Origin of the sequence: Blastomonas sp. (assembly GCF_046294995.1) — a bacterium.
Classification (GTDB): domain Bacteria; phylum Pseudomonadota; class Alphaproteobacteria; order Sphingomonadales; family Sphingomonadaceae; genus Blastomonas.
In genome coordinates this window covers 806,379-861,230 of record NZ_JBKBOG010000001.1, presented here as the reverse complement: position 1 = coordinate 861,230, position 54,852 = coordinate 806,379, and the positions used below count along the sequence as shown (strand labels likewise).

Sequence of the window (54,852 nt, the reverse complement as noted above, 5' to 3'; positions counted from 1 at the left end):
CGATGCAGCGCTGGCTATCGCCCGCATCAACGCCGCCGAACTGGGCTTCGGCGAGCGCGTCCGCATGCTGCATGGCGATTGGCGGCGGCCGGGTTGGAGGGAAACGCTGCCCGGCGCGTTCGATCTGATCCTGTGCAACCCGCCCTATGTCGAAACCGATGCCGCGCTCGCTCCGCAGGTGAAGGAGCACGAACCGCACAGCGCGCTGTTTGCAGGCACCGATGGCCTCGACGATTATCGCATCCTCACCCCGCAGCTGGCACCTTTGCTCGCGCCCGGCGGCATCGCCATCTTCGAGATCGGCGCGAGCCAGCGTGCGGCAGTCTCTGCCCTCGCCGCTGCCAGCGATTTCGAGGTGCGGTGCCGGCAGGATCTCGCCGGGCATGACCGCGCAGTGATATTGCGTCCTGGCGCTGCCGCTTGATATTTCGCTTGGCAAGGCATGGTCGAGCGGCTACCACCGATACAGCAAGGCAGGTGACGTTGGCAGTTGGCCCGTCACGCTTGCTGACCCCATCATCTATTAGGGCAGCTTATCAAGGCCACTCAAAGCAGATGAAAGGCTTGGGACGCGCCGCGCACCTCCAAGGTGTCGGACTGCACGGGCGCGCAGAGGACACGCAGGCAATTTGCGACTGATAAGGAAGCGTCTAAATTGAACAACAATCGTGGAACGAGCCGTCGTCGCGGCCGTGGCAATAATCGTCCGCAGCCCACTGGCCGCAGCGGCGGCATGGATCAGGGCAACCGGATCGACAGCAGGGCGCGTGGCAATGCCACCCAGATGCTCGAGAAATACAAGAAAATGGCGCACGACGCGCAGATGAACGGCGACCGCGTGGCCACCGAATATTATCTGCAGTTTGCCGATCACTATTTCCGTGTGCTCGCCGACAACCGCGCCCGGCAGGACGAGCATCGCCGTCCGCGCGAGGACCAGAACCGCGACAACGGCAGCGATTACGCCGATGACGATGATGACAACAACGGCTATTCCGGCAACCAGGGCAATTCCCAGCGCGGCTATACCTCGTCGCTCGATCAGGCCGACGAACAGAGCCGCAATGGCAACGGCAACGGCCAGGATGACGACCGCGACGAAGGCGACGACGACAACCGCGGCAACGGACGTCCGAGCAATCGCCAGAACGAAGGTCGCCAGAACGATAGCCGCCAGGGCGAAGGTCGCACCAACGACAATCGCCGCGAACGGCGCCCGCGCGACGACCGGTCGGACAACCGCGACGGCAACCGCGAGTCGAACCGTGGCGATCGTGGCCCTCGCCCGCAGCCGCGCGAAGAGGCAACCTCGGCACCTGCACCTGCTACCTCGGCCGAAGCTGAGCAGCCGGCGGCTCCCCGCCGAGGCCGTGGTCGTCCGCCGCGCGCCGCAGATGCAGGCGAAGGCAATGGCCTCGATCCGATGATCCTGCCTCCTGCCATCGGCATCGCGCCGGAGGCGGCGCCCGCCGATCCCGAAGCCGAAGCACCCAAGCCCAAAGCCAAGCGCAAGGCAGCGCCGCGCCGCAAGGCCGCAGAATCGGGCGATGTCGAAGCTGCCGCGGCCGACAGCTGAAGGCGCGGATAGCCCGCTTTCTTGCGAGATAAAATCTGACGAAAAAGGGGTGCGATCCGATATGGATCGCACCCCTTTTTCATTGCGCCATCTTGGCTGGCGTCAGTAGCGTTGCTGCCGCTCGTAAAGGTCGCGGTAATGCTGGATGCGCGTAACGCGAAGCCCGGGCATGCCCGACCGATCGACCGCGCGCTGCCACGAGGCGAACTCTTCCAGCGTCAGGTCATAACGCTCGCACACCTCGTCGATGGTCAGCAGCCCGCCGTTCACGGCAGCCACGACCTCGGCCTTGCGACGAACCACCCAGCGCTTGGTGCCGGGGGCTGGCAGATTGTCCAGCGTCAAAGGTTCGCCCAGCGGTCCGATGACCTGTGCTGGCTTTATTTTCTGATTCTCGATCATCATGTCCTCAAAAGGCCTGATTTGTTTCAATGTGTGCGTGTGAACGGAGTAACCGAGCCGCTTTGCGATTGACTGAAGCAGAAAGGTAAACGCGATTTTCATCTTGCTGTTCCGCTACGCCCAACCGGTCGAGTGCAGCGGCAAAACGCGGATTGAAGCTCCCCCGCGCGACGTGGTCGGCACGACCTGAGCCGGCAAACAGCGCCAGCATCGCATGGTCGCCCCCGTGCAGTGTTGCGCTGGCCAGCCGAGCTCGCCGCAGCGCCATCACCGGCGAAAAAGCCAGGACGCGCAGAATATCCATGTCCAGCTGGCGCAGGTTGATCGCCGTGCTTGAGGCCGGGAAAGGAATGTCGTGGGGGAAGCTCATCTCCATGCTGCTCGGTCTACCGACCAATCCGTAAGAGCAGGTAAAAGCTGCCTTCATTGCTGATTAGCCTTGGTTAATTCGGTATGACCAAGCGGGTTGGGGTGGCGGTTTTCCGCCATTTCTGCGCTTTGCAAGGGCGGCAAAATATTGCCGGTCCGGGGTGGCAGAAAGCTGCCGCCAGCGCTACATGAGGGCGATGCAACCCCACCCCGCCCCCGATTTCCAGCTGAATGGCGACATGAAGGCGCGGCGAATCGTCGTGGCGATGTCCGGCGGTGTCGATTCGTCGGTGGTGGCAGGGCTGGCAGCGGCGACCGGTGCTGAAACCATCGGCATTACCCTGCAGCTTTATGACCACGGATCGGCGGTCAAGCGCGCCGGATCGTGCTGTGCGGGGCAGGATATCCGCGATGCGCGCGCTGTCGCCGACCGGCTGGGCATTTCGCATTACGTGTTCGATCATGAAAGCCGTTTTCGTGAGTCCGTGGTCGAGCGGTTCGCCGATGAATATATGGCCGGGCGCACCCCGATTCCGTGCATCCAGTGCAACATGGGCGTGAAGTTCACCGATCTTTTGCAGATGGCACGCGACCTGGGTGCAGATTGCCTGGCGACCGGCCATTATGTTCGCCGCGTGTTGGGCGATGACGGGCAGTCGGAACTCCACCGCGCGCACGATCCCGCGCGCGACCAGAGCTATTTCCTGTTCGCCACCACCGATAAGCAGATGGATTTCCTGCGTTTCCCGCTGGGCGATCTGCCCAAGCCGCAGGTCCGCGCGCTGGCGCAGCAAATGGGGCTGATCAATGCCGCCAAGCCCGACAGCCAGGATATCTGCTTCGTCCCCGATGGCGATTATGCCTCGGTCGTGCGCAAGATCCGCCCCGATGCCGATACCGGCGGCGCGATCGTGCATATCGATGGCCGGGTGCTGGGCGAGCACAAGGGGCTGATCCATTACACCATCGGCCAGCGCAAGGGGCTCGAGATCGGCGGACAGCCCGAGCCGCTCTATGTCGTGAAGATCGACGCCGCCACGCGCCGGGTCATCGTCGGGCCGCGCGAGGCGCTGGCGACACGCGCCGCGCTGGTGACCGACCTCAACTGGATCGGCGGCGCATATGAAGGCCCGGTCGAGGTCAAGGTCCGGTCGCTCGCCAAGCCCGCGCCGGCGCGGATCGAGGGCAGCGGCGCGGACCGTCGGCTGGTGTTCCTGCAGCCCGAATATGGCGTCGCGCCTGGCCAGGCCGCGGTGCTGTATGCAGGCAGCCGCGTGCTCGGCGGCGGCTGGATCGCGAGCACCGAGCCGGTCGAGCCTGCGCTGGCCGCCTGAACGGTTCGCCCTCAACAATGCGCGCCAATTGGTTTATTCCCTCTGCGGGGGAAACATCTGTGCGCGCGTTTGCAATCCTGATGGCGACTACGACGGCAGCGGCGGCGGCACTGGCAAGCGCGACGCCCGCATGCGCGCAGCAAGCGCAAGAGGATGGCCTCTCGCTTTCGGGAACCCTCCGCCTGCGCTATGAGCTGCTCGAGGGGCAATATCGCCCCGCCCTGCCGCCGCGCGACGATGCCGTCACCGTGCAGACGGCGGTTGCCGTCGATTATCGCAGCGGGCCATGGCACCTTGCCGCCGAACTGATCGATGCGCGCGGCTATCTTATCGATGCGCCAGGCGCGGCGGGTACCAGCGAGGTCAACGCGCTCGAGCTCAGCCGCGCCTCGATCGGCTTTTCCGACGGCCCGGTCGAACTAACCGCAGGTCGGCTGCATCTCAACCTGGGCTCGCGCCGGCTCTCTGCGCGCAATGCTTTTCGCAACACCATCAACAGCTTCACCGGGCTCAGGCTGGTTTGGCAAGGCGACGACGGCGGCACGCTCACCGCTTTTTATACCCTTCCGCATACCAGATTGCCAAACGATCGCGAGGGGATCAGCGCCAATCGCGTGCGCTGGGATCGCGAGAGCTTCGACCTCGCTTTTTGGGGTGCGCACTATTCCAGGCCCGATCTGTTCGGCGGCGTCACGTTGCAGGCCAACCTCTTCGGACTGAACGAACGCGATGGCGCAAACGGCCCCAACCGCAACCGACAGCTGTTGACCGCAGGCGCAAGGCTCCATCGCGCGCCTGCGGCCGGCGCGTGGGATATCGACATGGAGGGCGCGGTGCAGACCGGCACGATCCGCCAGACGGCGGCGCCCGGCGCGCCTCGGCAGGACGTAAGAGCATTTTTCGCGCACGCCGAACTCGGCTACACTGCGGAACTTCCGGGCAAACCGCGGGTCTCGCTGCTGTTCGACATCGCCAGCGGAGACGATCCGCGCAGCGAGAAATTCACGCGTTTCGACACGCTTTTCGGCGCCCGTCGATGGGAGTTCGGGCCGAGCGGTATCTTTGGCGCACTGGCGCGGACCAACGTGCTTGCGCCCGGACTGCGGTTCGAAGCGGAGCCCGCCGTGCGCTGGGATGTGATGGCGTTGTGGCGTCCCGCCTGGGTGCACAGCCGCCGCGACCGGTTCAGCAACAATGGGCCGGCAGACCCGTCGGGACTCTCGGGCCGGTTTGCCGGGCACATGGCCGAGGTGCGGCTGGGCCACTGGCTGATCGACAAGAAGCTCCGGCTGGAGGCCGGCACCGCGCTGATGACCAGTGGCATGCTGCTCGAGAGTGCCCCCAACGCGTCTGGTTTTGGCGATACGCGCTATGCATATGGCCAGATGACGGTGAATTTCTGACCTTTGCCGGTCAGCGCGCCGCCTCGCGCTCCTGTTCGGTCATCAGCACGCAACCCCAGCCCGTGCGGTATTCGGCGCTTTCACTCGCCAGCAACGGGACGGTCGCGTCGATGCGCTTGGTATCGGCGGCTTCGCTGAGGCTGACGATCTCCATCCCTGGCTCCAGGTCCTTCTCGCAATCGCCAAGCTCGCGCCCGCCGATATAGCGGCACGAGCAAACCACCCGCGCCGAATAGGCTGCCCCGGTCTGGCTATAGGCGCGCATCGCAGGCAGCGCGTATGCAATCCCGGCGATCAGCAGGACCACCAGCACCAGCAGCACCCATTTCACCTTGCCGCCGCTGCCCCGGCCGTACATCGCGCTCATATTTCGAGTTGCCATTGGTTCCCGCCTGCTTGATGGATGCTGGCATGAAGCACCGCATCCTCATGGCCCTTGCCGCAACCGGCATCATCACCGCAACCGCCTTTAGCCTCAATGGCGTCGAGAGCAAGGCGGCAGACACCGGCGAAGCGATGATCGCAGAGGTCCCCGGCGTGTCGACCGCATCGCTTAATGCCGAGATCGACCGGCTGTTTGCCGAAGACGAGATGGCAGAAACGCGCGCCCTGCTGATCCTGCGCGGCGGCGAGATCGTCGCGGAGCGCTATGCGCCTGGCTATGACCGGAACACGCGGTTCATCAGCTGGTCGATGGCCAAGAGCGTTACCGCGGTGCTGGTCGGCCTGATGGTCGCCGATGGCCGGCTGGCGCTCGATGCCCCTGCCCCGGTCCCCGACTGGAAGCGCCCCGGTGACCCGCGTGGCGCGATCACGCTGCGCCATCTGCTGCACATGGCATCGGGCCTGCAGCATACCGAGTCGGGCGATCCGCCGTATGAATCGGATGAGGTGCGAATGCTGTTCCTCGACGGGCGCGACGATATGGTGCGCTATGCCGCGAGCCAGCCGCTCGAGGCCGAGCCGGGATCGAAGTTCGAATATTCGACCAACACCACCGTGATCCTGGCCGATATCATCACCCGCCAGCTGACCGACAGCAAGGACCCCGAGGTTCGCCGCCGTGCGATGCTCGATTACATGCGCGGGCGGCTGTTCGAGCCACTGGGGATCACCTCAATGGTGCCTGAATTCGATGCATCGGGCACGATGATCGGCGGGTCGATCATCCAGGCCAATGCGCGCGACTGGGCAAAATTCGGCGAGTTCCTGCGCAACAAGGGATCGATCGCCGGCAACCAGTTCCTGACGCGCGGCTGGGTCGATTTCATGATGACGAGTTCGCCCAATGATCCGGCCTATGGCGGACACATCTGGCTCAACAAGCCGCGGCCTTCGGGGCGTAAGATTCTCTATCCCGATCTGCTGCCCGGCGATGTCTTCGCAGCGCAGGGGCATCTGGGCCAGTTCATCATCGTCAGCCCCAGCCAGAAACTCACCATCGTGCGGCTGGGCAAGACGCAGGATAACGAGCTCGACCCGGTGCGCGAGCAGCTGGGCAGGATCGCAGTCCTTTTTCCGCGGAGTTAGCTTTGGGGGGCAGAAGGAATGAGGACGACGATTGCAAGTTCGATTGTGTTGGCAACGATGGCGGTGACCGGCGCCAATCCGGCATTGGCCCAGGCCTCGCGCGAAGCTGAAGCCAGACCGTCCTTCGTACCTGCCGACTTTGATGTTCCGACGCTGGTGGAAACGCCGGGTTTCAAGCTCGTCCCGCTGGGACCCGAGCTCGTCGACATCGATTTCGCCGCCTATATGTCGTCGATCGAGCACCTGCAGCAGACATTCACCCGCTCGACCGACTGGCCGCACAAGGATGTCTCTGCCGCCGATGCGATGAAGGACATGCAGACCGAACAGGCACGGTTCGAGCGCCGAACGTCGTTCGCCTATGCGGTGCTGACCCCAGACGGCAAGCGCGAGCGCGGCTGTGTCTATGTCTATCCCAGCGAGGTTCCCGGCTATGATGCGGTGGTGACGATGTGGGTCACGAAAGCGGAGCATGACGCTGGCTTCGACGCCGAGCTCTATGCCTGGGCGAAGGACTGGGTCGCCAAGGAATGGCCGTTTGCCAAGGTCGCGTACCCGGGGCGGAGCATCGCGTGGGCGGACTGGGATGCGATGGTGGCGGCGAAATAGGCTTGGGCTGAAAACAAGCTCTCTCCCCTCCCGCCTGCGGGATCACTTCAGAAGCCCTCCCCCTTGATGGGGGAGGGTTTGGGTGGGGGTGATCTCTCCGGATTGTAGGGCCGTTCGACACCGCACCGTCATCTCCCAGCCGCACCATCACCCTCACCGCTGCGACTAAGGCAGCAAGCTGCCAAGTCTCGCTGCCTCCCCCATCAAGGGAGAGGCAGGAGGGGCCCCTCCCGCCTGCAGGAGGGGAGAGGCATGTCGCTCACCGCAGCCGGAACGTCCCCGTCACCACGGTCACGCAAGCCCCGCCCAGCACCGCGCGGTCGGCATCGAGCGTGCAGTGCAGCATCCCGCCGCGCTTGCTCGCCTGGAACGCGGTGAAGCTGTCGCGACCAAGGCGTGCCGCCCAGAACGGCGTCAGCACCGCGTGCGCCGATCCGGTGACGCTGTCCTCGTCCACCCCTGCCCCCGGCACGAACACCCGGCTGACGACATCGGTGTGCTTGCCCGGCGCGGTGCAGATGAATTGGTGATCGCCCAGCGCCGCAAGCGCCTTCATGTCGGGCGTCAGCGCAAGCACGTCATCGGCCGAATCGAACAACAGCACGTGATAGTCGCCGGGATAGCCATGGTATTCCGCCGGAAGCGCGCCGAGCGCCGCCGTCCAATCGGGCAACGGCGCAGGTGATGGCGCATAAGCGGGCAGCGACAGTGCCAGCCGGTCACCATCGCGCGACACCACCAATATGCCGGCCTTGCGGGTCGCAAAGCGCACCCTATCCCCCGCGAATCCGTTCTCGAGCACATAATGCCCCGCCGCCAGCGTCGCATGACCGCACAGCGCGATTTCGACCGCAGGGGTGAACCAGCGCAGTTCGTAATCGGCCTCGGCGCTGTCCGACGCTGCTATGAATGCGGTCTCGGCAAAGTTGTTTTCCTCGCCGATCGCCTGCAACACGTCGTCGTCCAACCAGGTATCGAGCGACATGACCGCGGCCTGGTTGCCGGTGAACGGCCGGTCGGCAAACGCGTCGATATGACAATAAGGCAAGGTTTCAGGCAGTTCGCTCATGGGTACAGCAGTCCTTCGTCCCAGCCGGTGTCGGTGCGGGTGAAAACGCGGCGGTGGTGCAGGCGGTGGTCGCGATCTTCCCAGAACTCGATCCGCTGCGGGGTAACGCGGAAACCTGACCAGTGCGGCGGGCGTGGCACGTCGCTTTCGGCGAACCGGGCTTCGACTTCGGCGAAACGCTGCTCGAAGATCGCACGCTCGGGCAACGGCCGCGACTGGTCCGATGCCCAGGCGCCAAGCTGCGAATCGCGCGAGCGGGTCGCGAAATAGGCATCCGCCGTCGCATCGTCGACCGGGGTCACCGGCCCTTCGATGCGGATCTGGCGGCGCAGCGACTTCCAATGAAACAGCAATGCGGCATTGGGGTTGGCGAGCAGTTCGCCGCCCTTGCGGCCTTCGTAGTTGGTGTAGAAGATGAATCCGTCCGGGCCATGCCCCTTCAACAGCACCATTCGCACCGAGGGATGCCCCTGGGCATCGGCGGTTGCCAGCGCCATCGCGTTGCTGTCGTTGATCTCGGTTTCGCGCGCGCGGCGGAACCAGTCGTCGAACAGCTTGAAGGGATCGTCTGCCATAAGTGTCTGGTCCTCAAGCAGCCGGTTTCATTGACTGCCTTAATCGGATAAGACAGCACGCCCGGCGTCGCTGCGTCTTAGCGCGCAACAGCCCGGCGATGAACAGGATTTTGCAAAAGGGGCATTTGCCAGGATGTGGGAGCAGATTTTCGGGGCCGCCAATCTGCTGGCGATGCTTGCATGGACCGTGCTCATCCTGGCTCCCCGGCGCGAGATCGTCATGCGCGGGCTGTTCTTCGGCCCCGTGCTGATCTTCGCACTGGGCTATGCCACCGGTCTGGCCCTGGTGCTGACAGGAGTGGTGCCGACCGATAGCGGGGCGGATTTCTCGACCATCGAAGGCGTGCGCAGCATCTTTTCGAGCGACGCCGGGGTGACCATCGGCTGGGTGCATTACCTGACCTTCGACCTGTTCGTAGGGCTATGGATCGCGCGCAATGCCGATGCGCACGGGCTGGATGGCCTGAAAGGACGGCTGATCCAGGCGCCGATCCTGTTTTTCACCTTCGCCGCCGGACCGTTCGGGCTGGCCTTGTATCTGGGCATGCGCGGATTTTTCCTGCGCGGACGCTCCAATCATCTGATACCGGCTTGAAATATGCCCTGCCCCAACCCCAGATATTGTTGTAAATCGGCAACAATGGACTTTCTCACCAACGATGGCGACCACATTCATGGCTGATCCCTATGCAATCCTCGGCGTGTCCAAAGGCGCGAGCGAAAAGGACATCAAGAGCGCATACCGCAAGCTCGCCAAGGAACTGCACCCCGATTACAACAAGGATAATGCAGAGGCCGCAGCGCGCTTTTCCGAAGTGACGCGCGCCTATGACCTGCTCTCGGACAAGGACAAGCGTGCGCGGTTCGACCGCGGCGAGATCGATATCGACGGCAACCCGGCCGCACCCTTCGGCTTTGGCGGCGGCGGCGGTTATCGTCAGCAGGGCCGCGCAAACGAGAACGCAGGCTTTTCGGGCTTCGGCAACGACGGCGTCGATTTTGCCGACATCTTCGACGGGCTTTTCGGTGGCCTCGGCGGCGGCGCCACCTATCGCGGCGCGGGCCGCAGCACCGCGCCCAAGGGCGCCAACGTCGCCTACAAGCTGGCGGTCGATTTCACCGATGCCGCCGCGCTCAAGCCGCAGCGGATCACGCTGGCCGATGGCAAGACCATCGATCTCAAACTGCCCAATGGCGTCGAGAGCGGCACCAATATGCGGCTGACCGGCAAAGGCCAGCCCGGCCCCGGCGGCGCGGGCGATGGCATCGTGACGATCGAGGTGCGCCCCCACCGCTTTTTCCGCCGCGATGGCGACAATGTGCGGCTCGACCTGCCGATCTCGCTCAAGGAAGCGGTGGCAGGCGGCGAGGTGCGGGTTCCTACGGTCGATGGCGCGGTGATGATGAAAATCAAGCCGGGCAGCCAATCGGGCCAGCAGATGCGGCTCAAGGGCAAGGGCTTCCACGGCAAGACCGGGGTGCGCGGCGACCAGATCATAGAACTGCAGATCCGCCTGCCCGAGGGCGGCGATTCAGCGCTCAGCCAGTTCGTCGAGAGCTGGCAGGCGGATTATGATCCGCGCAGCCGACTGACGGCTTGAGCCGACTGCAGGGAATGTCGCGCATCGATCTGCTGAAGCCGAAGAATTTCTGGCAAACCTACGCAAAGTCGAAGGCGATCGTCATAGAGGTTGCGGGCAACGTGTTCGTGCATGGCGGAGTGGTTGCCGGCAATTTCGCCTATCTGGCGCTGCTGACGATCTTCCCGTTCTTCATCGTCGCAGCCGCGCTGGGCGGGGTGTTCGGCCGCAGCGAATATGGGCAAGAGGCGGTCAACGCGTTTCTGGCTGCGGTTCCGCCCAGCACCGCGGCGGTCATCGCGGCGCCGATGGAATCGGCGATGACCGCGCGCACCGGGCCGCTGTTGTGGCTGGCGGTCATCGTCGGGCTTTGGACCACCGGTAGCCTGATCGAAACAATTCGCGCGCTCATCCGCCGTGCTTATGGCGCGACGTCGGACAAGCCGTTCTGGCGCTACCGGCTGGGATCGGTGGCGCTGATCATCGTCGCGGTGATCGCGACGATGCTGGCGCTCAGCATGCAAGTGGTGCTGGTCGGCGCGGCCGAGGTGATTGCCGCCAGCTTCCTGTTTCCCGACGATGCGCTGTCACTCGTCGCCTTCAGCCAGCTTTTCACCTTCCTCGTGCTGCTCGGGATGCTGTATCTCATCTTCGGGATGCTGACCCCCACGGTGTATCGCCGTGCGCGGCATCCGATCTGGCCGGGCCCGCTGTTCATCAGCATCTGGTGGATGGTCAGCCTGTCGGCCCTGCCGTTCTTTCTGAGCAATTTCGCCAATTACGATCTGACCTATGGCAGCCTGGCAGGGGTGATGGTTAGCCTCATTTTCTTCTTTCTCATCGGGCTTGCTATGGTAATCGGGGCCGAACTGAACGCGGCCATCGCCCGTGCGCGCGGCGGCGTGCCGCAGAACACAGCAATTGAATAAGGATACATCCATGAACGGTTTGATGCAGGGCAAACGCGGACTGATCATGGGGCTGGCCAACAACAAGTCGCTCGCCTGGGGCATCGCGCAGCAGCTTGCCGCCCAGGGCGCAGAGCTAGCCTTCTCCTATCAGGGCGAGGCGCTGGGCAAGCGCGTCAAGCCGCTCGCCGCCGAGCTCGGCAGCGATTTCACCTTCGAATGCGATGTCTCGGACATGGACGCGCTCGACGGCGCATTCGCCACGCTGGCGACACGCTGGCCGACGATCGATTTCGTCGTCCACGCGATCGGTTTTTCGGACAAGAACGAGCTGCGCGGTCACTATGTCGACACCAGCCTCGAGAACTTCCTGATGACGATGAACATCTCGGCCTATTCACTCGTCGCAGTTGCCAAGCGCGCCCGTGCGATGATGCCAAACGGCGGATCGATCGTGACCTTGAGCTATTATGGCGCTGAAAAGGTCATCCCGCACTACAACGTGATGGGCGTCGCCAAGGCCGCGCTCGAGGCGAGCGTGAAGTATCTCGCAAACGATCTGGGACCGGAAAACATCCGGGTCAATGCGATCTCCGCCGGCCCGATCAAGACGCTGGCCGCCAGCGGCATCGGCGACTTCCGCTACATCCTCAAATGGAACGAATACAACGCACCGATGCGCCGCAACGTCACCATCGACGATGTCGGCGGTGCAGGGCTCTATCTGTGCTCGCACCTGTCGTCGGGCGTCACCGGCGAGACGCACCATGTCGATGCAGGCTATCACGTCGTCGGGATGAAGCAGGAAGACGCCCCGGACATCGCGCTGGATCAGTGAAGCAATGCCAACCGTCCTAAGAGATCGCGGGTTTCGCTATTTCTTCTATTCGGACGAGGGCAGTCCGCTCGAACCTTGCCACATCCACGTCAGCTATGGCGATGGCGAGGCTAAGTTCTGGGTTGGCGAAGATGTGACGGTGGCATACAATCGGGGGCTTAATCGGCGGGATCTGGCTTTTGCGATGATGGTCGTGAGAGCAAAGCGCAGTCAGTTTGAAAGGGCTTGGTATGGATATTTCAATTAGCCCGACATCGGCGAACTGCGATGATGATACTTTGTGGGTGAACCTGTCAGACGGGCGTACGATCGGCGTTCCACTCGCTTGGTTTCCTCGTCTGCTCGATGCGACCCCCGATCAGCGGGCAGCAGTGACTTTGTCCCCAGCCGGTTTGCATTGGGAAGAAATCGACGAGGATATCTCTGTCGCAGGTCTGATCGCCGGTCGCGGTGACATGACGCGGCCATCGTCACGCGCTGCGTAATCCGGTAGATCCATTTCAGCCTGATTGCCTGTCTGGACAGCGAAGGCACAATCCCGCAAAGCGCGGGCGATCATCCTGTGCCTGACTGGACTTGCCCATGAGCTTCAACACCTTTGGCCGCGTGTTTCGCTTTACCACCTGGGGGGAAAGCCACGGCCCTGCGCTGGGCGCGATAGTCGATGGGTGTCCTCCGGGGTTGAGCCTGAACGAGGCGGACATCCAGCCGTTTCTCGATGCGCGCCGCCCCGGCACATCGCGCTTCACCACGCAGCGGCAGGAGCCCGATGCGGTGCGCATCCTGTCGGGCGTGTTCGAGGGTCGTACCACCGGCACGCCGATTTCGCTGATGATCGAGAATGTCGATCAGCGGTCCAAGGACTATAGCGAGGTCGCCAAGGCCTACCGCCCCGGGCATGCCGATTATGCCTATGACAAGAAGTACGGCTTTCGCGATTATCGCGGCGGGGGCCGGTCGAGCGCGCGCGAAACCGCCGCGCGGGTGGCGGCGGGCGGGGTCGCCCGGCTGGTGATCCCGGAGGTGACCCTGGTCGCCTATGTCGCCGAATTGGGCGGTGACAGCATCGACCCTGCCCGCTTCGATGCTGCCGAAATCGCGCGCAACCCGTTCTTCTGCCCCGATCCCGAGGCTGCAAAGCGCTGGGAGGCCAAGGTCGATGCCGCACGCAAGGCGGGCAGCTCGCTGGGCGCCGTGGTCGAGTGCGTCGCAACCGGTGTTCCCGCAGGCTGGGGCGCACCGCTCTATGCAAAGTTGGACAGCGAACTGGCCGCAGCGTGCATGTCGATCAACGCGGTCAAGGGTGTCGAAATCGGCGACGGCTTTGCCGCCGCGCGGCTCAGTGGAGAACGCAACGCCGACCCGATGCGTCCGGGCGCCGACGGCGATCCGGAATTCCTCGCCAACCATGCCGGCGGTATCGCGGGCGGCATTTCGACCGGGCAGCCGGTGGTGGTGCGCGTCGCGTTCAAGCCGACCAGTTCGATTCTCACCCCGGTCGAGACGATCACGAGAGACGGCGATGCCAGTGAGATCGTGACCAAGGGCCGCCACGATCCGTGCGTAGGGATTCGCGGCACCCCCGTGGTGGAAGCGATGGTCGCGCTGGTGCTCGCCGACCAGAAGCTGCTGCACCGCGCCCAGTGCGGCTGACCTGACCATCCGCCGGCACCAACTACCGTTGACGTAAACGTAACAATTTATCGCAGGGTGATTGCCTCTCGCCCGCTTCTGTGTCTAGCATGTCTCCATAAGCAGTCACCCGTCCCCATGGGCAGAAGGTGGCGCGACTGGAGAGTGAATGACCGCAACCCCCACAGGGGCAGGCGAAGCGTTGCCGCCGCCCACAACATCCGCGTCTCCGCCGCTTTCACCGGCAGCGCCCACCACCGCCGCCGTTCCGCGCGTGATGCTGTGGACGTTGCTCATCATCTATATCTTCAACTTTCTGGACCGGCAGATCGTCTCGATCCTGGCCGAGCCGATCAAGCGCGATTTCGGGCTGAGCGACACGCAGCTCGGGCTGATGACCGGGCTGGCGTTCGCGCTGTTCTACACGCTGCTCGGCATCCCGATCGCGCGCTATGCCGACAAATCGACCACCAACCGGGTATCACTGATCGCGTGGTCGGTGGCGATCTGGTCGGCGATGACGATGGCCTGCGGACTGGCGCGAACCTTCCCCCAGCTGCTCCTGGCGCGGGTCGGAGTCGGCGTGGGCGAAGCGGGGTGCACCCCGGCGGCGCACTCGCTGATCAGCGACTGCGTGCCGCCTGAGAAGCGCTCGTCTGCGATCGCGTTCTATGGACTGGGCATTCCCATCGGGTCGCTGCTCGGCATGGTGATCGGCGGCGGGCTGGCGGATGCCTTTGGCTGGCGCACGGCGTTCATGGCGGTCGGCATACCCGGTATCGTGCTCGCGCTGCTGGTTCCGTTTCTGATGAAGGAACCGCGCCGCGCCGGGATGGTCGCAGGCGCAAAGCAGCCGGCTGCCAAATTGCAGGTCCCGGTTGGCGCGGCGCTGCGCGAACTGGCAACCTCGCGCTGTTTCGTGCTGCTGTGCCTGGCCGGCGGCGTCACCGCGTTCCTGTCCTATGGCAAGGCGGTCTGGGTCGCCGTGCTGTTCATCCGCACGTTCGAGCTCAGCCCCGGTGAGACCGGCCTGTATCTGGGCGTCAGTGCAGGCGTCGCGGGCATGATCGGCACATGGCTGGGTGGCAAGCTTGCCGATCATTTCGGCAAGCGCGACCGCAGGCACCTGCTCACCGGCCCGGCAATCGCGATGGCGGTGGCGGCACCGATCCTGTTCCTCGCTTATTCCGCCACCGACTGGCGCGTGGCATTGGCTTTGCTGTTCCTGCCGACGATCATGAACGCGATGTACTACGGCCCGGCATATGCGTGCGTTCAAGGGCTGGTCCGGCCCGAGCTGCGCGCGGTCGCAGCATCGGTGATGGTGTTTGCGCAGAACCTGATCGGGCTGGGCCTGGGTCCGCTGCTGTTCGGCATGATGTCGGACGGGTTTCAGCCGCTGGCGGGCGCGGACAGCGTCCGCTGGGTACTGTACGGCGCAGCGTGGCTTGGGCTCATCCCGGCATTTCTGTTCTGGCGGGCCAGTTTGCGGCTGACACGGGAACTCAAGAGCGGGTAGAGCGTGGTGCGATAATGTGGTGAAGGGGGACCACACGGCACATGGATGAGATCCGCCAGTTCATCGAAACATGGCAGGCCCAGATCGGGTTGGTCATCCTGGGGCTGATGTTTGTCGGCTTTGTCATGGAACGCTTCCCCGCAGCCGTCGTGGCGATCCTGGGCGCGTGCACGTTCCTGTTTTTAGGGATCATCGACTCCAAACAGCTGTTCTCGGCATTCTCGAACAGCGCGCCGATCACCATCGGGGCGATGTTCATCCTTTCGGGCGCGCTGCTGCGCACCGGGACGATCGACGCGATTGCAGGCGCGATTATCCAGCGCGCTGCCCGACGCCCCAAGCTGGCAGTCGCAGAGATGTTCTTGGGCGTTTATGTCGCCTCGGCCTTCATGAACAATACGCCGGTCGTGGTGGTGATGATCCCGATCATCCTCAAGCTGGCACAGGCGACCGGCTTTTCGGCCAAGAAGCTGCTGATCCCGCTGAGCTTCGTGTGCATTCTGGGCGGCACCACGACGCTGATCGGCACCTCGACCAACCTGATCGTCGATTCGGTCGCGCGCAGCAATGGTCTCGAACCGTTCGGCATCTTCGAAATCACCCCTTATGGCCTTATTGCAGGCGTGGCCGGGATGATCATGCTCGCGGGTTTCAGTTCCTGGTTGCTGCCCAAGGACGACGAAGGGCTTGCAGGAAACGCAAGCGACGAGCTTTTCCTGACCGAACTGACCATTCGCAACGCATCGACATTGCGCGGCAAGGCGCTGGCCGACACCGCAATCGCCAAGCGCTCCAAGATCTCGGTCACCGCGATAAAACGCGATGGTCGCTATATCCGGCACAACCTGTCTGCAGAGGTCCTGCAGGCCAACGATGTGCTGGTGATCCGCACCGAGCTTCCCGAACTGATGTCGCTGCGCAAGAGCGCCGACTTCAAGGTAGGGATCGTCCGCAAAGGCGATGTCGGCGCGATGGGCGAGGTGGTCGTCGAGGCCATGGTCGCCCCCAGCCACCCCAGCATCGGCAACCGGCTGTACGACATCCCGTTCCTGTCGATGCTCAACGTCCGGGTGCTGGGGTTGAGCCGCTATCGCAACCTGCCCCGATCCGACCTGCCCAACGCCAAGATCCACGCCGCCGACAAACTGGTGGTGACCGGATCAAAGGCGGATATCGCGCGGATGTATGAGAACCCCAACCTGTTCGGCGTGATGAACACCAACGCACGCGCCTTCCGCCGCGACAAGGCGCCGCTGGCGATCGGTGCGCTGGCCGCTGTCGTCATCCTCTCGGCGCTCAACGTCGTGGCGATCGAGGTCGCGGCCATCCTCGCGGTCGGCTTCATCCTGATCGCCCGCTGCATCGATGCCGAAGAGGCATGGAGTTCGATCGATGGCAATGTGCTGGTGCTGATCTTCGGCATGCTAGCTGTCGGGCTGGCGCTCGAACAGGCGGGCAGCGTCACGGTCGTGGTGAACACCCTGGCACCTTATCTGGCCGACGTTCCGGTATGGGCAGTGGTGTTCTCGGTCTATGTGTTGTCGGTACTGTTGACCGAGATCATCACCAACAACGCGGTCGCGATTCTCGTCACCCCGATCGTCATCAAGCTGGGGACCGACCTTGGCATCGACCCGCGGCCGCTGGTCATCGCCGTGATGTTCGCAGCCTCGGCCAGCTTCGCCACTCCGATCGGCTACCAGACCAACACCTTGGTCTATGCTGCCGGCGGCTACCGCTTCACCGATTTCTTCAAGGCCGGCATTCCGCTGACCGTTGGCGTCGGGGTGGCAACCTGTTTTGCGATCGTGGCGTTCGGCTGAGATACCACCGCGCTTGCGAAGACGCGGCGCGGTGTCTAGCGTCGGGCGCTGGTGCTGAGCAGGGGATGCAAGTTGGGATTCTGGTTTCGTATTCCGCTGTGGCAGCGGGTTATTGCTGCACTGGTGCTCGGCATCATTACCGGTCTGGTCTGGGGTGAAGGCGCGGTCGCGATCAAGTGGATCGGCGATCTGTTCATCCGCGCGATCAAGATGCTGGTCGTGCCTCTCATTTTCTTCTCGCTGGTCGCAGGCGTCGCTTCGATCGGCGATATCCGCAAGCTCGGCGCAGTCGGCGGCCGCGCGATGCTGCTGTTTCTGGTCACCGGCCAGCTTGCGGTCATCCTGGGGCTGACGCTGGCCACTTTGGTGCAGCCGGGCATAGGCGTGGATGCAAGCCTTGCCGGAGTCAGCACGGTGGCGCCCCCGCCCGAAACGTCCGCCACCGACATGATCCTGAAGATGGTCCCGGAAAACGTCGTCCAGGCCATGGCGACAATGGATGTGCTGGCGCTGATCGTCTTTTCGCTACTGCTCGGCATCGGCATCCTGATGGCGGAAAAGGACGGCGAGCCGGTCGCCAGGATCTTCGATTCGGGCGCAATCATCATGCAGAAGGTGACCATTCTGGTCATGGAACTGACCCCGTTCGGGGTGTTCGCGCTGATGGCGTGGGTGGCTGGGACCTTCGGGTTCGAGGGGCTTATCCCGCTCGCCAAGCTGGTCGCGCTCAATTACATCGGCTGCGCCATCATCATGCTGGTGATGTATTCGGCGATGATCAAGTTCATGGCCAAGCTGCCGGTGATCGATTTCTTCCGCGGCATGATCGATGCGATCGCGGTGAGCTATTCCACCGCCTCCTCCAACGCCACCCTGCCCGTCACGCTGCGCTGCACCCAGCGCAACCTGGGCGTATCGCCCAGCGTCTCCAGCTTCGTGGTATCGCTGGGCGCGACGATCAACATGAACGGCACCGCGATGTATCTGGGTCTGGCGACGCTGTTCGGCGCCCAGATCTTCGGTGTCGATCTGAATTGGGGCGATTATGCGATGATTGCCCTGACGTCCACGTTGGGGGCGGTCGGTGCGGCTGGCATACCTGGCGCAGGGCTGATCATGATGGCATTGGTGTTCGGTTCAGTCGGCGTGCCGCTCGAGACGATCGCGCTGGTCGCCGGCGTCGATCGCATCATGGACATGATCCGCACGACCACCAACATCACGGGCGATGCAGCGATCGCGGTGACGGTGGCGGCGATGACGGGCGAACTGAACCGCGAAGAAATGATCTCGGACGACGATATCTGACGTCGGTATCTCACGACGGTGCGGGATGATGGGATCAGCCGTCCTTGGACTTTTTGACGAGCTTGACCGGAGTGAATTCCCCAAGACCGCAACTTGCCCCGCGATTGAGGGTGCCGCCGAAATTCTGCAGCACGGTGATGATATCGACGTTGCACAGCTGGGTCAGCGACGTCGAATAGGTGAACGCCCGCTCGAACCCCAGACCGCCGCATTGATACGGCAGTTCGTTGCGATAGACCTGGCCGTTGTTCAGGATGAAATCGATCGTGCGGTCGTCGCGCACCTGGCTGCTACGGATTTGCGAGAGGTTGATGCAGCTAACCGGATCGCCGGTCACCTCTGCCGCCGGAACGCGCGATTTCGGCGCGTTCGACTGGGCCGTTGCCAAAGGCTGCAGCGCAAACAGCGCTGATCCGCTGGCGATCAGTCCAGCACCTATCAATCGGCGGCTCATCGGCATGGTGACAGTCCTTCCGGTATCATCATCATCCAAGATACTCGAACCGATCTTGCATGACGATGAACAAACCGCAGTGTTACCCGGCGACCATCTCCGCAAGCACCGCCAGACAATCATGCGCCAACAGCTTGGAGCGTTCAGGGCTCCATCCCTGATCCGGATCGGGCAGGTCGTCATTGTCCTTGAACGGCATTTCCAGCGTCATTGCGACGCAGCCGTGCGAGGGGCCGAAGCGTTCGGCGAGCTGGTTGGTCGACATCGACAGATTGGCCCGGCCCGCCGGTGCGCGGGGATAGCCTTGGCTGGTCTGGAAATCGGGGGTGCGGGCGGCAAGCAGGTTACGGAACCGGTCATAACGGGCCCCCTGATCGTCGGTCCATGAGGGAATGCCCTCGAACCCTGCGATAAAGACATGCGGGATCGCCTCGTCGCCGTGCACGTCCATCGCCCAATGAACCCCGGTCGCGTCCATCGCATTGCGTACGCACAGCACCTCGGGACTGCGCTCGGCGTTCGGCTCGTGCCATTCGCGGTTGAGGTTCACGCCGACTGCATTGGTGCGCAGATGGCCGCGCGCCGATCCGTCGGGGTTCATGTTGGGAACGATGTGCAGCGTGCATTTGCTGCGCAGCAGCCGCGCATGCGGGTCGGCAGGATCGGTCAGCTTCTCGAGCGCGCCTTCCATCCACCATTCGGCCATGCTTTCGCCAGGATGCTGCCGGGCATAGAACCACACCTGCAGCGGCCCCTCGCCCATCTCGATAACGTCGATCGGCTGGCCTTCGATGCTCTGCCCCAGCTCACGGTGGCGCACGCCGGTGCGGCTCGCCATCTCTGCAATCAGATCATGGTGCCGCTCGATCGAATAGGGCGCGAAATAAGCGAACCAGGCGAGGCCGCCGGTCATCTGGTAGCGGATGGTGAGTTCACCGGCTGCAACGTCATAAGACGTGTCGGTGCGGCCCCAGAAATCCCGGTCTTCGCTGACGCATGCGCGATAATTGGGCCAGCCGCCGGGATAGGCCGAATCCTTGAGACCGGTGATCACCAGTTCCAGCTCGTCGCCCGGCTGGGCGGCAACACGGAAATGGAACCACTGGAAAAAGTCCGAATCCTTGTCCTTGCGAATCGCGAGTTCGGCGCGCCAGGCGCCAGATGGTGCCCGGGAAATCGAATGAACGACGATGTTACCGGAATCAAAAGCGCACGAAATACTGGGCGGAGTGTCTTGGGTCATGGGACCCTGATAGTCGCTCCAGATTCACCGGGAAAGCCGGTAAAAAGACCTTGCGCAAGTTTCGCCGAGTTGAGCTGGGTCTCGGCCATCGGCGTCCCCGCCTTCGCCTCGACCATGGCGCGGCCCTCCCAAAGCACGGTGCCGTCACCCGATCGGATGTTGGCGAACAGTTCGGTCGCGATCCGGTCCTTGGGCCGCCCGCCGAGGTTGATACCGACGCCGACTCCAACGCCCGACCCGAAACCGCCGGTTCCGCCGCCAACCCCGACGCTCACCGGATTGCGCTCGCCACCGACGGGCGACAATACGGCACGTTCGACGCGAATGTCTGCCGTTTGCGTATCGCGGCCCGGCGCAGCCCCAACGGGCAACACCTGATAGCCGACCCGCTCAAGCTCGCGTTCAACTGCGGCGGCATAGCTGCGATATTCCAGCGAGTTCGGATCCATCCCCTCGCCGGCGGTCACGCGAATCGCGCCTCGGCCCAATTCCGCTGCACGGTCGGGCGAGACGAACCGCACGGCCTCGACGGGGCCAGCCGGCGAAACGCATGCGCCCGTCAACGAGGCCATAACAATGGCCACACTCACCGCGATGCTGCGGGATGTGCATGAAAAGCCCATGATGTTCGCACCCTTTTCTGTCTCGCGAGCGCAGCCCGCCATATGCGTGCCTAACGCAACCGGTGATGAATGACCAATGAAGCGGATAAAAAAGGGTTCCACGGTCGGCAGCGATGCTTGACTTTGCCTGCCCTGCCACGTATCCGCGCCGCTTTCCGGCATGGAAGTTCCAGCACGGCATTCGCGTCTTGTACGCGCGGTTGTCAGGCGCTTTCGCTGCACCAGAAGTTTCAATCAAGGGCCTGAACGTCATGAAGATTCGCAATTCGTTGAAGTCGCTCAAGGATCGTCACCGCGACAACCGCGTGATCCGTCGTCGCGGCCGCACCTATGTGATCAACAAGACCAATCGTCGCTTCAAGGCCCGCCAGGGCTGATCTGGCTCGCGTGCACCGTGCAGGTGCGCGCAGGTCTTTGAAGGTACGAAATTCATGCAAAGGCTCCGGCAGGCTCCGGGGCCTTTTGCTTGCGCGTCGAACGGAGACATGATGCAGCCTGTAGACACGATCATCTTTGACGTCGGCAACGTGCTGTTCCAGTGGGACATCCGGTGCCTCTATTCCAAGCTGATCGACGATCCGGCGGAACTCGACCATTTCGTCAATCATGTCGTGACGCTGCAATGGCATGACCAACACGATGCCGGACGGCCGCTGGCCGAAATGGTGGCCGAACTGACCGCACAGTATCCCGAGCACGAACGACTGATCGCGCAATACGTGCCGCGTTGGCTGGAAACCATCCCCGGCCCCGTCCCCGGTATGCTCGATCTGGTCGAACGGCTTGCAATGAAGGGCTACCCGATTTTCGGCATCACCAACTTTGGTGTCGAGTTCTGGGACATGTTCCGCCCGACCGCACCGGTGTTCGACCTGTTCAAGGATATCGTCGTCTCGGGCGCGGAAAAGCTGACCAAGCCTGATCCCGCGATCTATCGCCTCGCCATCGACCGTTTCGGCATCGACCCGGCGCACGCGCTGTTCATCGATGACCGCGAAGCGAACATCGCAGGCGCCATTTCCTGCGGATTGCAAGGCCATGTCTTCCGCGATGCGCAGAGGCTGCAGGCTGATCTGACGGCGCGCGGGGTGCTGGAAAATCTGACTGTGTGAATGTCGCGGATTGTGGTATTTTCCGACCATGGAAATGTCGATCCGCGAAGCTCAGGCCCGTTTTTCGGAAGTCATGGCCGCAGTCATGCGCGGCGAGCGCGTGGTGATCATGCAGGATGGCCGAGCGGTTGCTGAGATGAAATCTCTGGTCCAGCGACGCAAGGGCGGAGTGAACTGGGAGGCTGGAGAAGCCCTGCGGAAGCGGCGTGGTCTGGATAAAATCGAGGGCCAGAACCTTTGGCCGCCCGAGTTCGACGATCCGGCATTCAGCCGTAGGGTACTTGGTCTCGAAGATTGAATATTCTCCTCGATACCCATTTCATTATCTGGATGGCGACCGACCCGTCGCGCTTGTTCCCCATGAACACGAAGTGCTGGATTCGGATGATAATCAGATCATCGTGTCAGCCATTTCCATTTGGGAAATCAGGCTGAAGTGGGCGCGCAGCTATTCTTCCGGGAAGCGCAAGGGCGCGCTCGATCCGATTGATGCGCCTGCATTCGTTCAATCAGCCGAGTTGAGCCTGCTCATGCCCGATCCTGAAACCGCCGCGATGCCGCTGCTTGCCCCCCCTGAACCACAAGGACCCCTTCGACGAACTTCTGCTCGTCCAGGCGCAGCAGAGCGGGGCGCGGCTGTTTACCCGCGACCGTTTGTTGCTCGCCCACCCGCTGGCGTATCAGTCCCAGCCTTCCCCTTAATCCTTGTAGCCCTTGAGCTCCTGCCCGGTCAGCGTCACGATGTGCAGCACATTGGTCGAACCCGGTGTGCCAAACGGGACGCCTGCCAGCGCAATGATCCGCCCGCCGGCCTCGCCGAAGCCGTGGCGCAGCGCCATCCGCTTGCCCTTGCCGATCATCTCCTCGAAGCTGCCGATATCGCGGGTCACCACCGGATAGGCACCCCACAGCAGCCCGACGCGGCGCGCGGTTTCGCGTGACGGAGTCAGCACCATGATCGGCACCGAGGGCCGCTCGCGCGACACGCGCCGCGCGGTCGAGCCCGACAAAGTGAAGCACACGATCGCGCTGACCCGGACAGTCTTGGCGATCTCGCTGCACGCCGCCGACAGCGCGTCCGCCGTGGTCGAATCAGGCAGGGTCTCGATGAAATGCACCCGCGCGGCATAGCCGGGGTCGCTCTCCACCTGGGTCGCGATCCGGTCCATCATGCTGACGGCCAGTTCGGGCCAGTCGCCTGCAGCGGTCTCGGCCGAGAGCATGACGGCATCGGCGCCATCATAGACCGCGTTGGCGACGTCTGACACCTCGGCGCGGGTCGGCGACGGGCTGGTGATCATCGATTCGAGCATCTGGGTCGCGACCACCACCGGCTTGCCCGAGCGGCGCGCGGTCTCGACGATACGCTTCTGCATCACCGGTACGTCCTCGGGAGCCATTTCCACGCCCAGATCGCCGCGTGCGACCATCACCGCATCGGACAGCTCGATGATCTCCTCGAGCGAGTTCAACGCTGCGGGCTTTTCGATCTTGGCGATCAGGGCCGCCCTCCCCCCGATCAGGCTGCGCGCCTCGGCGACATCGTCGGGACGCTGCACGAAACTGAGCGCGATCCAGTCCGCCCCCATTTCCAGCGCAAACGCCAGGTCGCGGCGGTCCTTTTCGGTCAGCGCGGCCATCGGCACCAGGCTGTCGGGAACATTCAGCCCCTTGCGATCCGAAATGAACCCACCGACCTCGACCGAGCACAGGATCTCGCTTTCGCCGGGGCGCAGCACGCGCAGCACCATCTTGCCATCGTCGATCAGCAGCCGCTGCCCCTTGTCGAGCGCGGCGAAAATCTCCTTGTGCGGGAGATAGGCACGCTCGTCATTGCCCGGTTCGGGGTTGGAATCGAGCGTGAAATGCTGGCCGTGCTTGAGGAAGGCCTTGCCCCCCTCGAACGTGCCGACGCGCAATTTGGGGCCCTGCAGATCGCACAGGATGGTGATCGGCCGCTGCAACCTGGTCTCGATCTGCCGGATGCTGTTGATCGTCGCGGCGTGGGTGGCATGGTCGCCATGGCTCATGTTGACGCGAAACGCATCCGCACCGGCGCGAAACAGCTTTTCGATCATCTCCGCGCTGCTGCTGGCGGGCCCCAGCGTCGCGAGAATCTTGACCTTGCGGTTGCGCTTGACGATAGTCTTGCTCACTGAAACTCCTCGAACTGGCTGAACCGCGAACGCGTGCGCCGCGGCGGTATGTCGTTGTGATACTTAGGCCAGAGCATGATCAATCGCAAAACCGATCTGGAAATAATATGATGAAACATTCCGACCCTGCCTCGCCTGTGCCACCGGTCGATGTGGATATTCCCGACGATGTCGCCGCCGCCGCCTTTCGCCGCCTCGTGCGCCATTTGCGCCACCGGCATGATGCTCAGAACATCGATTTGATGGGGCTGGCCGGCTTCTGCCGCAACTGCCTGGCCGATTGGGTGCAGGAAGCTGGCGGGGCCGACGATCGCGATGCTGCACGCCGCCTGATCTACGGCATGGACTTTGCGACATGGAAAGAGCGCTATCAGGGCGAGGCCAGCGAGGAACAGCTTGCCCGGATGAAGGAAAGCGTAGCGAAGAACGCCGACCACCCTTAAGGGGGCGATCCACCATTTTCGCGGCCGGAGATTCGCCGGGCGCGCCACCCAAACGAAAGACACATCATGAGCGAAACCATGTCCGCCGACGACCAGCTGCGCCTCTTCATCGAGCGTATCGAGCGGCTTGAAGAAGAAAAGAAGGGCGTCGCCGACGACATCCGCGACACCTATTCCGAGGCCAAGTCGCAAGGCTACGACCCCAAGATCATGCGCCAGGTCGTTCGCCTGCGCAAAATGGAAGCGCACGATCGCCAGGAAATGGAACTGATCCTGGAAACCTACAAGGCTGCGCTGGGCCTGGGATGATCTCATGACCGCGGCGCTGCACATCCGTGATGCCCAACCGGCAGACGGCGCAGCGATCGCGGCCATCTATGCGCCGTTCGTCGCCGATGGCTGGGTGAGCTTCGAGACCGAAGCGCCCGATGCGGGCGCGATGACGGCACGGATCGCCGAATACGGCAGTTCGCACGCGTGGCTGGTGGCCGAGCTCGACGGCATCATCGTCGGATACGCCTATGCCAGCCCGCACCGCACCCGCGCCGCCTATGCGACATCGGCGGACATCGCGATATATCTGGCGCGCGATGCGCAGGGGCGCGGCCTGGGCCGTTTGCTTTATACCGCGTTGTTCGAGCGGCTGCGCAGCCGGTCCATCCACGCGGTGTTCGCCGGAATCGCCCTGCCCAACCCCGCCAGCATCGCGCTGCACGAAGCGATGGGCATGACCCCGGTGGGGATTTACCGCGAGGTCGGCTGGAAGCTAGGCGCCTGGCGCGACGTTGGCTGGTGGCAGCGGTTGCTATGAACCACAGGGCTGGTGTAAAGGCGCCCACCAGCATTCGCATCACCTCAACTGAACAGGCAGACATCCGCCATGGCAGGCCATAGCAAATTCAAGAACATCATGCACCGCAAGGGCGCGCAGGACAAAAAGCGCTCGGCGATGTTTTCCAAGCTCAGCCGCGAAATCACCGTGGCTGCCAAGATGGGCATGCCCGATCCCGACATGAACCCGCGCCTTCGCCTCGCGGTCAACGCCGCCAAGGCGCAGTCGATGCCCAAGGACAACATCCAGCGCGCGATCGACAAGGCCTCGGCCGCCGGCGGGGAAGATTACGAAGAGATCCGCTATGAAGGCTATGGCCCGGGCGGCATCGCGCTGATCGTCGAGGCGCTGACCGACAACCGCAACCGTACTGCCACCAACGTCCGCACCGCGTTCAGCAAGAACGGCGGCAACCTCGGCGCATCGGGGGCGGTGAGCCACGGCTTCGACCGCATGGGCCTGATCAGCTATCCCGCCAGCGTTGGCGACGAGGAAAAGGTGCTCGAAGCCGCGATGGAAGCGGGCGCGGAGGACATTGAATCGACCGAAGACGGCCACGACATCTGGACCAACATGGAAGACCTGCACGCGGTCTCCGGCGCACTGGAAAAGGCATTGGGCGAAGCCGAGAGCGTCAAGCTCGCCTGGCGCCCGCAGGTCCGCGTCGATGTCGCCGAAGCCGACGCGCAGACGCTGTTCAAGCTGATCGACGCGCTCGACGACGACGATGACGTGCAGACCGTCTGGGGCAATTACGAGGTCTCGGACGAAGTGATGGAGAAGTTGGGGTGAACTAAGAAAGCCCCTCCCCTTCAGGGGAGGGGTTGGGGTGGGGAATGGACAACAATCTGCGCCTGTTATTGTTCGCAAAAGAATTGCGCAACAACCCCACGCCCTTTGAGATCATTCTCTGGAAGTATCTGAAAAGCTCGCAACTCGGCGGTTACAAGTTTCGCCGACAGTCTGTGATCGGGCCGTTCATCTGCGATTTTCTGTGCCCGTCTAAGGGGCTCATCGTTGAAGTGGATGGTGACACGCACGACCCTATGCGCGACGCGAAACGCGATGCCGCTCTGGCCGAAATGGGATATGTCACGATGCGGTTCACGAACTACGAGGTCGGGCAGTGCCTCGAAGCCGTCTTGGACCTGATTTTGGAAAAACTTGAAACCACGCCTGATCGGTGGCCTAGGAGTTTACTTCCCCACCCCAACCCCTCCCCTGAAGGGGAGGGGCTTTGATCATCATCGGCATTGACCCGGGCCTCGGCACCACCGGTTGGGGCGTGATCCGGTCCGAGGGGAACCGTCTGAGTCACGTCGCCAACGGCCAGATCAAGACCAACGCCAAGGCCGCGCTGCCCTCGCGCCTGCTGGAACTCGACACCGCGCTCGCCACGATCCTGACCGATTACCGGCCCGACACTGCAGCGATCGAGGAAATCTATGTCAACAAGAACCCGCAATCGACGCTCAAGCTGGTGCAGGCGCGGGGCGCCCTGTTGCTTGGTCTGGCGCGGGGGGGTGTATCCATCGGCGAGTATGCGCCGCGGCTGATCAAGAAGGCCATCGTCGGCACCGGGGCGGCCGAGAAGGCGCAGATCGACGCCATGGTGCAGCGGCTCTTGCCTGGGGTCAAAATTACAGGGCCCGATGCGGCGGATGCGCTGGCGGTGGCGATCACGCATGCGCATCTGGCGGGGCATGAGAAACTGCGCTAACCCGCTCTTCTCCCGCGCAAGCGCACAGAAAGTGCCAACATGATCGCCAAACTCACCGGAATTCTCGACAGCATCGGCCCCGATCACGCGGTGATCGATGTCGGCGGCGTCGGCTATCTGGTGTTCGCATCCTCACGCACGCTATCGGGCATCGGCGCAGCAGGCGAGAAGGTCGTGCTGCACACCGAGATGCAGGTGAGCGAAAACGACATGCGGCTCATCGGCTTTGCCTCGGCCAGCGAGCGCGATGGTTTTCGTTTGCTCACTGGCATTCAGGGCGTGGGATCCAAGGTGGCGCTGGGCATTCTCTCCGCGCTAACCCCCGAAGAGCTTGCGCGTGCGGTGGCGCAGGGAGACAAGGCGATGGTAGCACGCGCGCAAGGTGTTGGGCCCAAGCTGGCGCTCCGCATCGTCAACGAGCTCAAAGACAAGATGGGCGCTCTGTCGCTGGGCCCAGCAGGCATCGGCACTCCTGCACTGGTCGGCAACCACGCCGCCGATGCGGTCTCCGCGCTGCAGAACCTTGGCTTCAAGCCCGTCGATGCCGCGCGCGCGGTGGCGGGCGCCGAGGACGAACTCGGCGAAGGCGCGAGCCTCGACGCGCTGGTGCGACTGGCTTTGAAGAAGGCGGCGCGCTAAAGAGTGAGCAGACCGCGAAAGGATCGCCCCATGCAAGTCACTGCAATTCTCACCCGAGCCGAAGAGGGCGGCTTTGTTGCATTCAATCCTGAAACAGGAACGACCAGCCAAGGGGACTCCGTGGATGATGCCATCGCCAATCTGCGCGAAGCGGTTGAACTCTATCTCGATGTGTTTCCGATGAAACTGATGGGGGCGCCCTTGGTTACGACATTCGCCGTGCAGGAAGATGCCTAAACTTCCGGTGCTCGCCGGACGGGACATTATAGCGGCTCTGGAACGACTGGGTTTTGAACAGGTGCGGCAGCGCGGAAGCCATGTTGTCATGCGCCGTGGCTCGAATGGCACCGTTGTCCCGCTGCACAAGGAAGTGAAGACAGGGACTCTTGCCGGCATCCTGAGGCAGGCGGAACTGACCCAAGACGAATTTTGCAAAGCGATCAAATGACCACAGACCGCCTCCTCACCCCCGAGCGCATCCCGGAAGACCATGATGCGGCGCTGCGTCCCAAGACGCTGGCCGAGTTCATCGGCCAGGCGGCGGCGCGCGACAATCTGCGCGTGTTCATCGAGGCGGCGCGGTCACGGTCGGAAGCGCTCGACCATGTGCTGCTGTTCGGGCCGCCGGGGCTGGGCAAGACGACGCTGGCGCAGATCATCGCGCGCGAGATGGGCGTTGGCTTTCGTGCCACCTCGGGCCCGGTCGTCGCCAAGGCGGGCGATCTGGCCGCATTGCTCACCAACCTCGAAGAAGGCGACGTGTTGTTCATCGACGAGATCCACCGGCTCAATCCGGTGGTCGAGGAAGTGCTCTATCCCGCGATGGAAGACCGCGCGCTCGACCTCATCATCGGTGAAGGCCCGAGCGCGCGCAGCGTGCGGATAGATCTGCCCGCGTTCACGCTGATCGGCGCGACGACCCGGCAGGGCTTGCTGACCACGCCGTTGCGCGACCGCTTCGGCATCCCGGTGCGGCTCAATTTCTATACGGTCGAGGAACTCGAAGCGGTGGTGTCGCGCGCGGCGCGGCTGCTGGGCCTTGCCATCGCGCCCGATGGCGCAACCGAGATCGCACGCCGTGCGCGCGGCACCCCGCGCGTCGCCGGGCGACTGCTGCGTCGGGTGCGCGATTTCGCCAATGTCGCAGGTGCGATCAGCGTCGATGCGCCCGCCGCGGATGCCGCGCTGACCCGGCTCGAGGTCGACCGGCTCGGGCTCGATGCAATGGACCGGCGTTATCTGATGATGATCGCGGACATCTATCGCGGCGGCCCTGTCGGCGTGGAAACGCTGGCTGCGGGGCTGTCCGAGCCGCGCGACACGATCGAGGATGTGATCGAACCCTATCTGATCCAGCTGGGCCTGATCGCACGCACCGCCCGCGGCCGATGCCTGAATGCGCGCGGGTGGAAGCACCTTGGGCTCAACCCGCCCGAGGGTTCGCAAGAGGGCCTGTTCGACCTCTAGACGGTCATTCTGCCGGAATCTGCACGACCTTCGTCGTCTTGCGCGCGGCAGGTTTGCGGCGGAACCAGAAGGTCCATACCGTAAGCGACCCCAGCAGCGTCAGCGCAAGGCCGACGAGCGTCATCAGCATCCGATACGGCAGCCCGCCCACTTTGGCCGCGTGCAACGGGTAAAACATGTTGAACCACTGCGCTGCTGCCGGCATCGTCAGCGCGTTGCGCGCCTCGATCAATCGGCCGGTATCTGGCGCGAACCACAAAGTCGTGCGGCCATTGGGCAGCCACTCTGCCGGCTGCTTCATCCGCATCGTGATGGGTCCGCCAGGCGCCTTCGGCAGGCTGACAATGCGGATCTCGGCACCGGGGAGGCTGTGCTGCGCGGTGCGGACGATGCGCCGCCAGTCTGGTCGCTCTGCCAGCGGGGCCGGCGCGATATCGGGGGCCTTGATTGCGGCCTCTATCGTCGCAGGGGCGGACGGGCCGAGCACCAACGCCGTCACCGGTCGGAAAATCATCGTCGTCCCGGTGAACATGGTGAGCAACAGCAACGGCGCCATGATGATCCCGAGGTCCCGGTGATGCCATACGATCGCCGATCGGGTCAGGCGTGATGGCAGCAGCCGAAAGCGGAAGGTTCGCCGAGTGCGCCACCACAGGATGGTGCCGCTGATCACGAAGAACAGCCCGCATAGCCCGGCGATCCCGATCACAATCTCGCCGGTGTCGCCCGCCAGCAGATGGTGGTGCAGATCGAACAGGAACAGCTCGGGCCGCTCCCAGAGGCTCTGCCAGGTCGCGACGACCGCCCCGTTCTGGTCTGTGTACGCCCCGCTTTTGTCCGCGAACGACAGCCGGTTGAGCCCGAAGCTGTCGCTGGCGAACAGCACGCTGGTCGGCCGCGATGCCGGGTCCGCCATGATCTGCTCGAGCGCCCCTGCAACCGCCGCATTGTCTGCCACCTGTGCATCACCGGCATGCGGCAGCATGATCCACGCATCGCGGTGGACCAGCACCGTGCCGCTCAAGCCCAGCACCACCAGCACCAGCCCGATCAATCCGCCGGTCCAGCGGTGCAGCCAGTCCAGCGTGCGCATCAGAAGCGCATGTCCCACGCCAGCGTCATTGTCCGCGCCCGCCCGGCGAAGAACGAGAGGTTGTCGGTGGGAAGCCGGACATCGCTGTTGTAGTCGATATACTGGCGGTTGAAGATGTTCTGCGCGCTCAGGATGACCCGGCCCGGCCCGACCTGATAGCCAAGATAGGCATCGGTGAGCGTGTAGCCGCCAAAGTCGTTGCGCGGATCGCGGACGAGGCCGTCGAAGGTACGCGAAAAGTAGAACTGCGTCTGAACCCGCGCCGACACCCTGCCCCGGTCGAAGCTGGCGGCGAGGTTAAGGCGGTCGGGCGAAACGTTGGTGCCATCCAGGTCGGTATCGACCCGGTCATCGGCGTTGGTGTCGGTGCGCCCGAGGATGTGCGCATAGCCTGCCGAAAGGCGCAGGCCGTCGATCGGCATCTGCACCCCCAGGTTGAGCTCAAGCCCTTCGATCTCGACGCGCTGCCGTTGGACGTCGAAAATGCCATCGGGCCGGGCCACCAGGATCTGCCCGCGCGTGCTGGTCGACCAGAAATAGGTGACGCTGGCATCAAGCGGACCGCGCTTCACCTCGGCGCCGATTTCGCGGTTGTTCGAAATGATCGGGCTGATATCCAGGAAGTTGTCGAGATCGACACCGGGCGTCCCGATGGCGCGCGTGATCCGCCCGACATCGGGCACGGTGAAGCCCTCTGCGTAGCTGGCATACAGACGGATGCCCTGCGCGGGCTCGACAATGACGCCGCCGTTGAACAGCACATCGTCGAACTTGGGGCTGCCACCGGAGACCTGCACCCCGCCACGTGGCGTGGTCGTGGTCGCCAGCGTCGTATAATCGTCGATCTTGATCTCGACATTCTCCCACCGCACCCCGCCTGCAAGCCGGAAGAGGCCATCGAACAGCCGGAGGTTGGCTTGCGCGAACGGCGCGAGGCTGCGGAAATCGGTGGGCGGAACCCAGACACGATCTGTCGCGATCAGCCGCTGCTCGGTGGTGTCATAGAGCGCATCGAAGCCGATGATCGCGGTCAGATCCTCGAAACCGGGAACGGCGCGCTCATAGCTGATCTTGCCGCCCAATTTCCGCGACCGGTTCTGCGACTGATCGAACAAGGTCCCCACCGGCGCGATGCGGACATCCTGGAACGTCGCGATCGGTGCGAGCTCACCGCCGAACGTATCGCGCGTGCGATTGAAGAACACCTGGCTGACGAAATTGCCGCTGCCAAGATCGGTATCGGTCAGCGTCAGCGCGACGCTTTCGGTGCGGTTGGCGGCAGGGTCGCCCGGAGGCGCCCCGCGCACCGCGGTGGTGGGCACGCCGGTGAGGCGGTTGCCGGCGACCGCGACGAATTCGCCATCGCCCTCGAGCTCGTAGCGGCTTGCCATCAGGTCGAGCCGCGCGGTGGAGGACAAAGCGTAGCCCAACCGCCCGAACAGCGACACGGCGTCGGAGGTCTGGGTTTCGCCCTGCGTAAGGTTGAGGCCGATGCGGCGGCCGCGTGCGTCATAGAAGACGCCGCGCCGCTCATACGATGCTCCGATGGTGGCGTCGAAGCGGTCTGCCTTGTACTGGACCAGCCCGGCAGCCTTGCCGCCAAGGCCATCCGAGCGGACATCGCCGTCGGCGGTCCCCTGCACAAGCACGCGGCCCGAAAGGCCTTCCTGCACCGGCGCGCCGACCGTGACCTGGTTGACGATCCCGCCGGTACCGCCGATCCCCTGAAGCGCGTTGGACCCGTAAATCAGCTCGACCCGGTCGACGAAAAAGCCGTCGATCGTGAAGCCGTCGCGGCTGCCGTCGCGCAATGGGGTCGATTGCGGGATGCCGTTGATCGCATAGAGCGGCGAACGACCGCGCAGCGTCTCGCCAGCGCCGGAAAGCTTGCCGCGCGTCGGCGAGAAAGACGGCGTCAGCGTCGCCACGGCATCGGTCACCGACCCCGACAGAATGATCTGTTGGTCGAGCGCCTCTTTGCTGATGATATCGATTGTCAAAGGCAGGGCACTGGCGGGGAGAACCGTGCGGGCTGCAGTCACCACGATATCGTCATCAGCCTCTGGTGCGTCGGAGCCGACGGAATCCGTTCCGACTGACTGCGCAAACGTCGGCGACGTCCAAACCGATGCCATCAGCAGCCCGACCAACACATTCTTCTTCATTGCTCACCCCTTCTCGATGGGGCGCCGATAGCAATGACGTGCCGCTAATGCAACCGATTTGCATTAGAGAACGAATGGCGTGCTGAATAGGATATATCCGGCGCGTGAGTGAGCCGGGCAAATGAAAAGGGGCGGATCTTGCGATCCGCCCCTTCCATGTTTGTACTGAAACCCGAAGGGATCAGAAGCGCAGCCGTGCAGCCACACCGAAGCGGCGACCCAGCGCGTCGTACGTCGACGGGAAGGTGTTGCCCGAGTTGAATGCGGTCGTACCGGCATCCGAACCCACCAGAGGCGGCTTCTTGTCGAACATGTTCTGCACGGTCAGCGTGACAGTCAGGTTCTCCATGAGGTCGAAACGGGTGGTGAGATCGAAGTAGTTGTACGAGCCGATCTGATTGAAGTCTTCCGTGGTGGTGTAGCCGAAGGGCGTAGCACCGCAGAAGAAGTTCGGCGAAGGGGTGGTCACACCAGCAGGACGGGGCTGGTTGCCGCATTCGCGCGCAGGATTGAAGTTCTCGTAAGTGAAGCTGTCGATATAGCGCCACAGCAGCGAGACATCGACGCCTTCAAATCCAAGAGTCACGCGCGACGTGGTCTGGAATTCCGGCTGCAACGAACCGCAGTTGTTGCTGAAGATGCCAACGCAATCGCGGTTGTCGTCGGTCGGGGTCGACTGGAAGGTCGACTTGTTGGTCCAGTTACCAACGAACGACAGCGACAGGTCAGCGAAGCCGAGGTCACGACGATAGTTCATCGTGAGATCGATACCGTCGGTTGCAAGACGTCCAAGGTTGGACAATCCGACAAACAGCCCTGGCGTGGTTGCCGGGTCGCCATTCAGGCCACCAGTGTTCGGATCGCGACGGATGACCGTGCAAGCCGGGTTGCTGACGCTGAGGTTACCGGCACCGAAGCAAGCATTGATCGCATCGTCAGGCGACGGGGTCGAAATGGCACCGGTGACCTTGATGTTGTAATAGTCAACGGTCATCGAGAAGCCAGGGATGAACGCCGGCTGGAGAACCAGACCGATCGTGTAGCTGTTCGACTTTTCAGCGCTCAATCCCAGGTTTCCGCCCGAAGTCGCATTCGCCTGGCTAGCAATTGGGACGTTGATCGAGTCGACATTGCCCGCATTAGCACCCTGAACAAGGCAGACATCACGCAGCGTTCCTGTCGGGCCGGGATTGATGCGTACGCCAGCATCGTTGATCGATGCGCAAGGATCGTTGGTGAGGCTGGTCAGGCCGGTGTTGAGTGGCGAGAACAGTTCGCTGATGTTCGGAGCGCGAACCGCACGGGCATAGAAACCGCGGATCTTGGCACCGGTCACCGGGGTCCAGCTACCGCCAGCCTTCCAGGTCGTGGTGGTGTAGCCCGGGCTGGCCGGATCGTTAACGGTGTAATCCGAATAACGGATGCCGCCTTCGACAGTCAAATCCTGGAAGAAGGGGCGATCCTGGACCAACGGAACGATGATTTCGCCGATCGCTTCGTACACGTCATATGCGCCGAAGATGTTCGGAGCGGCGCCACCGGCACCACCCAAATCGCCGCTCTGCGCCAGCGTATCCGAAGCCTGACGCGCGGTGTACTTGCGGTACTCACCGCCAACAGCGAACGAAATCGGATCGACAGCGAACGGGCTGGCAACACCGAAGTCGCCACTGATCGTCGCACGTGCCTGCGCCAATGTGGTGCGGGTCTGGACGGTCGATTCACCGGTCAGGTAATCGATCATCGCCGGGGTCAGACCACCTTCTGTCGGAGTGAAGAAGTTGGCGGGAACGCAACCAGCATTACCGCTGAGGCAGCTGTTGGGGTTGGTCGCCAACAGCGAGTCACGAACGCGCGAGTTGAGCGTGTAACCCTTGATGGTCTGCACCTGATCCGACTGGCCGTAGCTGCCGAACACATCAAAATCGATCGTGTCGGTGATGCCGCCGCGCGCACCCAGCTTATAGTCAAATACAGTGTTGACGTAGTTGGAGATACGCGGGCCGGCCTCAACCGCACGACGGAACAGAGCCGTGGTAACCGTGCGATAGTTGGGGTCGGTCGGGCTGGTTGCCGTTGCAGCAGCGGTACACTGCGCCGCAGTCAGCGGCTGACTGCCGGTGGTGGCCGGATCGAAGTCAAAGGCGTTGCAGAACTGGTTGCGGATGCCGGCGGGCAGGAACGGATTGCTCAGAGGAATGGTGACGCCGATGCCGAATGCGCCCGAAGGAGCGATGATGGTGTCGACGGTGTTCTTCGAGAACAGACCGCGGGTGTAGACTTCAAGGCCATCGGACACTTCATACTTCGCCTGACCGAAGATGTTGAAGCGCTCGAACGGGGTCTGGAAGATGTTGTCCGGCGAGAAGTTGAACGGCGCATAGGTACCAACCAAAGTCTGACCATTTGGCGCAATCTGCAACGTTCCCTGGCCTGGAATGGTCAGACGCGAGGGAACGGCAGTGCCCGAACCTGCAGCTGCACCGGTTACCGAACCGATGGTGTTACGGCCGATCTGGCGATCACCCTGATACACGGGGTCAGCCTGCTGATAACCGATGCCGAGAACGACGTTACCGCGGCCATCGTCGAAGTTCGCACCGGTCGTGATATCGATACGGACGGTGTGACCATCGCCCCGCTCGGTGATCTGGGTACCGGCATTGACTTCGAGACCAGCGAAATCCTGACGCGTGATGAAGTTGATGACGCCCGAGATAGCGTCAGCACCGTAGGTGGTCGACGAACCACCGGTCAGCACTTCGACGCGCTCGATCAGTGCCAGCGGCACGTTGTTGAGGTCGAAGCGACCGACGAGATCGGCAGGGACGACGCGCGCGCCATCGAGCAGCACGACGTTGCGGTTCGAGCCGAGGCCACGCAGGTTGACGAACGAGTTACCGCCGTTGCCGTTGTTCACGGCCGAACCGATCGAGGGGACGATACCCGGAATTTCACGGAGAATTTCTTCAGCAACGTTCGACTGCAGCAGCTCGATTTCGTCCGAAGACGTCACGTTCACCGGCGCGGCGCGCTGAATGTTGGGGTTGGAGATCAGGGTACCGGTAACCACGATCGTCGAATCGCTGGGCGATGACGTGGTCTGATCCTGGTCCTGTGCGAAGGCGGGCGTTGCCAGCGATGCTGCACCGACAAGAAGGCTGGTGCCCAGCAGGCTAAGCTTAAATTGCGTTTTCATGTTCTGATTTCCCCTTGATCGCCCTGCCTGATCGACATGGCTAAACCCAGTTCTGGAGGGTCTTTTTGCCCCGCCATGTCATTTGTGTAGGCCAAAGGTCGAAAGCTGCGCAACCTTGACGCACGGGATTCCAACGCTTTTCCGGCGGATGTAGCATAAAAGTCACACGCGTTTCATTGCACTGCAGCATCAATCTGCTTGGGCGGCGGGTTTGACATCAACTGCCGCAGACGCCCGCCAAGCCGCAGGCCAACCGATGCCTGCAAAAGCATTTTTCACTTTTGGCTGCGGTGCGCTATGGCAGATGCCTACCCTGAAAGATGAAGAGGCAAGAAGGCATGCGGCACGCAAGACACAGTTGGGCATTGGCAGCATTGGCGGCCCTCGCGGTTTCCGCGCCCGTCAACGCGCAGGAACGTAACAGGCCGGCGCCGCCCCCCTCCCCCGAGCTGTTCGAGGCATTGAAGGCCTGTCGCGGAATCGCCGACAGCAGCCAGCGACTGGCCTGTTTCGACAGCGCGTCGGCAAGCCTGTCGGCCGCGGTGGAAGCAAAGCAGATCGTCGTGATCGAGGACAAGGAGGTCAAGAAGACCAGGCGCTCGTTGTTCGGCTTCAGCCTGCCCGATCTTTCGATCTTTGGTGGCAGCGCCAACGACAGCGAGGAAGACAAGACGCTGGTGACCACGATCAAGAGCCTGGGCCGCGCCGAGGGTGGGCGCTGGAACATCACCATCCCCGAAGGCGCGGTGTGGCAGACGACCGAGTCGATGATGATCGACCCGGCGGTCGGCGACGCGGTGGAGATCAAGGCGGGCGTGATGGGCGGCTATTTCCTGAAGGTCCGCAACAAGCGGGCGGTACGCGCCAAGCGGATCCAGTAAACGCCCTCCCCCCACAAAGCAAAAAAGGCGGCGCTCCCTTGGGAACGCCGCCTTTTTTGTGTGCCCACTCTCCGTCACGAAGACGAAGAGTGGGGTGTCAGGCATCAGAACTTCGCTTCAGCTCCGACGTAGAAGAAACGTCCGACGTTGTCGAAAGTACCCGAGCCCACCGTGGTGCCATCGAGACCCAGCGGCGGCTGGCGATCGGTCAGGTTGTCGATGCCGCCATAGAAGCGGAACCGATTGTCGATATCCACGCCTGCGCGGATGTTATGATAGACCACGCGGGGGTAGAAATCGCGGGGGAACTGATCGGGGTTCGTCGGCGGACGACCCTGGATGGTGCGGACCGATTCGATCGTGCCGATCGACTGCTTGTCGATGTAGCGCATACGATAACCGATATCGAAGGCACCGAAGTCCAGATCGGCGCTGAACGTGCCGGCCCAACGCGGATCACCGAGTTCGAACAGCACCTGATCGCGGAAGCTTGGATCGTTGATATCGGTGAAGTTGTCACGACGGATCACGTAGGACACCACACCACGCAGATTGAGGCGCGTGCTGCCGTCGGTGACGGTGTAGCTGATGTCGGCATCGATGCCCGAGGTCTTCTGCTTCGCAAAGTTGAACGGACCCGAGAGGAACGAAGCATCGGTCGGGGCAACCGGGTACGAAACCGTCCCGCCGCCAACGACCCGGTTTTCCTGGCCCCGGAAGGTGCCATCCGGACGGCGGAAGACCGCATCGCAGAACGGGTTGTTGATGCCGCTCGGATTGTCATAGCACTGATTGATGATCGTCTGTGCACCCAGCGAGAAGATCACGTTGTCGATGGTGATATTGTAGTAATCGACCGAAAGCGTCAGGCCGGGGATGAAGCGCGGCTGCGCCACGAACCCGGCAGTGTAGCTGGTGCTGCGCTCTTCCGACAGGTTGGCATTGGAGCCATTCAGGCCGCGGATGCCCGATGCCGGAACGTTGGTGAACGGCACGGTGACCCCGCCGACCACTTCGGTAACCGGAACCCCGGCCGCTGCGCAGTTGCGCACCCGGTTGGGGTTGTTGTTGATGTTGTTCTGCGAGCAGGGATCGACCAGGCCGTTGAGGAAGGTCTGGCTAGGTTCGGCGAACAGGTCGGTCTGTGTCGGGATACGCACCGAGCGGGCATAGCTGCCGCGGATACGCAGGTCCGGAACCGGCGCCCAGACACCGCTCACATTGTAGGTGTAGATGGTGCCCGAGTTGCCGATGTTATAGTCGGCAATACGACCCGCGCCTTCGAGCGACAGTTCATGGAAGAACGGCATGTCGGCCAGGATCGGGATACGGATTTCGCCGAAGCCTTCATAGCTCTTCAAACGCGGGGGATCGAAGACCGGGATCGCGTTGAGGAAGGTCACGCCCGAACGGGTCTGGGCATCGAATGCCGAAAACGCCGATTCGTTGCGATGCTCGCCACCGATCGCGAAGCTGATCGGACCGCCGGGAAGTTCAAACAGCTGTCCAAGGTTGCCCGAGACGAACGCAGTTGCGTTGATCTGCTCGGCATTCTGCTGGCGGGTCGAGTCCACGATGAAATAGTTCAGCGCGGCCTGCGAAGGCTGGCCATTGCCAAACAGGTTGACGGGAACGCACGAGGGATCGTCGTTGGCGGTGCTGGCGTCCGCATTGATGCCGCAGACGATCTGACCGGCCGCGTTGCGGACGGCGTTGATCGAATTGGCATAACGCGTACGGTGCAGGTTGCCCTCGGTCCGGTAGAAGGTTTCGAGACGCCCGTAGTTCAGCGCGACTTCATACTTCCAGTCATTGTTGAACGTGCCCTCGATACCACCGACGATGCGGAAGGTTTCGCGCTGGTGGTCTTCGCCGCGACCGCCGAAATCGACGTTGAAACGCTGTGCGGTGAAGGTGGTGGCACCCGGCGCAAGCGACTGGACCAGGGTGTCACGTGCCTGCGCGGTCAGGAACGGGTTGTTGATGCTGAAGGTGTTGTTGAAGAAGGTCGGCTGACCTTCCTGGATCGCGTTGATGCGGACATACTTCGATTCCAGGAACACGCCAAACGCTTCGCTGAATTCGTAACGGGCGAGACTGTTGACCGCGATCCGCTCCAGCTGAGGGTTGAGCTGACCGGTCAGCCGCAGCGTGGAACCGAGGCCGCCTTGCGAGTTGCCCGAACCGACGGTGCGGAAATCCTGGGTCGGCTCGTTGCGCGCCAGCGTGCCATCGGGCATGAACACGAAGGTGTAGCCCAGTGCCTGGCCAGTGTTGCCGAGCAGGCCGTTGCAGTTCAGCGCGCGACGTGCGGCGGTGGCGGCAGATGCGGCGGGGCAAGCGGAGGTATAGAGACCGCCTTCGGAGATGGTGATGTTGCGGATACCGCGCAGGAAGGTGTTGTCAGGGATGCCGTTGCCAGCAGCCGGCTCACCGATGGTGTTTTCGGTCAGCTGGAACTGGTTGCGTCCCGAAAATGCGCCATACTGACGGTCACGATCGGTATAATACAGGTCGTTCTGGAACGAGTATTCCATGTTGACCGCGACGTTGCCGCGGCCTTCGGAGAAGTTCTGGCCTGCCGTCAGCGATGCGAAATACGATCCGCGATCCTTCTGGCTGGAGATGCCGCCCTGGGTGCGCAGGGTGATGCCCTCGAAATCGCGCTTCAGGATGAAGTTGACGACGCCGGCGACGGCATCGGCACCGTACACAGCCGCGTTGCCGCCGGTACCGATATCGACGCGTTCGACCAGATCGGTCGGGATGGTGTTGATGTCGACGCTGGTGGGGACACCCGGCTGCGACGTGATGTGGCGACGACCATTGACCACGACGAGCGTACGATTCGTGCCCAGACCACGCAGATCGAGCAGGTTAAGCCCGGCGGTGCCGATAAACCGCGTCGAGTTCGACTGCGAGAAGGTCGAGCGCAGGGCGGGCAGTTCGTTGAGCGCATCGCCCAGCGAAACGTCGCCGCCGCTCGGAAGATCGGCGATGGTGATCGAGGTTACCGGTGAAGGCGAAGAGAGGTTGGGACGCTCGATGCGCGACCCGGTGACAACGATGGCTGTCGCTGCGACCTCCGAAGATGCAGCAGCTTCCTCCTGCGTTTCCTGATCCTGGGCGAAAACGGGCGTGGTCGCCATGGCTGTTCCGAGGACAGTCGTTGCGACGCCAGTCCAGAAACGTGCGGTGATTCTCATTTAGGTAAGACCCCTGTTGTTGCAGCGCTTTTGCGCCTGTCTGCAATCAAGGGAGCGACATGTTGTATTACAACACCACCCATCCACTCCCTGCGCGATGCGCAAGAGAGGCCAAATCTGGACAAATTTGTAAAGTTTTCCGAGACAGGTCGCTGTCGATAATGACAACTCTGTTACATGAATGCCACAATAACGAGTAACCTAGGTTTATCTTTGTTGTTTAGTTACGCAGATCGCCCATCGGACTTACCAGACGTTGCGGGTCGATTCTGGCGTCGTGCCATTTCATGCTCCAGTGAAGGTGCGGTCCGGTGGCGCGACCCGTTGCGCCGATTCGCCCGATCTGCTGTCCCTGTCGCACACGCTCCCCGTCCTTCACGTCGATCGACGACAGATGCAGAAAGGCGCTGTTGAGGCCCATGCCGTGGTCGATCATCAGCAGATTGCCTTCGAGCGAGAATGGGGTCTGCGCAGCAAGGATCACTACGCCATCGGCGGGCGCTACGATGGGCGTGCCGGTCGGGCCGGCAACATCGACCCCGCTGTGAAACGCGCCTGGTTCACCTGCATAGATGCGCTGCGACCCGAACACACCCGACACACGGCCCGTGGCAGGCCAGATGAACTGCTGGCGCCAACCACCGCTGTCATAGCTGCGCAAGCGTGCAGCGGCGATCAGCTCGAGCTCAGGCTTGCGGCGCGCCATGAAGGCCTCGCTGGGCACGCCGCCACGCGCAGCAACCGCAACGAACTCGCGCCGCCAGGACTGAGGTTCGATCGCCAGCGGCTCGGCTGCCACCGTGCCATCGGCAAACGTGACCGTCAGCACGCCCAGGGCTGCGGCATCGCGATTGAAGCCGAGCAGAAACGCGCCGTCCTCGGCCAACGGGACCTTCACCCCATCAAGATCGAGTCCGACGATGTCCTGGGGAGCGGTGCCACGCAGCAAGGCGCCCTGCATGGGAACGCCACTCAGCCGGATACCGCTGGACAGGGGCCGCACTGCGCCGAACGGGCGAGAGAGGAAATCTGGACCGCTCTCCTGCTGCGCCGCCGCCTGTGCGCGCTCAGCGACCGGCGGTGTCTGGGCATAGGCTGCGGCTGCCAGGCTTGCCACGATCAGCGCCACGACGGTGCCGGTCCGCGTCATCGGCTCAGCCTTGGCCTAACGCAGCGCGGACGGAGATTTCGCAGGTCGCATAAGGCTCCTGCCGTTCGACACTCCAGTACCGCAAATCATCGAGATCGATCTTCTGACCGGTTGCGGCGCACAGCACATGATCGCCAGGGCTCAGCAGCCGGAAGCCGTTGGCCATATAGTGAACTCGCGCAGGGCGATCGCGGTTGGACATCAGCATCGGGGAAATATGCTCCATTGTTTCTGTATGGAAGGTTTACGGTGTGCCAGGCCCGCCAAACCGGTCCTCCTGAGCATTCTATAATATCGCGTCGTCGCGTGCAAATCGGAGACTCCGGTCAAAACAGGCTCGACTGGCGTGGCTCGGCCGGTTTGGGCTTGGCGCGCGGGGTGGGCGCGCGCGCAGACGATGCCCCCGCTCCGCCCGCAGCGTTATCGATCGGGACGACATCGAGCACGCCGTCGCGGAAATGCAGCATCAGCCTGGCTTCGCCCGCAGCCTGGACCCTGTCCAGCAAGGTGCGTCCGTCAGCGGACTCGACCCGCGCATAACCGCGCTGGAGCGGCGCATCGGGATCAAGCTGCGCCAGAACCCGTTCCAACCCCGCGAGCCGCTCGCCTGCCCGCGCAGTGATCCGCTCGAGCATGGCGGGGTCGAGCTGCAGCCGCGCCAGCCGCTCGCGCGCCAGGCCTGCCCGCCCGTCGAGCACCGCCGGCCGCAGTGCGCCCGACACCCGGCCCAACGCCCCGCGCGCATGCGCCAGTTGCAACCCCAGCGCCGCGCGCAGTCGTTCGCCCAGATCATCGGTGCGCTGTTGCTGCGGGCTGAGCAGGTCCTGCAGCTTGGGGAGCCGTTGCGCGCGTGCCTCCAGCCGCTCGCGACACAGGCCTTGCGCCCGGTTGACGGCGAGGTTCGCGCGGGCGCCCAACTCCGCGACAGATGCCAGCAGTTCGCTGCGCACCGGTACCGCCATTTCTGCTGCAGCCGTCGGCGTCGGTGCACGGCGATCGGCGGCAAAGTCGGCGAGCGTGGTGTCGGTCTCGTGGCCCACCGCCGATATTACCGGGATCGGGCTGTCGGCGATCGCGCGGACGACCGGCTCCTCGTTGAAGGCCCACAGATCCTCGATCGAGCCGCCGCCGCGCGCGACGATCAGCAGGTCGGGGCGTGTCGCCTCAGGCATCGCGCCAAAGCCGCGCACCGCCGCTGCCACCTGCGCCGCTGCGCCTTCGCCCTGCACCAGCACCGGCCAGACCAGCACATGGCTGGGGAAGCGGTCCGCCAGCCGGTGGAGGATATCGCGGATCACCGATCCGGTGGGCGAGGTCACCACACCGATGGTACGCGGAAGATACGGGAGCGCGCGCTTGCGCGCGGGATCGAACAGGCCTTCGCCCGCGAGCCGCGCCTTGAGCTTTTCGAACAGCTGCATCAGCGCGCCTTCCCCGGCGAGCTCGAGCGATTCGATCGTGATTTGGTATTTCGAGCGACCCGGGAAGGTCGTCAGCTTGCCGGTGGCGATGACATCGAGCCCGTCCTCGGGCGCAAAGTTCAGCCGCTGCGCCGTACCCTTCCAGATGATCCCGTCGATCAGCGCCTTGTCGTCCTTGAGCGCGAGATAGCAGTGACCCGACGCCGCACGCTTGAACCCCGATATCTCGCCGCGAATCCGCACATGGCCAAAGCGGTCCTCGACCGTGCGCTTGAGCAGGTTCGAGATTTCCGAAACCGACAACGGCGGAGCGTTGTCGCCGGGGGCCATCTGGGCTAACAGCCCGCCCGAACGCGAGTTGGCATCATCTGAAAAGGGGTCGGGCATGAATATCCTGTTGGTGGGGAGCGGTGGCCGCGAACATGCCCTGTGCTGGAAACTGGCGCAATCCCCGCAGGTGGAGACCATCTTCGCCGCGCCGGGAAATCCAGGGATAGCCGAGCATGCCACCTGCGTCGACCTCACTGTGACCGATCATGCCGCGGTTGCGGCATTCTGTGCCGAGCAGGCGATAGGGCTGGTCGTGATCGGGCCCGAAGCGCCTCTGGTCGATGGCCTCGCCGACAGCCTGCGCGCCGCCGGGGTGCCCGTTTTCGGACCTTCCGCAAAAGCCGCGCAGCTTGAAGGCTCCAAGAGCTTCACCAAGGCCCTGTGCGACCGCGCGAGCATCCCCACCGCACGCTATGTTCGTGCGAGCCATGCAGCGGAAGCGCGCGCGGCTCTGGCCGATTTCGACCTGCCGGTGGTGATCAAGGCCGATGGCCTCGCTGCGGGCAAGGGCGTGATCATCGCCGAGACTGCCGAGGAGGCCGAGGATGCGATCGGTCACATGTTCGCGGGCGCCTTTGGCGAGGCCGGGGCCGAGGTGGTGATCGAGGAGTTCATGCGTGGCGAAGAGGCGAGCTTCTTCGCGATCACCGATGGCAGCGCGATCGTCGCGTTCGGATCGGCGCAGGACCACAAAAGGGTGGGCGAAGGCGATGTCGGGCCCAACACCGGCGGCATGGGTGCCTACAGCCCCGCCCCGGTTCTAACGGCGGAACTGGAGGCCCAGGTGATGGAGCGGATCATCGCCCCCACCGTCGCGACACTCGCCGCAGAGGGCATGCCCTATTCAGGCGTGCTGTTCGCCGGGCTAATGCTCACCAGCGAAGGGCCGAAGCTGATCGAATACAACTGCCGCTTCGGTGACCCGGAATGCCAGGTGCTGATGACCCGGCTGCAAAGCGATCTGGCCGAGCTGCTGCTGGCAACGGCGAAGGGTGAACTGTCAGACTGCCCCCCTCCCCATTTCTCGGACGACTATGCTTTGACCGTGGTGATGGCCGCCAAGGGCTATCCCGGCACGCCCGAAAAGGGCGGCGCGATCACGCTCGGCGATGCCGGAGACGCCAAGGTGTTCCACGCAGGCACCGCGCTCAAGGACGGCGCGCTGGTCGCCAATGGCGGCCGCGTGCTCAACGTCACCGGCACCGGCAGCAGCGTAACCGAGGCGCAGCGTGCGGCCTATGCCGCGGTCGATGCGATCAATTTCCCCACCGGATTCTGCCGCCGCGACATCGGCTGGCGCGAGGTCGCGCGCGAACGGGCCTGATTGGAATTTCACTCCGGCGCGTCTTGCGGTAAACTGCCTCGACGGACAATCATGGCATGCGGTTGACGCGTGCCGGAACGGGGTGGGCATGAGCGACTGGAAACCTGCGAACTACCCTTCGATCAGCCCCTATCTGATCTGCGGCGATCCCGAGCGCCTGATCGATTTCCTGCTGACCGTGTTCGACGCAACGCAGGTTCGCCGATTTGATCGGCCCGATGGAGCGCTGATGCACGCCGAGATCCGCATCGACGACAGCATCGTGATGATCGGTGGTGGCGCGACCGAGTATCTGTCGACGCAGGTTCATGTCCATATTTACGTGCCAGATGCGCAGGCGATTTATGACCGCGCACTGGCCTCAGGCGCAAAGCCGGTTCAGCCGCCCATGCGCAAAACTGCCGACGATGACCTGAGGGGCGGATTCACCGATACGGCTGGCCATCACTGGTGGGTCGCGACCCAATAGCGCTGGAAACCGAGAACAACGCTGGGGATCAACCCAGCTCAGCCAGCACCGCGTCGCCGATCTCGACGGTGCCCATCGTCCCGCCCAGGTCCGCGCCCAGCGCGCCCGCGTTGAGTGCGCTTGCCACTGCGGCCTCGATCCGCGCGGCTTCTGCCTCGAGCCCGAAGCTGTGGCGCAGCATCATCGCGGCAGACAGGATCATCGCGACCGGATTGGCGAGGCCCTTGCCCGCGATGTCGGGCGCGCTGCCGTGGATCGGTTCGTACGCGCCCTTGGTGCCGAAAGCCGTCTGCTCCGCGCCCAGCGAGGCCGAGGCGAGCAGGCCGATCGAGCCGACGCACATGCTCGCCTGGTCGGACAGGATGTCGCCGAACAGGTTGCCGGTGACGATGGTATCGAACTTGCCCGGCGCGCGGACAAGCTGCATCGCGGCGTTGTCGACATACATATGCTCGAGCGCCACGTCGGGATATTCCGCCGCAACTTCGATCATCACATCGCGCCAGAGCTGCGAGGTTTCGAGCACATTGGCCTTGTCGACCGAACACAGCCGGTCGCTACGCCCCCGCGCGGTGCGGAACGCGACATGCGCGATGCGGCGCACCTCGCTCTCGCTGTACGACATGATGTCATAGCCCTCGCGCTGGCCATCGGCGGTCGTCCGCATGCCCTTCTCGCCGAAATAGACATCGCCGTTGAGCTCGCGCACGATCATCAGGTCGATCGCGCCGGCCACCTCCGGCCGCAGCGAGGAATGCGCTTCCAGCCCCGGAAACACCTTGGCCGGGCGCAGGTTGGCGAACAGGCCAAGCTCCTTGCGCATCCCCAGCACCGCCTGTTCGGGGCGCAGATGGCGCTCGAGCCCGTCGCAGGCGGGATCGCCCACCGCGCCGAACAGCAAGGCATCACAGGCGTGCATCAGCGTCAGCGTCTCGGGCGGAAGCGGATGGCCATGGACGCGCCACGCGGCGGCCCCGACCAGCCCATCGTGCAATTCCATTCCCGGCAGATCGAGCGCGCGGAGCACCCGCACCGCTTCGGCCATGATCTCGGGGCCAATGCCGTCGCCGGGTAGAATTGCAATTTTCATGGTGTATCCCTGTCAGTTATCGCCGCGCGCATAGCGTTCGGTAGCGCCTTCAAGCAACATTGTTTTGCTTTGGATCGGATTTCAGCCAGCAATCCGCTTGAGCCGGTCGATCATCATCACCCGCGCCGCCAGCGGATCGGCGCGACGCTCGGCGAAGAACTGGCGCTCGATGAAATGCCCGGTCAGCGCAAAGCCCTGCAGCAATTGCTCCCAATCGGGCTCGGCATCGCCGGTCATGAACGCGGGCAGCACCAGCAGCTTTTCGGCATAGACCCCGGCGGCATGCAGCGACACCGCGCGCCCGGTGCGTGGACTGACATAGGCCAGGTCCTCGCGCTCGCCGGTCACCGCGCAGCGCTCCAGATCCATCCCGAAACCGAGTTCGGCGAGCAGCAGCGCCTCATATCGCACCATCGCCCGCGCCCACCAGCGCGCCGAGGGGGCGACGCAGACGAGTTCGAGCAACGCTGCCAATGCGGCATACAATCGGGGGAATGGCTGGTCATCGGGCGCGACCGTCGCGGTGAGCAACGTCACCCATTCGAAAGCCGCCGCCGCCAGCGGCTCGGCATAATAAGGCGCACGGCTAGTGGAAAGCTCGACCGTCAGGCTAGCAAGCTGATCCGGTGAGCGGCTGCGCAGCTCCGCCGTCACCAGATTGGCGGGCATCAGCACAGGCCGCATGGCGGTCGATCGCCCGCCCTGCACATAGCCCGCCTGCAGGCCATGCTCGGGCGTGAACAGCCGCGCCACCGCCCCATGCTCCCCATGCTTGCGCACCGTGCAGACGATCGCAGAGGTGCGGATTACGGGCATGACTGTGGAGCGCGATCAGGCTGCGGTATCGAGTTTCGCCTCGTTATCGAGCTGCTGAACGATCCACATCTTGATGAGCGCCTGACGCGAAACACCTCGGCGCTTCGCCGCTCGATCAAGCTTTGACACAATTTCGCCGGGGAAATCGACGTTCACACGTTTGGCTTCGAGGCCAGGCCTTCGCACGGACGAAAAATCTATATACCCTGAAATGTCTTCGCCATCATCGAACATCCGGTCGAATTCCTCGGCGCTAATCATCTTGGGTTTCATAGACTTTCACCTCCGCTGGGCGCGATCTGCGTACCGATATGATCCGGATGCAGTCTCCACGCACAGTATGTATCGCGGTCCAAAGTTTACCTCCAAACTTCGCAATCAAGCCAAACCGCTGTTCCTGCAGCCATTGCGCGTCGAACTCAGCTCGCCTGACATCCTGCCAAAGCGCCTGCGCCTCGACAAAATCGATGCCATGCTTCTGCCTGTTCAGCGCGCTCTTGGCCGGGTCGAACTCGAACTGCATGGACGTGCAAAATACCAAAACGGTATAGAAATGCAATCATCCCCGGAAATAGTCGTAGACCAGCTGAGCCATCGCCTTGGAGACGCCGGGGGCCATCTGCAGGTCCTGCAGGCTGGCGCTGCGCACTGCTTTCGCCGTACCGAAGTGCATCAGCAGCGCGCGTTTGCGCGCGGGGCCGATGCCTGGGACCTCGTCGAGCGGGCTGCTGGTCATCGCCTTCTTGCGCTTGCCGCGGTGCGCGCCGATCGCAAAGCGGTGCGCCTCGTCGCGCAGCCGCTGCAGGTAGAACAGCACCGGGCTGTTGGTCGGTAGGGTGAACTCCTTGCCATCGGGCATGAAAAAGGTCTCGCGCCCCGCGTTGCGGTCCGGCCCCTTGGCGACGCCGACCAGAGCGACATCCTCGATGCCGAGCACCGCCAGCGCTTCCATCGCGGCTTTCAGCTGCCCCTTGCCGCCATCGACCAGCACCAGATCGGGCCAGTCGCCGCCGCTGCGATCGGGGTCTTCGCTCTGCGCGCGCGCGAACCGGCGTTCGAACACCTCGCGCATCATCGCATAGTCGTCGCCGGGCACGGTGTCGGCGCGCTTGATGTTGAACTTGCGATACGCCGCCTTGCGGAAACCTTCTGGCCCCGCGACGACCATCGCACCCAGCGCATTGGTGCCCTGGATATGGCTGTTGTCGTAGACCTCGATCCGGTCGGGCGGCCCGTCGAGCCCGAACAGATCGGCCATCTCGGCGAGATACTTCGCCTGGCTCGCGCTCTCGGCGACGCGGCGCTGGAGTTCCTCGAGCGCGTTGCGCTGCGCCTGCTCGATCAACCGCTTGCGCTCGCCGCGCTGCGGGACCAGCAGTTCGAGCTTGTGCGCCATATTGGCCGACAGCGCCTCGACCACCAGATCGCACTCGAACGGCGCGCGGTCAGTCAGGATCAGCCGCGGCGGCGGCATGTCCTGGTAGAATTGCATCAGGAAGCTGGTGAGGATCTCGGCCTCGTCGAGCTCCTGCACATGCGCGGGGAAGAAGCTGCGATGCCCCCAGTTCTGCCCGGCACGGATGAAGAACGCCTGGATGCACACCGTTCCGCCCTGGCTCGCCATCGCGAACACGTCAGCGTCGGCGATGCCGTTGGCGTTGACCGCCTGGCTACCCTGGATGAAGGTCAGTGCCTTCAATCGGTCGCGATAAGCCGCCGCGCTTTCGAAATCGAGTGCCTGCGCCGCCGCTTCCATCCGCGCACCGAGCTTGGCCTGCACGTCAGTCGACTTGCCGGTGAGGAATGCGCGTGCATCGCCGACGAGCGCGGCATAATCCTCCTTGCTGATCCGATCGACGCACGGCGCCGAGCAGCGCTTGATCTGATACAGCAGGCACGGCCGCGAGCGGTTGGCGAAAAAGCTGTCCGAGCACGAGCGCAGCAGGAACAGTTTCTGCAGCGAGTTCAATGTGCTGGTCACCGATCCGGCGCTCGCGAACGGACCGAAATACTGGCCCTTGTACTTCTGCGCACCGCGATATTTGGACATGCGCGGGAAGTCGTGGTCCTCGCGCAGCAGGATATAGGGGAAGCTCTTGTCGTCGCGCAGCAGCACGTTGTACGCCGGGCGATAGCGCTTGATCAACTGAGCCTCGAGCAGCAGCGCCTCGGCCTCGCTGTTGGTCGTGACGATCATCATCGACCGGGTGAGCGACACCATCCGCTGCAGACGGCGCGGCAATTTGTCGACCTGGGTGTAATTGGTCACCCGGTTCTTGAGCATCCGCGCCTTGCCGACATACAGAACGTCGCCGCGCGCATCGATCATCCGGTACACGCCGGGGCGCGTCGGCAGCGATTTCAGCTGGCTGCGGATCGCCGCAATGCCGGTGTCGAGATCGGGCGTGTCGGCGCCGCGCACGCTGTACGTCGCCGCCTCCTCGAGGAAGCGGTCGGGTGCGCGCGGATTGCTGTCATTGGGATGAGCGGGACGGCCTGCCATGGTGCGCACGATGTGGCGTCAGGACGGCGGGAGGTCAATGGTCCACATGCCCTCTCCCCATCCCCCCAAACCTTCTCCCTCAATGGGAGAAGGATACGAAGCCTTGCAGAGCGCAGCGAGGCTAGGCGGAGTTGGATGAGGGTGAAGCGGGGATTTGCAAAAGGCCAGCGTTGCTGCCCCCTCTCCCAGCTTCGACTAGGCAGCAAGCTGCCAAGTCTTCGCAACCCTCTCCCTCGGTGGGGAGAGGGAAAACACGTCAATTCAGCCGCGTACCCAGCACCGCGACGGTGTGATCGACCAGCGACCGGTCAGCTTCCGCGTTGTGGTTCTCGGCGATCAGCGATGCAGCCGCGTCGGTGGCGGCGCGGGCAACCTTGGCGCGGATTTCGGCAATCGCGGTGCGTTCGGCGGCGGCGATCTTGTCGGTCGCCATCTTCTGGCGGCGCGCGATCAGGTTTTCCGCATCGCTCCGAGCCTTGGCGCGGATGGCTTCCGCTTCGGCCTCGGCGCGCGCATTCATGTCGGCGGCTTCCTGCGAGGCTGCAGCCAGCTTGGCCTCATATTCGGCGCGCAGCTTTTCGGCGTCGGCACGCAGCGCCTGGGCTTCGTCGAGCTCGGCCTTGATGCTGGCGATCCGGCGATCGAGCGATGCACCAATCGCCGCAGGAACCTTCTTGTACAGGATGATGCCGATCAGGATCAGCATCGCGACCGAAACGAAGAACGTGGCGTTGAGAATATGGACGCCACCGATCGAGGGATCGGCATGTTCGCCGGCAGCGGCGGCAAGAATGACGAGATCAGGCATCGGCCAGCGCTCCCTTGACCGCACGGTTGACCTGCGGCTTGGTGATCTTTGCCGGCGTCAGCCGGGCGACGATATCCTGCGCAGCTTCCACCGCGACGGCTTCGATATCGGACAGGGCAGCCGCCTGCTGTGCGGCGATCGCGGCTTCGGCTTCGGCCAGATGGGCAGCGATGCCGACATCGGCGTCCCGCACCTTGGCCTCGGCCTCGCGCGTGCCCTTGGCCTTGGCTTCGGCGGTCACCGCCATAGCCGCGTCGCGGGCACGGGCATGGGCCTGACGATAATCTTCCTCGATCTCGTCAGCGCGGGCATGCGCAGCCTTGGCGGCCGCGATGTCGCCGGCGATCTTGCCCTTGCGCAGATCGACCGTGCCCTGGATCTTCGGCAGCATCGAACGCCCGATAACGAAATAAATCAGCCCGAACGTGATCACCAGCCAAAAGAACTGGGACCCGTAGGTGGACATGATCTGGTCAATCTGGGGCATATCAAAGCTATCCGTGGATCAGAATCTTGAGGTGCGAAACGGGGCCGGCGGCAGGCCGACCCCGTGTTCGCGAACAATCAGGCAACGAAGATCAGGATCATCGCCACGACGAACGCCAGCAGACCGAGAAGCTCGGCAGCGGCGAAGCCGATGAACAGACGGCCCTGCTGGCCATCGGCAGCTGCCGGATTGCGCAGAGCGCTTTCCAGGAACGAACCGAACACGTTACCCACGCCGATGGCGGCCATGCCGGCACCGATTGCAGCCAGGCCAGCACCGACCAGTTTTGCAGCTTCTGCGTCCATTGTAATACTCCTTAGGAAATTCGATTGGATGAAAGATTAGAGCGAAGAGAAAGGCTTAGTGCAGGTTCACCGCATCGTTGATGTACAGCGAGGTGAGCAGCGCGAAGACATAGGCCTGGACGACAGCGACCAGGATTTCGAGCGCGCTGATACCGACCATCAGCGTCAGGCTGGGAAGACCGACCATCAGGCCATAGCCGACGCCGGCGTTGGTCGAATTAATCACGAAACCGGCGAGCACCTTGAGCAGGATGTGCCCTGCGGTCATCGCGACGAACAGTCGCAGACCCAGGCTGAACGGGCGGACCAGGAACGACAGCAGCTCGACCAGGAAGATGAACGGGATCATCGGGATCGGCGTACCGTGCGGAACGAACAGCGAGAAGAAGTGCAGGCCGTGCCGCGAGAAGCCGACGATCAGCACGATCGAGAAGCTGACGATGGCGAGGATGCCGGTGATCGTCAGATGGCTGGTCACGGTGAACGGATGCCCGCCGATCACGCCGATGGGCAGCAGGCCCAGGATGTTGGCGAACAGGATGAACATGAACAGCGAGAAGACGTATGGCGCATATTTGCGGCCTTCGGCGCCGATGTTGGCGACCAGCATGTCGTCGATAAAGCCGGTGAAGCTTTCGACCATCAGCTGCCAGCGACCGGGCACGAGCTCGCGCTTCATGCCGCCCTGCATGAACACCCACAATGTCACCAACGTCAACAGCATCCACAGGGCGCTGTTGGTGAAGGCGATGGTCTGTCCCGCCAGCTCGAATCCGCCCGAAAACAGGGGCGCGATCTCGAACTGGTGCATCGGGTCGATTTTGCCTGACTCGGCTGCCACAACCTTACCTCTTCGTATCAATCTTCAGGCTTATCCTTCGGGGACTGCTGATTTTTCAGCCCCGCCGAATATGCGTTGGAAACCCGGATGATATTCCTGAAGGCCACAAAAATCCCCAGAGCGAGGAACGTGATCAGGAGCCAGGGCGATGTGCCCAGCCAGCGATCAAACAGCCAGCCGAACAGCAAACCACCTGCAATACCCCCAAGCAGATCGGCCAGCACGCGGTTGCCCAGCCGATAATTCGCATCGACTGCGCCCCCTTTGCTGCCTGTCTCGGCCTGCTCCCGCTGCGTTATATCGCGCAGCCGATCACCGATGTGGTCGATCCGCGCGTCGCCGCCAGAAGGGTCTTGCCCGGGTTCGTTCTCCGCCATCTGCTTCACTCCTTGTCATCGGGCCAAAGGCTACAACAACCGAAAAGTCACGCAAAAAGCGGCGAGCTGACCCGCCAAGGCGCGGCCCGTTTAGAAAGGGCTGGTGCCCAAGTCAATGGCCATGCTGCGCTGCGCCATGGGATGCAAAAAAGCCCGGATTTCGCAGAGAAATCCGGGCTGAACGCATTGCGAAGCCTTGTATAGGGTCACGGACAACGTGCATCGCGCACCGGCGGGCTGGAATCGCGAGTCTTCCAGCTGCCGTCCGGCGCCATGTATTTTTCGCCCGGCTTGGTGCGCGAAATCGTGTTGCATCCGGCGGTGAACGCGAACTGCTCGACGGTCGATCCTTCGGCCGAGGCGCGATCGGTATAGACCTGCTTGCGCTTGAGGTTGATGTCGCTCACCAGCCGCTGCAGCTGGCCGTCACCACCACTTACGACAGCCAGATAGCCATCGGGCTTCTCGCCGACGGTGCCTGCCGCACGCGCAGCCTCATAGGCGGGATCCCGCTGCGCCATCGCGGGCATGGCCAGTCCCAGCGTCAGCAGCGCCGCCATTCCGGTTTTCAAATAGCCCTTGGTCATCAGAAGATCTCCGCATTTTCGTCGATTACCGCCTTGGCCTTGCCATCGAGCCGGTAAACAACCTCTTGTTTGATGTTGATATTGAGGTTGATGACGATCGGCTTGTCGGGCGCGGCGATTGTCACGCACCCCGCCAAAACCCCCGTCGCCATTGCCAGCGTCGCCAATCTGGCCGCCGGGTTTCTCATCATCGCCATCCTCGTTGTCCCCTTCATGGACGATCCTCGCTTGCTGGGGGCTGAATGCCCGGTGTTTCTGGTGATGTCGTTGGCGCACCGATCCCGTCGGGATTGTTGGCCTGACCGGGCAGCAGCCCGAGCAACGCGGGATCGGTAACGTACTGCGTGTCGTACAACGACCGCGCCGAGGTGATCAGCTGCAGGAACGGCGCGCTGATCGTCACGTTGAACTGCAGCGGCAGTCGTTCGATCCTGCGGGTGAGGAAATTGCGTGACGCACCCTCCCCCTGGCTGAGACCATCGAAGCGGATTCGGGTGATGACCTCGCCGGCCAGATCGCCGTCCATCTCGACGATCAGATACTTATAGCGCAATGATCTCAAGGCGTTGAAGGCAAAATTTGCCATGGCGCCAAGGTCTTCATAGGTCAGCTCGCCGACATAGGCGAGCGTCCCGCCATCCTCGATCACCTCGAGCCTGCCGCCGCGCACATGGCCGCCATCCTTGTCGAACACGATCGGGATGACGCCGGCGAAATGTCCGGTCGCATTGATGTTCTCGAAGTCGAACCCGGCCAGGAACTGGGCAGCATCGACGCGATCGACGCGAAACACCAGCCGGCGCGGCTCTTCGCTGACCAGATCGACCACGCCGGGATCGAGCAGCAACCGGCCACCGGCAAAGGGCCATTCGCCTCCCTCCACCTGCATCCGGAAATCGGGCAGCAATCGATAGCGAATCGTGCCATCCGCCACGGCAAAGCCCGGATTGACCTCCGCCAGTCGCACCACCTGCCCCGGCCCGGTCTGCATGCCCAGCAGGTCGCTGAACACGATCTCGCCGGACAGGCCGCGCACCGGGCCGAAGGCTGCCGCGAAATTCAGCGACTCGGTGCGGAACCGTCCGGTGCTGGATGTCACGCCATCTGCCGACCAGTCGATCCGCCCGGTCCCCGCCATCGCGCCGCGCGTGTTGGCGATGATGCCGAGCACGATGTTGGTGACCATCTCGGGCTGCAGCTGATCGTCGAAGGTCAGCCGATCGACGAACAGGTCGGCATGGCCCGTCACCGAGGAAAGATCGTGCGCAATCGCGACCCGTACCACGTCGCGCGCGGTCTGCGGCTCGTCGAGCGTGCCGGTCACCGCGATCCGGTTGTCGGCCAGCGTCAGCCGCATGTCGGTGCTGACCAAGGGCTGGAAACGCGCGGGCACCTGCCGATCGCGCAGCAGCCATTCATCGCCCGAAACGCCCAGGACCGAATCGACGAAGCTCCAGCTGCCGCTGCCACGCGTCAGCAACAGCGGCACCGCGCCGATCGTCGCTTCGGCATCGGCGAAACGGCCCGTCAGCGTGCTGCCAAGATCGACGCTGAAGCTCTCCGCCTTGATGTGCGTGCCGGCCCCGGCCTCGCCGATCAAAAGATCGACATCGGTCAGCTGCGCCGCGCCCGGAAAGTCCATCTGCATCGCGCCGACCGCCAGCTGCATTGCCGATGACCCCAACCGCCCCTGCAGCCGGGTCGCGCCGCTGAGCCTTGCCGCCAGACGCATCCCTGCCGGCCCCTGACGCACCATCGGCTGCCCCCGCTGCGGGCACAGGCTGATCGCCTGCCGCTCGGCCGTAAGGTTGGACAGCTGCAGTCGCTCGAAGCGGAGCGTCTGGCATTTGTCGTAAAGCACGAACCCCGCCGCGTCGCTCCACCGCCCCTGCAGCGGCAGCTGCAGCCCCCGCACCGATCCGCCGGGGATCGGGCCTGAGACCAAGGCGCGTCCGCTGAACGTCGCAGTGCCGCGGCCGCTCCATATCGCGGACAGTTCGGGCAGCGCCAGCGATGCCCCGCCAGCGGCGTAATCGTCCATGCTGACCCGCAAAGCATAGGCGCCCTCGCCCCGCGGCGTGATCCGCAGTTGCGCGCGCGGCAAACCTTCGCCGCCCATGGCGATGTTGCCCGCGATCTGCAGGGCATCCCCCTGCTGCTGCAGACTGAGGCTGTTGCCACCGACGATTCTGTCACCGCGCGCGCTGGTCAGCGACAGGCGCGGGATGGTCAGCGCAAGCGTCTCGCCGCCGCCGCGCGCCTGCAGGTCCATCGCCAGATTTGACCCAGGCAGGGCACGGCGCGCGGCAGCTGCCATCTTGGCCACCAACGGGCCGATCGGCAGGCTTGCGCTCGCCGACACCGCGTCATCCAGTCCGGCCAGTCGCGCGCGATCTACCGTCAGCGTGTCACCCTCCGCGCGTCCCTCGAACGACCAGCCCGGCGCAGCTCCGCCAATACGCAGCACCGCCTCGCCCTTCGCGCCCATCGTCGCAAAACCGATGCCGGTTGCGGCGGGAGCACCGAGCGCGAGATCGAAATCGGCATCGATCTGGCTCTTGGTCGCGGGGGGACTCGCGCTGGTGGCCAGGCGCGGGGGGCCGAACCCGCCGGCGCCCCGCGCGCCCGCCCCCCGC

The 54,852-nt window shown here is 63.4% G+C and carries 61 protein-coding genes (1 of these 61 cut by a window edge); 32 read left to right on the top strand and 29 right to left on the bottom strand.

The window, feature by feature from the left end:
- Nucleotides 1-424, top strand: the 3' portion of a protein-coding gene (prmC, locus tag ACK4R0_RS04005; protein ID WP_409670499.1) for a peptide chain release factor N(5)-glutamine methyltransferase. Its footprint begins 422 nt before the window's first position; only the last 424 of its 846 coding nucleotides appear in the window; the start codon falls outside the window, past its left edge; the stop codon is at nucleotides 422-424.
- A 231-nt stretch (nucleotides 425-655) separates the two neighbouring features.
- Nucleotides 656-1,576: a DUF4167 domain-containing protein gene (locus ACK4R0_RS04000; protein ID WP_409670496.1), complete on the top strand. Its 921-nt coding sequence runs from the start codon at nucleotides 656-658 to the stop codon at nucleotides 1,574-1,576.
- A 102-nt stretch (nucleotides 1,577-1,678) separates the two neighbouring features.
- Here the strand turns inward: ACK4R0_RS04000 and ACK4R0_RS03995 are convergent, their stop codons facing one another.
- Entirely contained in the window at nucleotides 1,679-1,978 is a 300-nt protein-coding gene (locus ACK4R0_RS03995; RefSeq protein ID WP_017670538.1) for a DUF1153 domain-containing protein, read from the bottom strand.
- A 7-nt stretch (nucleotides 1,979-1,985) separates the two neighbouring features.
- Nucleotides 1,986-2,354, bottom strand: coding sequence for a hypothetical protein (locus ACK4R0_RS03990; RefSeq protein ID WP_409670493.1), 369 nt, complete (start codon nucleotides 2,352-2,354; stop codon nucleotides 1,986-1,988).
- A gap of 190 nt (nucleotides 2,355-2,544) precedes the next feature.
- Between ACK4R0_RS03990 and mnmA the strand changes: the two genes are divergently transcribed.
- Nucleotides 2,545-3,681 (top strand): tRNA 2-thiouridine(34) synthase MnmA, encoded by a 1,137-nt coding sequence (gene mnmA / locus ACK4R0_RS03985; RefSeq protein WP_409670490.1) that lies wholly within the window; start codon nucleotides 2,545-2,547, stop codon nucleotides 3,679-3,681.
- Nucleotides 3,682-3,761: 80 nt separating this feature from the next.
- Nucleotides 3,762-5,084, top strand: coding sequence for an alginate export family protein (locus ACK4R0_RS03980; RefSeq protein ID WP_409670487.1), 1,323 nt, complete (start codon nucleotides 3,762-3,764; stop codon nucleotides 5,082-5,084).
- Nucleotides 5,085-5,094: 10 nt separating this feature from the next.
- Here ACK4R0_RS03980 and ACK4R0_RS03975 read toward each other — a convergent pair whose 3' ends face one another.
- Entirely contained in the window at nucleotides 5,095-5,451 is a 357-nt protein-coding gene (locus tag ACK4R0_RS03975; RefSeq protein WP_409670484.1) for a hypothetical protein, read from the bottom strand.
- A 44-nt stretch (nucleotides 5,452-5,495) separates the two neighbouring features.
- On the opposite strand from ACK4R0_RS03975, the gene ACK4R0_RS03970 reads away from it, so the two are divergent.
- The gene (locus tag ACK4R0_RS03970; protein WP_409670481.1) at nucleotides 5,496-6,614 is read left to right on the top strand and encodes a serine hydrolase domain-containing protein; all 1,119 of its coding nucleotides are present in this window, start codon (nucleotides 5,496-5,498) and stop codon (nucleotides 6,612-6,614) included.
- Between the two features lie 45 nt (nucleotides 6,615-6,659).
- A complete protein-coding gene (locus ACK4R0_RS03965) occupies nucleotides 6,660-7,223 on the top strand; it encodes a twin-arginine translocation pathway signal protein (protein ID WP_409670478.1) in 564 nt (187 codons plus the stop codon).
- A 259-nt stretch (nucleotides 7,224-7,482) separates the two neighbouring features.
- Here ACK4R0_RS03965 and ACK4R0_RS03960 read toward each other — a convergent pair whose 3' ends face one another.
- Nucleotides 7,483-8,292: a PhzF family phenazine biosynthesis protein gene (locus ACK4R0_RS03960; RefSeq protein ID WP_409670476.1), complete on the bottom strand. Its 810-nt coding sequence runs from the start codon at nucleotides 8,290-8,292 to the stop codon at nucleotides 7,483-7,485.
- Nucleotides 8,289-8,867 (bottom strand): pyridoxamine 5'-phosphate oxidase, encoded by a 579-nt coding sequence (pdxH, locus tag ACK4R0_RS03955; protein WP_409670473.1) that lies wholly within the window; start codon nucleotides 8,865-8,867, stop codon nucleotides 8,289-8,291. The genes ACK4R0_RS03960 and pdxH overlap by 4 nt, the downstream gene beginning before the upstream one ends.
- 133 nt (nucleotides 8,868-9,000) lie before the next feature.
- On the opposite strand from pdxH, the gene ACK4R0_RS03950 reads away from it, so the two are divergent.
- The 10 genes from ACK4R0_RS03950 to ACK4R0_RS03905 all read left to right on the top strand — a co-directional run bounded on the left by ACK4R0_RS03950 (nucleotide 9,001) and on the right by ACK4R0_RS03905 (nucleotide 18,475).
- Entirely contained in the window at nucleotides 9,001-9,462 is a 462-nt protein-coding gene (locus tag ACK4R0_RS03950) for an ABA4-like family protein (protein WP_409670470.1), read from the top strand.
- Nucleotides 9,463-9,541: 79 nt separating this feature from the next.
- Nucleotides 9,542-10,468, top strand: coding sequence for a DnaJ C-terminal domain-containing protein (locus ACK4R0_RS03945; protein ID WP_409670909.1), 927 nt, complete (start codon nucleotides 9,542-9,544; stop codon nucleotides 10,466-10,468).
- A gap of 14 nt (nucleotides 10,469-10,482) precedes the next feature.
- The gene (locus tag ACK4R0_RS03940) at nucleotides 10,483-11,376 is read left to right on the top strand and encodes a YihY/virulence factor BrkB family protein (protein ID WP_409670468.1); all 894 of its coding nucleotides are present in this window, start codon (nucleotides 10,483-10,485) and stop codon (nucleotides 11,374-11,376) included.
- Nucleotides 11,377-11,386: 10 nt separating this feature from the next.
- Complete coding sequence (gene fabI / locus ACK4R0_RS03935) at nucleotides 11,387-12,193, top strand: enoyl-ACP reductase FabI (RefSeq protein WP_409670465.1); 807 nt, start codon at nucleotides 11,387-11,389, stop codon at nucleotides 12,191-12,193.
- A 4-nt stretch (nucleotides 12,194-12,197) separates the two neighbouring features.
- On the top strand, nucleotides 12,198-12,440 hold the full coding sequence (locus ACK4R0_RS03930) for a DUF4160 domain-containing protein (protein ID WP_409670462.1): 243 nt from the start codon (nucleotides 12,198-12,200) through the stop codon (nucleotides 12,438-12,440).
- Complete coding sequence (locus tag ACK4R0_RS03925; RefSeq protein ID WP_409670459.1) at nucleotides 12,424-12,678, top strand: DUF2442 domain-containing protein; 255 nt, start codon at nucleotides 12,424-12,426, stop codon at nucleotides 12,676-12,678. Before ACK4R0_RS03930 ends, ACK4R0_RS03925 begins: the two co-directional genes overlap by 17 nt.
- Nucleotides 12,679-12,775: 97 nt before the next feature.
- Nucleotides 12,776-13,846 carry a chorismate synthase gene (gene aroC / locus ACK4R0_RS03920; RefSeq protein WP_409670457.1) on the top strand — a complete coding sequence of 357 codons (1,071 nt, stop codon included), beginning with the start codon at nucleotides 12,776-12,778 and terminating at the stop codon, nucleotides 13,844-13,846.
- Between the two features lie 148 nt (nucleotides 13,847-13,994).
- Entirely contained in the window at nucleotides 13,995-15,344 is a 1,350-nt protein-coding gene (locus ACK4R0_RS03915) for a spinster family MFS transporter (protein ID WP_409670454.1), read from the top strand.
- 41 nt (nucleotides 15,345-15,385) lie between these two features.
- Complete coding sequence (locus ACK4R0_RS03910) at nucleotides 15,386-17,167, top strand: SLC13 family permease (RefSeq protein WP_409670451.1); 1,782 nt, start codon at nucleotides 15,386-15,388, stop codon at nucleotides 17,165-17,167.
- A 72-nt stretch (nucleotides 17,168-17,239) separates the two neighbouring features.
- On the top strand, nucleotides 17,240-18,475 hold the full coding sequence (locus ACK4R0_RS03905) for a dicarboxylate/amino acid:cation symporter (protein WP_409670448.1): 1,236 nt from the start codon (nucleotides 17,240-17,242) through the stop codon (nucleotides 18,473-18,475).
- Between the two features lie 34 nt (nucleotides 18,476-18,509).
- Here ACK4R0_RS03905 and ACK4R0_RS03900 read toward each other — a convergent pair whose 3' ends face one another.
- From ACK4R0_RS03900 to ACK4R0_RS03890, 3 genes are all read right to left on the bottom strand, one after another.
- Nucleotides 18,510-18,935 carry a hypothetical protein gene (locus ACK4R0_RS03900; RefSeq protein WP_409670445.1) on the bottom strand — a complete coding sequence of 142 codons (426 nt, stop codon included), beginning with the start codon at nucleotides 18,933-18,935 and terminating at the stop codon, nucleotides 18,510-18,512.
- 76 nt (nucleotides 18,936-19,011) lie between these two features.
- Nucleotides 19,012-20,172: a M14-type cytosolic carboxypeptidase gene (locus ACK4R0_RS03895; RefSeq protein ID WP_409670442.1), complete on the bottom strand. Its 1,161-nt coding sequence runs from the start codon at nucleotides 20,170-20,172 to the stop codon at nucleotides 19,012-19,014.
- Nucleotides 20,169-20,744, bottom strand: coding sequence for a DUF4136 domain-containing protein (locus tag ACK4R0_RS03890; protein ID WP_409670439.1), 576 nt, complete (start codon nucleotides 20,742-20,744; stop codon nucleotides 20,169-20,171). Before ACK4R0_RS03890 ends, ACK4R0_RS03895 begins: the two co-directional genes overlap by 4 nt.
- 302 nt (nucleotides 20,745-21,046) lie before the next feature.
- Between ACK4R0_RS03890 and ykgO the strand changes: the two genes are divergently transcribed.
- The 3 genes from ykgO to ACK4R0_RS03875 all read left to right on the top strand — a co-directional run bounded on the left by ykgO (nucleotide 21,047) and on the right by ACK4R0_RS03875 (nucleotide 22,205).
- Nucleotides 21,047-21,172, top strand: a complete 126-nt coding sequence (gene ykgO, locus ACK4R0_RS03885; RefSeq protein WP_003046794.1) for a type B 50S ribosomal protein L36 — start codon at nucleotides 21,047-21,049, stop codon at nucleotides 21,170-21,172.
- A gap of 108 nt (nucleotides 21,173-21,280) precedes the next feature.
- Nucleotides 21,281-21,907, top strand: coding sequence for an HAD family hydrolase (locus ACK4R0_RS03880; RefSeq protein WP_409670436.1), 627 nt, complete (start codon nucleotides 21,281-21,283; stop codon nucleotides 21,905-21,907).
- 28 nt (nucleotides 21,908-21,935) lie between these two features.
- Nucleotides 21,936-22,205, top strand: a complete 270-nt coding sequence (locus tag ACK4R0_RS03875) for a type II toxin-antitoxin system Phd/YefM family antitoxin (protein ID WP_409670433.1) — start codon at nucleotides 21,936-21,938, stop codon at nucleotides 22,203-22,205.
- 400 nt (nucleotides 22,206-22,605) lie between these two features.
- On the opposite strand, the gene pyk is transcribed toward ACK4R0_RS03875, so the two are convergent.
- Nucleotides 22,606-24,063, bottom strand: a complete 1,458-nt coding sequence (gene pyk, locus ACK4R0_RS03870) for a pyruvate kinase (protein ID WP_409670430.1) — start codon at nucleotides 24,061-24,063, stop codon at nucleotides 22,606-22,608.
- A gap of 107 nt (nucleotides 24,064-24,170) precedes the next feature.
- Here pyk and ACK4R0_RS03865 point away from each other — a divergent pair, with 107 nt between their 5' ends.
- The 10 genes from ACK4R0_RS03865 (at nucleotide 24,171) to ruvB (ending at nucleotide 29,164) form a co-directional block, all read left to right on the top strand.
- Nucleotides 24,171-24,506 (top strand): DUF1244 domain-containing protein, encoded by a 336-nt coding sequence (locus tag ACK4R0_RS03865; RefSeq protein WP_409670427.1) that lies wholly within the window; start codon nucleotides 24,171-24,173, stop codon nucleotides 24,504-24,506.
- A gap of 66 nt (nucleotides 24,507-24,572) precedes the next feature.
- Nucleotides 24,573-24,815 carry a DUF2312 domain-containing protein gene (locus tag ACK4R0_RS03860; protein WP_409670424.1) on the top strand — a complete coding sequence of 81 codons (243 nt, stop codon included), beginning with the start codon at nucleotides 24,573-24,575 and terminating at the stop codon, nucleotides 24,813-24,815.
- 4 nt (nucleotides 24,816-24,819) lie between these two features.
- The gene (locus ACK4R0_RS03855) at nucleotides 24,820-25,317 is read left to right on the top strand and encodes an arsinothricin resistance N-acetyltransferase ArsN1 family B (protein ID WP_409670422.1); all 498 of its coding nucleotides are present in this window, start codon (nucleotides 24,820-24,822) and stop codon (nucleotides 25,315-25,317) included.
- Between the two features lie 69 nt (nucleotides 25,318-25,386).
- Entirely contained in the window at nucleotides 25,387-26,130 is a 744-nt protein-coding gene (locus ACK4R0_RS03850) for a YebC/PmpR family DNA-binding transcriptional regulator (RefSeq protein ID WP_409670419.1), read from the top strand.
- A 44-nt stretch (nucleotides 26,131-26,174) separates the two neighbouring features.
- Nucleotides 26,175-26,579, top strand: a complete 405-nt coding sequence (locus ACK4R0_RS03845) for an endonuclease domain-containing protein (RefSeq protein WP_409670416.1) — start codon at nucleotides 26,175-26,177, stop codon at nucleotides 26,577-26,579.
- On the top strand, nucleotides 26,576-27,058 hold the full coding sequence (gene ruvC / locus ACK4R0_RS03840) for a crossover junction endodeoxyribonuclease RuvC (RefSeq protein ID WP_409670413.1): 483 nt from the start codon (nucleotides 26,576-26,578) through the stop codon (nucleotides 27,056-27,058). Before ACK4R0_RS03845 ends, ruvC begins: the two co-directional genes overlap by 4 nt.
- A gap of 39 nt (nucleotides 27,059-27,097) precedes the next feature.
- A complete protein-coding gene (ruvA, locus tag ACK4R0_RS03835; RefSeq protein WP_409670410.1) occupies nucleotides 27,098-27,697 on the top strand; it encodes a Holliday junction branch migration protein RuvA in 600 nt (199 codons plus the stop codon).
- 30 nt (nucleotides 27,698-27,727) lie between these two features.
- Complete coding sequence (locus ACK4R0_RS03830) at nucleotides 27,728-27,934, top strand: type II toxin-antitoxin system HicB family antitoxin (RefSeq protein ID WP_409670407.1); 207 nt, start codon at nucleotides 27,728-27,730, stop codon at nucleotides 27,932-27,934.
- Nucleotides 27,927-28,145 (top strand): type II toxin-antitoxin system HicA family toxin, encoded by a 219-nt coding sequence (locus ACK4R0_RS03825; protein WP_409670404.1) that lies wholly within the window; start codon nucleotides 27,927-27,929, stop codon nucleotides 28,143-28,145. Before ACK4R0_RS03830 ends, ACK4R0_RS03825 begins: the two co-directional genes overlap by 8 nt.
- A complete protein-coding gene (gene ruvB / locus ACK4R0_RS03820) occupies nucleotides 28,142-29,164 on the top strand; it encodes a Holliday junction branch migration DNA helicase RuvB (RefSeq protein WP_409670401.1) in 1,023 nt (340 codons plus the stop codon). Before ACK4R0_RS03825 ends, ruvB begins: the two co-directional genes overlap by 4 nt.
- A 4-nt stretch (nucleotides 29,165-29,168) precedes the next feature.
- Here the strand turns inward: ruvB and ACK4R0_RS03815 are convergent, their stop codons facing one another.
- From ACK4R0_RS03815 to ACK4R0_RS03805, 3 genes are all read right to left on the bottom strand, one after another.
- On the bottom strand, nucleotides 29,169-30,257 hold the full coding sequence (locus ACK4R0_RS03815; protein ID WP_409670905.1) for a PepSY-associated TM helix domain-containing protein: 1,089 nt from the start codon (nucleotides 30,255-30,257) through the stop codon (nucleotides 29,169-29,171).
- A complete protein-coding gene (locus tag ACK4R0_RS03810) occupies nucleotides 30,257-32,422 on the bottom strand; it encodes a TonB-dependent receptor (RefSeq protein WP_409670398.1) in 2,166 nt (721 codons plus the stop codon). The genes ACK4R0_RS03815 and ACK4R0_RS03810 overlap by 1 nt, the downstream gene beginning before the upstream one ends.
- A gap of 181 nt (nucleotides 32,423-32,603) precedes the next feature.
- Nucleotides 32,604-35,621 carry a TonB-dependent receptor domain-containing protein gene (locus ACK4R0_RS03805; protein ID WP_409670395.1) on the bottom strand — a complete coding sequence of 1,006 codons (3,018 nt, stop codon included), beginning with the start codon at nucleotides 35,619-35,621 and terminating at the stop codon, nucleotides 32,604-32,606.
- A 338-nt stretch (nucleotides 35,622-35,959) separates the two neighbouring features.
- On the opposite strand from ACK4R0_RS03805, the gene ACK4R0_RS03800 reads away from it, so the two are divergent.
- Entirely contained in the window at nucleotides 35,960-36,502 is a 543-nt protein-coding gene (locus ACK4R0_RS03800; RefSeq protein ID WP_409670392.1) for a hypothetical protein, read from the top strand.
- Between the two features lie 104 nt (nucleotides 36,503-36,606).
- Here ACK4R0_RS03800 and ACK4R0_RS03795 read toward each other — a convergent pair whose 3' ends face one another.
- From ACK4R0_RS03795 to xseA, 4 genes are all read right to left on the bottom strand, one after another.
- A complete protein-coding gene (locus ACK4R0_RS03795) occupies nucleotides 36,607-39,651 on the bottom strand; it encodes a TonB-dependent receptor domain-containing protein (RefSeq protein WP_409670389.1) in 3,045 nt (1,014 codons plus the stop codon).
- Nucleotides 39,652-39,928: 277 nt separating this feature from the next.
- Nucleotides 39,929-40,858, bottom strand: coding sequence for a M23 family metallopeptidase (locus ACK4R0_RS03790; RefSeq protein ID WP_409670387.1), 930 nt, complete (start codon nucleotides 40,856-40,858; stop codon nucleotides 39,929-39,931).
- Between the two features lie 4 nt (nucleotides 40,859-40,862).
- Nucleotides 40,863-41,066: a DUF2093 domain-containing protein gene (locus tag ACK4R0_RS03785; RefSeq protein ID WP_409670384.1), complete on the bottom strand. Its 204-nt coding sequence runs from the start codon at nucleotides 41,064-41,066 to the stop codon at nucleotides 40,863-40,865.
- Nucleotides 41,067-41,184: 118 nt separating this feature from the next.
- Complete coding sequence (gene xseA / locus ACK4R0_RS03780; protein WP_409670381.1) at nucleotides 41,185-42,666, bottom strand: exodeoxyribonuclease VII large subunit; 1,482 nt, start codon at nucleotides 42,664-42,666, stop codon at nucleotides 41,185-41,187.
- Here xseA and purD point away from each other — a divergent pair.
- The gene (gene purD / locus ACK4R0_RS03775) at nucleotides 42,665-43,933 is read left to right on the top strand and encodes a phosphoribosylamine--glycine ligase (protein ID WP_409670379.1); all 1,269 of its coding nucleotides are present in this window, start codon (nucleotides 42,665-42,667) and stop codon (nucleotides 43,931-43,933) included. The two genes, xseA and purD, sit on opposite strands and share 2 nt — an antisense overlap.
- Before the next feature lie 88 nt (nucleotides 43,934-44,021).
- A complete protein-coding gene (locus tag ACK4R0_RS03770; RefSeq protein ID WP_409670376.1) occupies nucleotides 44,022-44,402 on the top strand; it encodes a VOC family protein in 381 nt (126 codons plus the stop codon).
- Between the two features lie 28 nt (nucleotides 44,403-44,430).
- Here the strand turns inward: ACK4R0_RS03770 and leuB are convergent, their stop codons facing one another.
- From leuB to ACK4R0_RS03705, 13 genes are all read right to left on the bottom strand, one after another.
- Nucleotides 44,431-45,492 (bottom strand): 3-isopropylmalate dehydrogenase, encoded by a 1,062-nt coding sequence (gene leuB / locus ACK4R0_RS03765; protein ID WP_409670373.1) that lies wholly within the window; start codon nucleotides 45,490-45,492, stop codon nucleotides 44,431-44,433.
- Nucleotides 45,493-45,573: 81 nt separating this feature from the next.
- Nucleotides 45,574-46,308: a DNA repair protein RecO gene (gene recO, locus ACK4R0_RS03760; RefSeq protein ID WP_409670370.1), complete on the bottom strand. Its 735-nt coding sequence runs from the start codon at nucleotides 46,306-46,308 to the stop codon at nucleotides 45,574-45,576.
- Between the two features lie 15 nt (nucleotides 46,309-46,323).
- Nucleotides 46,324-46,581: a type II toxin-antitoxin system BrnA family antitoxin gene (gene brnA, locus ACK4R0_RS03755; RefSeq protein WP_409670367.1), complete on the bottom strand. Its 258-nt coding sequence runs from the start codon at nucleotides 46,579-46,581 to the stop codon at nucleotides 46,324-46,326.
- A complete protein-coding gene (locus ACK4R0_RS03750; RefSeq protein WP_409670364.1) occupies nucleotides 46,562-46,831 on the bottom strand; it encodes a BrnT family toxin in 270 nt (89 codons plus the stop codon). Before ACK4R0_RS03750 ends, brnA begins: the two co-directional genes overlap by 20 nt.
- A gap of 36 nt (nucleotides 46,832-46,867) precedes the next feature.
- Nucleotides 46,868-48,811: an excinuclease ABC subunit UvrC gene (gene uvrC / locus ACK4R0_RS03745; RefSeq protein ID WP_409670361.1), complete on the bottom strand. Its 1,944-nt coding sequence runs from the start codon at nucleotides 48,809-48,811 to the stop codon at nucleotides 46,868-46,870.
- A gap of 256 nt (nucleotides 48,812-49,067) precedes the next feature.
- Nucleotides 49,068-49,619, bottom strand: a complete 552-nt coding sequence (locus ACK4R0_RS03740; RefSeq protein ID WP_409670358.1) for a F0F1 ATP synthase subunit B — start codon at nucleotides 49,617-49,619, stop codon at nucleotides 49,068-49,070.
- Complete coding sequence (locus ACK4R0_RS03735; RefSeq protein WP_409670355.1) at nucleotides 49,612-50,106, bottom strand: ATPase; 495 nt, start codon at nucleotides 50,104-50,106, stop codon at nucleotides 49,612-49,614. Before ACK4R0_RS03735 ends, ACK4R0_RS03740 begins: the two co-directional genes overlap by 8 nt.
- A 77-nt stretch (nucleotides 50,107-50,183) precedes the next feature.
- The gene (locus ACK4R0_RS03730) at nucleotides 50,184-50,411 is read right to left on the bottom strand and encodes a F0F1 ATP synthase subunit C (RefSeq protein WP_023839593.1); all 228 of its coding nucleotides are present in this window, start codon (nucleotides 50,409-50,411) and stop codon (nucleotides 50,184-50,186) included.
- 55 nt (nucleotides 50,412-50,466) lie between these two features.
- Nucleotides 50,467-51,252: a F0F1 ATP synthase subunit A gene (locus ACK4R0_RS03725; protein ID WP_409670352.1), complete on the bottom strand. Its 786-nt coding sequence runs from the start codon at nucleotides 51,250-51,252 to the stop codon at nucleotides 50,467-50,469.
- 17 nt (nucleotides 51,253-51,269) lie between these two features.
- Entirely contained in the window at nucleotides 51,270-51,629 is a 360-nt protein-coding gene (locus ACK4R0_RS03720; protein WP_409670349.1) for an AtpZ/AtpI family protein, read from the bottom strand.
- 206 nt (nucleotides 51,630-51,835) lie between these two features.
- Nucleotides 51,836-52,216, bottom strand: a complete 381-nt coding sequence (locus tag ACK4R0_RS03715; protein ID WP_409670346.1) for a YdbL family protein — start codon at nucleotides 52,214-52,216, stop codon at nucleotides 51,836-51,838.
- Nucleotides 52,216-52,413 (bottom strand): YnbE family lipoprotein, encoded by a 198-nt coding sequence (locus ACK4R0_RS03710; protein WP_409670343.1) that lies wholly within the window; start codon nucleotides 52,411-52,413, stop codon nucleotides 52,216-52,218. Before ACK4R0_RS03710 ends, ACK4R0_RS03715 begins: the two co-directional genes overlap by 1 nt.
- Nucleotides 52,414-52,427: 14 nt before the next feature.
- A partial coding sequence (locus tag ACK4R0_RS03705) for a YdbH domain-containing protein (protein WP_409670340.1) occupies nucleotides 52,428-54,852 on the bottom strand: 2,425 nt, incomplete at its 5' end.

Coding starts and splice junctions, on each gene's coding strand:
- ACK4R0_RS03890 (WP_409670439.1), bottom strand. CDS start 20,744: ATGGCCTCGTTGACGGGCGCATGCGTTTCGCCGGCTGGCCCCGTCGAG.
- ACK4R0_RS03830 (WP_409670407.1), top strand. CDS start 27,728: ATGCAAGTCACTGCAATTCTCACCCGAGCCGAAGAGGGCGGCTTTGTT.
- aroC (WP_409670457.1), top strand. CDS start 12,776: ATGAGCTTCAACACCTTTGGCCGCGTGTTTCGCTTTACCACCTGGGGG.
- ACK4R0_RS03915 (WP_409670454.1), top strand. CDS start 13,995: ATGACCGCAACCCCCACAGGGGCAGGCGAAGCGTTGCCGCCGCCCACA.
- xseA (WP_409670381.1), bottom strand. CDS start 42,666: ATGCCCGACCCCTTTTCAGATGATGCCAACTCGCGTTCGGGCGGGCTG.
- ACK4R0_RS03825 (WP_409670404.1), top strand. CDS start 27,927: ATGCCTAAACTTCCGGTGCTCGCCGGACGGGACATTATAGCGGCTCTG.
- ACK4R0_RS03710 (WP_409670343.1), bottom strand. CDS start 52,413: ATGGCGATGATGAGAAACCCGGCGGCCAGATTGGCGACGCTGGCAATG.
- uvrC (WP_409670361.1), bottom strand. CDS start 48,811: ATGGCAGGCCGTCCCGCTCATCCCAATGACAGCAATCCGCGCGCACCC.
- ACK4R0_RS03865 (WP_409670427.1), top strand. CDS start 24,171: ATGATGAAACATTCCGACCCTGCCTCGCCTGTGCCACCGGTCGATGTG.
- ACK4R0_RS03770 (WP_409670376.1), top strand. CDS start 44,022: ATGAGCGACTGGAAACCTGCGAACTACCCTTCGATCAGCCCCTATCTG.
- ACK4R0_RS03850 (WP_409670419.1), top strand. CDS start 25,387: ATGGCAGGCCATAGCAAATTCAAGAACATCATGCACCGCAAGGGCGCG.
- fabI (WP_409670465.1), top strand. CDS start 11,387: ATGAACGGTTTGATGCAGGGCAAACGCGGACTGATCATGGGGCTGGCC.
- ACK4R0_RS03800 (WP_409670392.1), top strand. CDS start 35,960: ATGCGGCACGCAAGACACAGTTGGGCATTGGCAGCATTGGCGGCCCTC.
- ACK4R0_RS03860 (WP_409670424.1), top strand. CDS start 24,573: ATGAGCGAAACCATGTCCGCCGACGACCAGCTGCGCCTCTTCATCGAG.
- ACK4R0_RS03875 (WP_409670433.1), top strand. CDS start 21,936: ATGGAAATGTCGATCCGCGAAGCTCAGGCCCGTTTTTCGGAAGTCATG.
- mnmA (WP_409670490.1), top strand. CDS start 2,545: ATGCAACCCCACCCCGCCCCCGATTTCCAGCTGAATGGCGACATGAAG.
- ACK4R0_RS03750 (WP_409670364.1), bottom strand. CDS start 46,831: ATGCAGTTCGAGTTCGACCCGGCCAAGAGCGCGCTGAACAGGCAGAAG.
- ACK4R0_RS03910 (WP_409670451.1), top strand. CDS start 15,386: ATGGATGAGATCCGCCAGTTCATCGAAACATGGCAGGCCCAGATCGGG.
- ACK4R0_RS03815 (WP_409670905.1), bottom strand. CDS start 30,257: ATGCGCACGCTGGACTGGCTGCACCGCTGGACCGGCGGATTGATCGGG.
- ykgO (WP_003046794.1), top strand. CDS start 21,047: ATGAAGATTCGCAATTCGTTGAAGTCGCTCAAGGATCGTCACCGCGAC.
- ACK4R0_RS03930 (WP_409670462.1), top strand. CDS start 12,198: ATGCCAACCGTCCTAAGAGATCGCGGGTTTCGCTATTTCTTCTATTCG.
- ACK4R0_RS03940 (WP_409670468.1), top strand. CDS start 10,483: ATGTCGCGCATCGATCTGCTGAAGCCGAAGAATTTCTGGCAAACCTAC.
- purD (WP_409670379.1), top strand. CDS start 42,665: ATGAATATCCTGTTGGTGGGGAGCGGTGGCCGCGAACATGCCCTGTGC.
- ACK4R0_RS03855 (WP_409670422.1), top strand. CDS start 24,820: ATGACCGCGGCGCTGCACATCCGTGATGCCCAACCGGCAGACGGCGCA.
- ACK4R0_RS03975 (WP_409670484.1), bottom strand. CDS start 5,451: ATGAGCGCGATGTACGGCCGGGGCAGCGGCGGCAAGGTGAAATGGGTG.
- ACK4R0_RS03895 (WP_409670442.1), bottom strand. CDS start 20,172: ATGACCCAAGACACTCCGCCCAGTATTTCGTGCGCTTTTGATTCCGGT.
- ruvB (WP_409670401.1), top strand. CDS start 28,142: ATGACCACAGACCGCCTCCTCACCCCCGAGCGCATCCCGGAAGACCAT.
- ACK4R0_RS03880 (WP_409670436.1), top strand. CDS start 21,281: ATGATGCAGCCTGTAGACACGATCATCTTTGACGTCGGCAACGTGCTG.
- ACK4R0_RS03805 (WP_409670395.1), bottom strand. CDS start 35,621: ATGAAAACGCAATTTAAGCTTAGCCTGCTGGGCACCAGCCTTCTTGTC.
- ACK4R0_RS03980 (WP_409670487.1), top strand. CDS start 3,762: ATGGCGACTACGACGGCAGCGGCGGCGGCACTGGCAAGCGCGACGCCC.
- ACK4R0_RS03720 (WP_409670349.1), bottom strand. CDS start 51,629: ATGGCGGAGAACGAACCCGGGCAAGACCCTTCTGGCGGCGACGCGCGG.
- ACK4R0_RS03925 (WP_409670459.1), top strand. CDS start 12,424: ATGGATATTTCAATTAGCCCGACATCGGCGAACTGCGATGATGATACT.
- ACK4R0_RS03740 (WP_409670358.1), bottom strand. CDS start 49,619: ATGCCTGATCTCGTCATTCTTGCCGCCGCTGCCGGCGAACATGCCGAT.
- ACK4R0_RS03730 (WP_023839593.1), bottom strand. CDS start 50,411: ATGGACGCAGAAGCTGCAAAACTGGTCGGTGCTGGCCTGGCTGCAATC.
- ACK4R0_RS03715 (WP_409670346.1), bottom strand. CDS start 52,216: ATGACCAAGGGCTATTTGAAAACCGGAATGGCGGCGCTGCTGACGCTG.
- ACK4R0_RS03950 (WP_409670470.1), top strand. CDS start 9,001: ATGTGGGAGCAGATTTTCGGGGCCGCCAATCTGCTGGCGATGCTTGCA.
- ACK4R0_RS03790 (WP_409670387.1), bottom strand. CDS start 40,858: ATGACGCGGACCGGCACCGTCGTGGCGCTGATCGTGGCAAGCCTGGCA.
- recO (WP_409670370.1), bottom strand. CDS start 46,308: ATGCCCGTAATCCGCACCTCTGCGATCGTCTGCACGGTGCGCAAGCAT.
- leuB (WP_409670373.1), bottom strand. CDS start 45,492: ATGAAAATTGCAATTCTACCCGGCGACGGCATTGGCCCCGAGATCATG.
- ACK4R0_RS03945 (WP_409670909.1), top strand. CDS start 9,542: ATGGCTGATCCCTATGCAATCCTCGGCGTGTCCAAAGGCGCGAGCGAA.
- ruvA (WP_409670410.1), top strand. CDS start 27,098: ATGATCGCCAAACTCACCGGAATTCTCGACAGCATCGGCCCCGATCAC.
- ACK4R0_RS03960 (WP_409670476.1), bottom strand. CDS start 8,292: ATGAGCGAACTGCCTGAAACCTTGCCTTATTGTCATATCGACGCGTTT.
- ACK4R0_RS03970 (WP_409670481.1), top strand. CDS start 5,496: ATGAAGCACCGCATCCTCATGGCCCTTGCCGCAACCGGCATCATCACC.
- ACK4R0_RS03900 (WP_409670445.1), bottom strand. CDS start 18,935: ATGCCGATGAGCCGCCGATTGATAGGTGCTGGACTGATCGCCAGCGGA.
- ACK4R0_RS03990 (WP_409670493.1), bottom strand. CDS start 2,354: ATGGAGATGAGCTTCCCCCACGACATTCCTTTCCCGGCCTCAAGCACG.
- pdxH (WP_409670473.1), bottom strand. CDS start 8,867: ATGGCAGACGATCCCTTCAAGCTGTTCGACGACTGGTTCCGCCGCGCG.
- ACK4R0_RS03735 (WP_409670355.1), bottom strand. CDS start 50,106: ATGCCCCAGATTGACCAGATCATGTCCACCTACGGGTCCCAGTTCTTT.
- brnA (WP_409670367.1), bottom strand. CDS start 46,581: ATGAAACCCAAGATGATTAGCGCCGAGGAATTCGACCGGATGTTCGAT.
- ACK4R0_RS03810 (WP_409670398.1), bottom strand. CDS start 32,422: ATGAAGAAGAATGTGTTGGTCGGGCTGCTGATGGCATCGGTTTGGACG.
- ACK4R0_RS03845 (WP_409670416.1), top strand. CDS start 26,175: ATGGACAACAATCTGCGCCTGTTATTGTTCGCAAAAGAATTGCGCAAC.
- ACK4R0_RS03785 (WP_409670384.1), bottom strand. CDS start 41,066: ATGCTGATGTCCAACCGCGATCGCCCTGCGCGAGTTCACTATATGGCC.
- ACK4R0_RS03795 (WP_409670389.1), bottom strand. CDS start 39,651: ATGGCGACCACGCCCGTTTTCGCCCAGGATCAGGAAACGCAGGAGGAA.
- ACK4R0_RS03995 (WP_017670538.1), bottom strand. CDS start 1,978: ATGATCGAGAATCAGAAAATAAAGCCAGCACAGGTCATCGGACCGCTG.